Annotated in this window: 41 protein-coding genes and 1 pseudogene (2 of these 42 running past the window's edge); 15 read left to right on the top strand and 27 right to left on the bottom strand. The window is 70.4% G+C overall.

Annotation, left to right across the window (positions count from 1 at the left end):
- The 4 genes from treZ to KFLA_RS03665 form a co-directional block, all read right to left on the bottom strand.
- Positions 1-868, bottom strand: the 5' portion of a protein-coding gene (gene treZ, locus KFLA_RS03680) for a malto-oligosyltrehalose trehalohydrolase (protein ID WP_012918414.1). 860 nt of this gene lie to the left of the window's left edge; the window shows 868 of its 1,728 coding nt (coding positions 1-868); the start codon lies at positions 866-868; the stop codon falls past the left edge of the window.
- Between the two features lies 1 nt (position 869).
- Complete coding sequence (gene treY / locus KFLA_RS03675; RefSeq protein WP_012918413.1) at positions 870-3,287, bottom strand: malto-oligosyltrehalose synthase; 2,418 nt, start codon at positions 3,285-3,287, stop codon at positions 870-872.
- A gap of 40 nt (positions 3,288-3,327) precedes the next feature.
- On the bottom strand, positions 3,328-5,442 hold the full coding sequence (gene glgX, locus KFLA_RS03670; protein WP_012918412.1) for a glycogen debranching protein GlgX: 2,115 nt from the start codon (positions 5,440-5,442) through the stop codon (positions 3,328-3,330).
- Between the two features lie 120 nt (positions 5,443-5,562).
- Positions 5,563-16,143: a calcium-binding protein gene (locus KFLA_RS03665; RefSeq protein WP_237706717.1), complete on the bottom strand. Its 10,581-nt coding sequence runs from the start codon at positions 16,141-16,143 to the stop codon at positions 5,563-5,565.
- Between the two features lie 158 nt (positions 16,144-16,301).
- On the opposite strand from KFLA_RS03665, the gene KFLA_RS37020 reads away from it, so the two are divergent.
- On the top strand, positions 16,302-16,790 hold the full coding sequence (locus KFLA_RS37020) for a hypothetical protein (RefSeq protein WP_012918410.1): 489 nt from the start codon (positions 16,302-16,304) through the stop codon (positions 16,788-16,790).
- Between the two features lie 624 nt (positions 16,791-17,414).
- Here KFLA_RS37020 and KFLA_RS37215 read toward each other — a convergent pair.
- From KFLA_RS37215 to KFLA_RS03650, 3 genes are all read right to left on the bottom strand, one after another.
- Positions 17,415-17,780, bottom strand: a complete 366-nt coding sequence (locus KFLA_RS37215) for a DUF7674 family protein (RefSeq protein WP_148256535.1) — start codon at positions 17,778-17,780, stop codon at positions 17,415-17,417.
- Positions 17,781-17,792: 12 nt separating this feature from the next.
- The gene (locus KFLA_RS03655) at positions 17,793-26,363 is read right to left on the bottom strand and encodes a golvesin C-terminal-like domain-containing protein (protein WP_012918409.1); all 8,571 of its coding nucleotides are present in this window, start codon (positions 26,361-26,363) and stop codon (positions 17,793-17,795) included.
- A gap of 626 nt (positions 26,364-26,989) precedes the next feature.
- Positions 26,990-27,181, bottom strand: coding sequence for a hypothetical protein (locus KFLA_RS03650; RefSeq protein ID WP_012918408.1), 192 nt, complete (start codon positions 27,179-27,181; stop codon positions 26,990-26,992).
- A gap of 63 nt (positions 27,182-27,244) precedes the next feature.
- Here KFLA_RS03650 and KFLA_RS03645 point away from each other — a divergent pair, with 63 nt between their 5' ends.
- A complete protein-coding gene (locus KFLA_RS03645) occupies positions 27,245-29,401 on the top strand; it encodes a bifunctional polysaccharide deacetylase/glycosyltransferase family 2 protein (protein WP_272941286.1) in 2,157 nt (718 codons plus the stop codon).
- A gap of 19 nt (positions 29,402-29,420) precedes the next feature.
- Here the strand turns inward: KFLA_RS03645 and KFLA_RS03640 are convergent, their stop codons facing one another.
- Positions 29,421-31,373, bottom strand: a complete 1,953-nt coding sequence (locus tag KFLA_RS03640) for a DUF1906 domain-containing protein (RefSeq protein ID WP_237706716.1) — start codon at positions 31,371-31,373, stop codon at positions 29,421-29,423.
- A 288-nt stretch (positions 31,374-31,661) separates the two neighbouring features.
- Between KFLA_RS03640 and KFLA_RS03635 the strand changes: the two genes are divergently transcribed.
- The gene (locus KFLA_RS03635) at positions 31,662-32,600 is read left to right on the top strand and encodes a zinc metalloprotease (RefSeq protein WP_012918405.1); all 939 of its coding nucleotides are present in this window, start codon (positions 31,662-31,664) and stop codon (positions 32,598-32,600) included.
- A 93-nt stretch (positions 32,601-32,693) separates the two neighbouring features.
- Here KFLA_RS03635 and KFLA_RS03630 read toward each other — a convergent pair whose 3' ends face one another.
- The 4 genes from KFLA_RS03630 to KFLA_RS03615 form a co-directional block, all read right to left on the bottom strand.
- The gene (locus tag KFLA_RS03630) at positions 32,694-34,367 is read right to left on the bottom strand and encodes an alpha-amylase family protein (RefSeq protein WP_012918404.1); all 1,674 of its coding nucleotides are present in this window, start codon (positions 34,365-34,367) and stop codon (positions 32,694-32,696) included.
- Positions 34,364-35,332 (bottom strand): TIGR03885 family FMN-dependent LLM class oxidoreductase, encoded by a 969-nt coding sequence (locus KFLA_RS03625; RefSeq protein ID WP_012918403.1) that lies wholly within the window; start codon positions 35,330-35,332, stop codon positions 34,364-34,366. The genes KFLA_RS03630 and KFLA_RS03625 overlap by 4 nt, the downstream gene beginning before the upstream one ends.
- A gap of 93 nt (positions 35,333-35,425) precedes the next feature.
- Positions 35,426-36,184, bottom strand: coding sequence for a GAF and ANTAR domain-containing protein (locus KFLA_RS03620; protein WP_012918402.1), 759 nt, complete (start codon positions 36,182-36,184; stop codon positions 35,426-35,428).
- Positions 36,185-36,244: 60 nt separating this feature from the next.
- Complete coding sequence (locus KFLA_RS03615) at positions 36,245-36,451, bottom strand: CDGSH iron-sulfur domain-containing protein (RefSeq protein WP_012918401.1); 207 nt, start codon at positions 36,449-36,451, stop codon at positions 36,245-36,247.
- Between the two features lie 67 nt (positions 36,452-36,518).
- Here KFLA_RS03615 and KFLA_RS03610 point away from each other — a divergent pair, with 67 nt between their 5' ends.
- The gene (locus KFLA_RS03610) at positions 36,519-37,493 is read left to right on the top strand and encodes an iron-containing redox enzyme family protein (RefSeq protein WP_012918400.1); all 975 of its coding nucleotides are present in this window, start codon (positions 36,519-36,521) and stop codon (positions 37,491-37,493) included.
- A gap of 48 nt (positions 37,494-37,541) precedes the next feature.
- On the top strand, positions 37,542-38,354 hold the full coding sequence (locus tag KFLA_RS03605) for a S1 family peptidase (RefSeq protein WP_012918399.1): 813 nt from the start codon (positions 37,542-37,544) through the stop codon (positions 38,352-38,354).
- A 10-nt stretch (positions 38,355-38,364) separates the two neighbouring features.
- Here KFLA_RS03605 and aceB read toward each other — a convergent pair whose 3' ends face one another.
- From aceB to KFLA_RS03590, 3 genes are read right to left on the bottom strand one after another with little or no spacing between them, the layout of a single operon-like run.
- Entirely contained in the window at positions 38,365-39,936 is a 1,572-nt protein-coding gene (gene aceB, locus KFLA_RS03600; protein WP_012918398.1) for a malate synthase A, read from the bottom strand.
- A gap of 36 nt (positions 39,937-39,972) precedes the next feature.
- A complete protein-coding gene (locus KFLA_RS03595) occupies positions 39,973-40,836 on the bottom strand; it encodes an LLM class F420-dependent oxidoreductase (RefSeq protein WP_012918397.1) in 864 nt (287 codons plus the stop codon).
- A complete protein-coding gene (locus tag KFLA_RS03590) occupies positions 40,833-41,396 on the bottom strand; it encodes a TetR/AcrR family transcriptional regulator (protein WP_041289128.1) in 564 nt (187 codons plus the stop codon). Before KFLA_RS03590 ends, KFLA_RS03595 begins: the two co-directional genes overlap by 4 nt.
- 62 nt (positions 41,397-41,458) lie before the next feature.
- Here KFLA_RS03590 and KFLA_RS03585 point away from each other — a divergent pair, with 62 nt between their 5' ends.
- Positions 41,459-42,508: a glycosyltransferase family 2 protein gene (locus KFLA_RS03585; protein ID WP_012918395.1), complete on the top strand. Its 1,050-nt coding sequence runs from the start codon at positions 41,459-41,461 to the stop codon at positions 42,506-42,508.
- Positions 42,492-43,700 carry a hypothetical protein gene (locus KFLA_RS38650; RefSeq protein ID WP_012918394.1) on the top strand — a complete coding sequence of 403 codons (1,209 nt, stop codon included), beginning with the start codon at positions 42,492-42,494 and terminating at the stop codon, positions 43,698-43,700. The genes KFLA_RS03585 and KFLA_RS38650 overlap by 17 nt, the downstream gene beginning before the upstream one ends.
- Here KFLA_RS38650 and KFLA_RS03575 read toward each other — a convergent pair.
- Positions 43,669-44,250, bottom strand: a complete 582-nt coding sequence (locus KFLA_RS03575) for a TIGR03086 family metal-binding protein (RefSeq protein WP_012918393.1) — start codon at positions 44,248-44,250, stop codon at positions 43,669-43,671. The two genes, KFLA_RS38650 and KFLA_RS03575, sit on opposite strands and share 32 nt — an antisense overlap.
- Before the next feature lie 151 nt (positions 44,251-44,401).
- Between KFLA_RS03575 and KFLA_RS03570 the strand changes: the two genes are divergently transcribed.
- The 4 genes and pseudogenes from KFLA_RS03570 (at position 44,402) to KFLA_RS03560 (ending at position 46,248) form a co-directional block, all read left to right on the top strand.
- Complete coding sequence (locus KFLA_RS03570) at positions 44,402-44,854, top strand: SRPBCC family protein (RefSeq protein ID WP_012918392.1); 453 nt, start codon at positions 44,402-44,404, stop codon at positions 44,852-44,854.
- Between the two features lie 77 nt (positions 44,855-44,931).
- A pseudogene (locus KFLA_RS03565) lies at positions 44,932-45,486 on the top strand (aldo/keto reductase); the annotation flags it as partial.
- 11 nt (positions 45,487-45,497) lie between these two features.
- Entirely contained in the window at positions 45,498-45,896 is a 399-nt protein-coding gene (locus KFLA_RS39265; RefSeq protein ID WP_337466609.1) for an aldo/keto reductase, read from the top strand.
- A gap of 10 nt (positions 45,897-45,906) precedes the next feature.
- Complete coding sequence (locus KFLA_RS03560) at positions 45,907-46,248, top strand: YciI family protein (protein ID WP_012918391.1); 342 nt, start codon at positions 45,907-45,909, stop codon at positions 46,246-46,248.
- 27 nt (positions 46,249-46,275) lie between these two features.
- On the opposite strand, the gene KFLA_RS03555 is transcribed toward KFLA_RS03560, so the two are convergent.
- The 9 genes from KFLA_RS03555 to KFLA_RS03515 form a co-directional block, all read right to left on the bottom strand.
- Positions 46,276-46,728, bottom strand: coding sequence for a GNAT family N-acetyltransferase (locus tag KFLA_RS03555; protein WP_202797071.1), 453 nt, complete (start codon positions 46,726-46,728; stop codon positions 46,276-46,278).
- Positions 46,725-47,885, bottom strand: coding sequence for a vWA domain-containing protein (locus KFLA_RS03550; RefSeq protein WP_012918389.1), 1,161 nt, complete (start codon positions 47,883-47,885; stop codon positions 46,725-46,727). The genes KFLA_RS03555 and KFLA_RS03550 overlap by 4 nt, the downstream gene beginning before the upstream one ends.
- On the bottom strand, positions 47,885-50,053 hold the full coding sequence (locus KFLA_RS03545; protein ID WP_012918388.1) for a DUF5682 family protein: 2,169 nt from the start codon (positions 50,051-50,053) through the stop codon (positions 47,885-47,887). Before KFLA_RS03545 ends, KFLA_RS03550 begins: the two co-directional genes overlap by 1 nt.
- On the bottom strand, positions 50,053-51,135 hold the full coding sequence (locus KFLA_RS03540) for an ATP-binding protein (protein WP_012918387.1): 1,083 nt from the start codon (positions 51,133-51,135) through the stop codon (positions 50,053-50,055). Before KFLA_RS03540 ends, KFLA_RS03545 begins: the two co-directional genes overlap by 1 nt.
- Positions 51,132-52,523 (bottom strand): DUF5691 domain-containing protein, encoded by a 1,392-nt coding sequence (locus KFLA_RS03535; protein WP_012918386.1) that lies wholly within the window; start codon positions 52,521-52,523, stop codon positions 51,132-51,134. The genes KFLA_RS03540 and KFLA_RS03535 overlap by 4 nt, the downstream gene beginning before the upstream one ends.
- Positions 52,523-53,800 (bottom strand): SWIM zinc finger family protein, encoded by a 1,278-nt coding sequence (locus tag KFLA_RS03530; protein ID WP_049797252.1) that lies wholly within the window; start codon positions 53,798-53,800, stop codon positions 52,523-52,525. Before KFLA_RS03530 ends, KFLA_RS03535 begins: the two co-directional genes overlap by 1 nt.
- Positions 53,801-54,124: 324 nt before the next feature.
- Positions 54,125-54,331: a DUF3072 domain-containing protein gene (locus KFLA_RS03525; protein ID WP_012918384.1), complete on the bottom strand. Its 207-nt coding sequence runs from the start codon at positions 54,329-54,331 to the stop codon at positions 54,125-54,127.
- A gap of 68 nt (positions 54,332-54,399) precedes the next feature.
- Entirely contained in the window at positions 54,400-55,083 is a 684-nt protein-coding gene (locus tag KFLA_RS03520; RefSeq protein WP_012918383.1) for a GAF and ANTAR domain-containing protein, read from the bottom strand.
- Positions 55,084-55,102: 19 nt separating this feature from the next.
- Complete coding sequence (locus KFLA_RS03515) at positions 55,103-55,294, bottom strand: hypothetical protein (protein ID WP_237706715.1); 192 nt, start codon at positions 55,292-55,294, stop codon at positions 55,103-55,105.
- Between the two features lie 267 nt (positions 55,295-55,561).
- Between KFLA_RS03515 and KFLA_RS03510 the strand changes: the two genes are divergently transcribed.
- Positions 55,562-55,759 carry a hypothetical protein gene (locus KFLA_RS03510; protein WP_012918381.1) on the top strand — a complete coding sequence of 66 codons (198 nt, stop codon included), beginning with the start codon at positions 55,562-55,564 and terminating at the stop codon, positions 55,757-55,759.
- Positions 55,760-55,819: 60 nt separating this feature from the next.
- Here KFLA_RS03510 and KFLA_RS03505 read toward each other — a convergent pair whose 3' ends face one another.
- Positions 55,820-56,191 (bottom strand): glyoxalase superfamily protein, encoded by a 372-nt coding sequence (locus KFLA_RS03505; protein ID WP_012918380.1) that lies wholly within the window; start codon positions 56,189-56,191, stop codon positions 55,820-55,822.
- Between the two features lie 132 nt (positions 56,192-56,323).
- On the opposite strand from KFLA_RS03505, the gene KFLA_RS03500 reads away from it, so the two are divergent.
- The 3 genes from KFLA_RS03500 to KFLA_RS03490 are packed head-to-tail and all read left to right on the top strand — an operon-like array spanning position 56,324 to position 57,584.
- Complete coding sequence (locus tag KFLA_RS03500) at positions 56,324-56,767, top strand: phage holin family protein (RefSeq protein ID WP_012918379.1); 444 nt, start codon at positions 56,324-56,326, stop codon at positions 56,765-56,767.
- Positions 56,764-57,309, top strand: a complete 546-nt coding sequence (locus KFLA_RS03495; protein ID WP_012918378.1) for a DUF3618 domain-containing protein — start codon at positions 56,764-56,766, stop codon at positions 57,307-57,309. Before KFLA_RS03500 ends, KFLA_RS03495 begins: the two co-directional genes overlap by 4 nt.
- On the top strand, positions 57,306-57,584 hold the full coding sequence (locus KFLA_RS03490) for a DUF4235 domain-containing protein (protein ID WP_012918377.1): 279 nt from the start codon (positions 57,306-57,308) through the stop codon (positions 57,582-57,584). The genes KFLA_RS03495 and KFLA_RS03490 overlap by 4 nt, the downstream gene beginning before the upstream one ends.
- Before the next feature lie 59 nt (positions 57,585-57,643).
- Here the strand turns inward: KFLA_RS03490 and KFLA_RS03485 are convergent, their stop codons facing one another.
- A protein-coding gene (locus KFLA_RS03485; RefSeq protein WP_012918376.1) for a TIGR03557 family F420-dependent LLM class oxidoreductase crosses the window boundary here: on the bottom strand, positions 57,644-57,671 show its 3' end. It continues 929 nt past the right edge of the window; the window shows 28 of its 957 coding nt (coding positions 930-957); the start codon falls outside the window, past its right edge; the stop codon is at positions 57,644-57,646.

The following is a 57,671-nucleotide window of genomic DNA, read 5'->3' as shown; positions in this document are numbered from 1 at the left end:
TGCGCGGGTCGTTCAGGTCGGACTCGGCCACCAGACCCAGCGGCCGGCCCAGCTCCGCCGAGAGCTGGGCCGTCTCCACCGACAGCTGGGCGAGCACGTGCTGCGGGCTGTCGTCCTGCAGCGCGTGCACGGCGTCCAGCCGGAGCGCGTCGATGTGGAACTCGCGGAACCAGCGCAGCGCGTTGTCGCAGATCCAGCGACGTACCCCGTCCGAGCCCTTGTCGTCCAGGTTGACCGCCGGGCCCCAGGGTGTCGTGTGCTTCGAGGTGAAGTAGGGACCGAAGGAGTCCAGGTAGTTGCCGGACGGTCCGAGGTGGTTGTAGACGACGTCGAGGCAGACCGCCAGCCCTGCGGTGTGACAGCGGTCCACGAACCGCTGCAGCGCCTCCGGTCCGCCGTACGGCTCGTGCACGGCATACAGGTCGACGCCGTCGTAGCCCCAGCCGTGCCGGCCGGGGAACGCCGCGACCGGGAGCAGGGACACCACCTGGACGCCGAGCGCGACCAGGTGGTCCAGGCGCTCCGCGGCCGCGTCAAGCGTTCCCTCGGGCGTGAACGTGCCGAGGTGCAGCTCGTAGAACACCGCACCCCGTACGTCGCGCCCGGCCCACTCGGCGTCGTTCCAGCTGAAGCGGGACGCGTCGAACACCCGGCTCGAGCCGTGCACGCCATGAGGCTGCCAGGGGCTTCGCGGGTCCGGCATCGGGTCGCTGCCGTCGATGGAGAAGGCGTAGTCCGTGCCGTGCCCGGCGTCCGGTACCTCCAGCGTCCACCACCCGTCGTCGGCCCGGGTCATCTCCAGGGACTCGGTGGAAAGCACCAGAGAGACCGTGGCGGCGTCGGGCGCCCAGACGGTGAAGGTGTGCATGTCAGCTCCTCGCGAGCAGCGCCACCGGCAGCTCGGCCAGCAGCTCGTCGATCCGAGCCGCTCCACTACCCACCGAGCGGCCGGTCAACACGTCCTGCCAGTCACCGTCGGGCAGGACGACCCGGGAGTCGCCCCAGCCGCCCAGCCGGTGCAGTGCCACGGGCAACCGGGTCGCCAGCGTGATCACCGCGTCCGCGCGGGCGAACGCGACCGCGTGACCCGTGGAGGTCGGCAGCGGCGTGTAGCTGCCCGCGAAGGCGTCCGGGTGCTGCCGCCGGAGCCGCAGCGCCCGGGAGGTGACCAGCAACTTCTCGTCAGCCAGGTCCTTCGGCGGCGAGCCGCCGTCCAGCCGAGCCAGCCGCTCGATCCGCTCGCGGTAGTCGACCGGGCGCCGGTTGTCCGGGTCCACCAGCGACAGGTCCACCAGCTCCGAGCCCTGGTAGACGTCCGGCACGCCCGGCATCGTCAGCTGGATCAGCTTCTGCCCGAGCGTCGCCGCCCGGACGTACGGGGCCTGAGCGTCGGCGAACCGGCGGACGGACTCCAGCACAGCGGAGTCAGCCAGGACCGCCGTGGCGAACGCCGCCACCGCCTCCTCGTACTCCGCGTCCGGCGAGGTCCAACTGGTGTGGCGCTTGGCCTCGCGGATCGCCTTTTGCAGGTAGCCCTGCAGCCGGTCCTCGGCAAGCGGTCCGTCGTTCCAGGTGCCGAGCAGGGTCTGCCAGATCAGGTACTCCGTGCTCCCGTCGAGCAGCGGCCCCCGGCGGTCCTCGGTCATCGACCGCCACGACCGCACCGCCTCGACCCAGGCCGTCGGCTGCTCCGACAGCACGGTGAGCCGGGCCCGGACGTCCTCGGAGCGCTTGGTGTCGTGGGTGGACAGCGTCGTCATCGTGCGCGGCCAGTGGTCGTTGAGCCGGCCGGCGTAGGCGTGGAACTCCTCCGGCGAGACACCGAAGTGCTCCGGGTTGCCACCGACCTCGTTCAGCGAGCTGAGCCGGAACCAGCGGTAGAACGCGGTGTCCTCGACGCCCTTGGCCATCACCGGGCCGCAGGTCTGCTGGAACCGCACGATCAGCTCGTGCCGGGCCTGCTCGTCGATCCGGCTCGCTGTCCCGGCCTGCCGGCCGAGCAGCAGGTCGCGGACCAGGTCGAGGGTGTCCTGCTGCTCCTCGTCGAGGTTGCGCCGGGCCAGCTCGGCCACGTGCTCCAGCACCTCGACTGCCTCGGCCGGAGCCGGTTCACCCGGTACGACGTACGCGCGGTACCGGTCGAAGTTGACCAGCAGCTCGACGACGACCTCGTGAAAGGCCCGGCGGGTGTGGTCGCGCAGCCGGACGTCGTCCTGGCAGATCCGGGCCAGCAGCTCGACCAGCCGGTGCACCTCGGCGTACTGGCCGTGCTCGACGACCTCCCGCTTGGCCTGCTCGACCACCGGGCCGAAGTCGGCCGGCTCACCGGTCAGTTCCGAGTGGTACGCCGCGAGCGGTGCCGCGCCGGCCGGGTCCACGAAGAGCCCGCCGACCCGCAGCAGCGCGTCGTACCCGGTGGTGCCGGCGCAGGGCCAGTCGCGCGGCAGCTCCTCGTCGCCCTCCAGGATCTTCTCCACCACGACCCAGGCGCCGCCGGTGCGCTCGGCCAGCCGGCGCAGGTAGCCGCGCGGGTCGGCCAGCCCGTCCGGATGGTCGATCCGGAACCCGTGCAGCTTGCCCTCGTGCAGCAGCGCGAACAGCAGCTCGTGGGTGGCCTCGAACACCTCCTGGGTCTCCACCCGGACCGCGGCCAGGGTGTCGACGTCGAAGAAGCGCCGGTAGTTCAGCTCCTCGTCGGCGACCCGCCAGTGCGCCAGCCGGTACCACTGCTCGGTCACCAGTTCGGCCATCGGCAGGTCCTCGGTGCCGGGCCGCAGCGGGAACTCGTGCTCGTAGTACCGCAGCACCGGCTCGTCACCGCTCAGGTCCACCGAGAGCTCGTCGTCCGCGAGCACGTTGCCGATGCGCTGGCCGAGCACCGCCATCAGCAGCGGCTGGTTGCCGGCACCCCAGTCGACGTCGAACCAGTCCGCGTACGGCGAGCCCGGCCCGTCCCGCAGCACCGACCAGAGCGCCTTGTTGAGCCGCGCCGGCGTCGGCACCGCGACGTGGTTCGGTACGACGTCGGCGATCGCGCCCATCCGGTGGTCGGCCAGCTTCGCGGCCAGCCGGTCGAACGCCGCCCGCCCACCGGCCGGCTCAGACACCCTGCTGTGGTCGACCACGTCGTACCCGTGGGTGGATCCGGGCGCGGCCTGCAGGATCGGCGAGAGGTAGGCGTGCGAGACGCCCAGGTCGTGCAGGTACTCGACCACGTCGGCCGCCGCGTCGAAGCCGAACTCCGCGTGCACCTGCAACCGGTACGTCGAAATCGGAACCGCGGTCATGGGGCCTCCCGGCCTGGACTTGGGAGTGGAGAGGGTTGGGTCACTCGGAGTCCCGGGGGCGGGTCAGGACCAGGGTGCCGCGGGCCTCGATGGTGATCGTGCTGCCGGCGGCGTGCTGCTCGTCGTTGGCGGCGCCGGTCGGGTCGGCGGTGTCCACCACCACGGTCCAGGCCTCGCCGTACTTCTCCGACGGCAGCAGGAAGTCCAGCGGCTGGTGGTGGCTGTTCAGCAGGATCAGGAACGAGTCGTCCACCACCGGCTCACCGCGCGGGTCCGGCTCGGAGATGGCGTCGCCGTTGAGGAACACCGCCACCGCCCGGGCGTCGTCGCGGGTCCAGTCGGCGTCCTGCATCTCGGTGCCCTTCGGCGTGAACCAGACCAGGTCGCCCAGGCCGTCGACCCCGGTGTCGCCGTGGAAGAACCGGCGCCGCCGCAGCACCGGGTGCTCGTGGCGCAGCCGGACCAGCGTCCGGGTGAACTCCAGCAGGTCCTTCTGCTCGTCGGCGAGCTCCCAGTCCACCCAGGCGAGCTCGTTGTCCTGGCAGTAGACGTTGTTGTTGCCGCTCTGCGTCCGGCCCAGCTCGTCGCCGTGCGCGAGCATCGGGACGCCCTGGGAAATCAGCAGCGTGGTGAGGAAGTTGCGCTGCTGCCGGGCCCGCAGCGCGAGCACCGCCGCGTCGTCGGTCTCGCCCTCGACGCCGCAGTTCCAGGACCGGTTGTGGCTCTCGCCGTCGTTGCCGCCCTCGCCGTTGGCGTCGTTGTGCTTGTCGTTGTACGACACCAGGTCACGCAGCGTGAAGCCGTCGTGCGCGGTGACGAAGTTGATGCTGGCGATCGGCCGCCGGCTGTCGTCCTGGTAGAGGTCGGACGAGCCGGTGAGCCGGGAGGCGAACTCGGCCAGCGTGTACTTCTCACCCCGCCAGAAATCGCGCACGGTGTCGCGGTACTTGCCGTTCCACTCCGTCCACAGCGGCGGGAAGTTGCCGACCTGGTAGCCGCCGTCGCCGACGTCCCACGGCTCGGCGATCAGCTTGACCTGGCTGACCACCGGGTCCTGCTGGACCAGGTCGAAGAACGCCGACAGCCGGTCCACCTCGTGGAACTGCCGGGCCAGCGTGGCCGCCAGGTCGAACCGGAACCCGTCCACGTGCATCTCGGTGACCCAGTAGCGCAGCGAGTCCATGATCAGCTGCAGCACGTGCGGGTGCCGCATCAGCAGGCTGTTGCCGGTCCCGGTGGTGTCGTAGTAGTGCCGCTTGTCCTCGTCCACCAGCCGGTAGTACGCCGCGTTGTCGATGCCCTTGAACGACAGCGTCGGGCCCATCTCGTTGCCCTCGGCGGTGTGGTTGTAGACCACGTCGAGGATCACCTCGATGTTCGCCTCGTGCAGCGCCTGGACCATCGTCTTGAACTCGGTCACCTGCTGGCCGCGGGTGCCGATCGAGCTGTACGCGTTGTGCGGGGCGAAGAAGCCGATGGTGTTGTAGCCCCAGTAGTTCGACAGCCCACGGTCGGCCAGGTGCCCGTCCTGGGCGAACTGGTGCACCGGCATCAGCTCGATCGCGGTCACCCCGAGCTCCTTGAGGTGCTCGATGACCGCCGGGTGGGCGATGCCCGCGTAGGTGCCGCGGATCTCCTCCGGCAGCGCCGGGTGGGTCTTGGTCAGCCCCTTGACGTGGGCCTCGTAGATCACCGTCTGGTGGTACGGGTGACCCGGCGGCCGGTCGTTGCCCCAGTCGAAGTACGGGTTGGTGACCACCGAGAGCATGGTGTGCTCGCGGTTGTCCATCGTGTTCAGCTCGTCGGGCTTGGCGAACCGGTAGCTGAACAGCGACTCGTCACCGTCGACCTGGCCGTCGATGGCCCGCGCGTACGGGTCGAGCAGCAGCTTCGACGGGTTGCACCGGTGCCCGTTGACCGGGTCGTACGGACCGTGCACCCGGAACCCGTAGCGCTGGCCCGGCTGGACCGACGGCAGGTAGGCGTGCCACACGAACCCGTCCACCTCGGTCAGCTGGACCAGTTGCTCGGTCCCGTCGTCCGCGATCAGTGCCAGGTCAACTTGTTCGGCAACCTCCGAGAACAGCGCGAAGTTCGTACCGGAGCCGTCGTACGTGGCTCCGAGGGGATAGGGACGACCAGGCCATTTCTGCACCCGACGAAGGTACCCACCCGTATGCCCCGGCGCAGAACGGCGGTGTGTTTTGTGCCAAGTGTTCACCTGGCTCCGGACCACGGCGGGCGGTCCGGAGCCAAGTGGGTGGTGCGGGCCGGTTCAGTCCGCGCAGGCCACCGGGTCGTCGAAGTGCCCCGGCGTGCCCGGGTACGCCGGCCCGGTGCCGTGCCCGTGATCCTGCTGGTAGGTCAGCGCCAGCTCCCGGTACGCCGAGGTACCGGCCGTGGTCACGTCCGCGCCGGACCGTCCGGCGCCGGAGCCCCAGGCGAGCTGCTGGAGGAAGTTCAGCATCGCCGGCGAGTGCTGCCGGACGTCGTTGAACCCTCCGTACGCCGCGTTGCAGTGGCTGAACAGGTTGTACGCGCCGTTCCAGTCGATCAGCCGGTCGCCCGGGTTCGGCCCGTTCTCGGCCCGGTCGGCCTGCAGCACGTCCCGGTCCCAGCCGCCGTAGATCCAGTCGGTGCCGTGGTGGTGCTGGTTGTTCGCCAGGCTCGCCGGGTCCGCGGTGTCGTCCGCCTTCCCGGTCAGCTGGAACCACTCGCACGGGTCGACGGTGACCCCGTTCGTGGTGACCGGCCAGTCACCCGGTGCGCACGCGCCCGGGTAGCTGCCGCGCGGGTTGAAGTCGAGCAGGTCCGAGCCGAGCACGTCCTGCGCGGCCGGGTCCGACTCGCCCGCGCCACCGAAGACGTGGTCGACGAACCGGTCGTTCGTCCCCCGCGACTCGGCCTTGAACACCCCACCGGTCAGACAGTCCGGGGTCGCGGCGTCGAGCACCGGGTCACAGCCCCGGCCACCCCACAGCACGTCCTCGCCGTCGGCGCCGAACACCTGGTCGCCACCGCTGTCACCGTTGACCAGGTCGTCCCCGAAGCCGGCGTGCAGGTGGTCCGCCCCCGGTCCGCCGCGGAGCCGGTCCCGGCCGCCCTCGGCGATGCCGTCGTGCGGCATCTCCGCAGCCGTCGAGGCGCCGATCCACTGGTCGCCGTCCACGTCGTGCTCGAGGTCGACCCGGCGGTCGTAGCCGCCGCGCCGCAGACCGACGTAGGTCTCCTTCGGCGGCGGGTTGAGCGAGATGCTGAACTGCGCCGGGGCGTCGCCGGTGTCGAGGTACTGGTTCACCACGCCACCCCGGTCGCCGAGGATCGCGTCCTCGCCGGCCTCGCCGGAGACGGTGTCGTCACCGAGCTCGCCGTACAGGTCGTCGTCGTCCGCGCCGCCGAGAACGGTGTCGTTGCCGTCCTGTCCCCAGATCCCGTCGTCGCCGGCCTCGCCGTACAGGGTGTCGGTGCCGAACGCACCGGCCACCTCACAGGTCGCCTGGTTCTCGGTGCAGAACCGGGTGCTCGGCTCGCCGAGGTCCGGGTCGTGCGTGCGGGCCACCGTCGCGCCCGCCGGCGGAGTGCCGTTGGGATAGCGGTCGGCGTACACCCGCTCGGTCGCACCGGTGACGGTCCGGACCAGCGAGCCGTTGTCACCGAGCACCACGTCGTCGGCACCGTCGGCCTCGATCGTGTCACCGGTGTCGCGGAACCCCTGGGCCGAGCTGCCGCCGATCAGGTCGTCCTGACCGTCCGGACCGGCCGCACCCTCCAGCACGGCCGCAGCGCTCGGCGTACCGGGCCAGCCCGGGTCGGTCAGCGGCTGCACGGTGGTGAGTGGTGAGTCGCCGCCGAGCGACAGGTCGCCGCGGAGCACGTCCGCGCCGCCGTTGCCCTCGACGTAGTCGGCCCGGGCGCCGCCGGACAGGTAGTCGCCGCCGTCCTGGCCGTAGACCACGTCCACCCCGTCGCCGCCGGACACCCGGTCCGCGCCGTACCGGTCTGCCGGTGGCACCGCCAGCCGGTTGCTGCCGAGGTCGTACCGGTCGATGATCCGGCCCGCCATCGGCTGACCGGGCTCAGTGCCCAGCCGGACCGTGACCCGGGTCGGCGTCTGTCCGGCCGCGGGCCGCAGGACCCGTCCGTTGTCACCGGCCACCACGTCGTCACCCGGACCACCGAAGATCGCGTCCGCGGTGTCCGGCTGCCCGACGGTGTCCGCCCCGGTCCCGCTCAGCGAGGTCGAGCTGCCACCGACCAGGTCGTCGTCGGCCAGATCACCCTCGACCCAGTCGCTCGCCTGACCGCCCTCGACGTAGTCGTCGTCACCGTCGCCCTTGGCGCGGTCCTCGCCACCCTGGCCGTACAGCACGTCCTGCCCGTCGCCACCCGACATCTGGTCGTTGCCGGAGGTGTCCGCGGCCGGAGCCGCGCCCAGGTCGAGCAGCGTCACCGTGTGGCCGTGAGCGAACCCACGCTGCCGAGTGACCGGGGTCGTCGCCGCCGGGTCGCCGGTCAGGGCGAGTACTGCGTTGTCGCCGGCCAGCAGGTCAGGTCCGGCGTCGCCGAACAGCTGGTCCCCGGTGTCCGGCCGTCCGGTGCCGGCCGAGGCCTGCTCGAACGAGCCACCGGCGATCGCGTCCTCGCCGTCGTTGCCGTGCACGACGTCCGCCGCGTTGTTGCCCTCCAGGTGGTCGTCGCCGCCGTCGCCGTTGACCAGGTCGGCCCCGAGACCGCCGTACCCGGTGTCCTGGCCGTCGCCGCCGTTGATCCGGTCACCCGCGCCGGCGGCCGGCGCTGCCCCGTCGAGGTCGAGCGGTACGGCGGCCGGGTCGCCCGGGTTGGCCGGGTCGTCCACGGTGTCGTTGTCGCCGATCAGCCGGTCGTCGCCGAGGTCGCCGGACAAGTCGTCGTCGCCGTTGTCGGCGCGGTCCGGGGCGCGGGTGCCGCCGTAGATCAGGTCGTTGCCGACGCCACCGGTGATCCAGTCCTTGCCATTGTTGCCCTCGACCACGTCGGCCTCGGTACCGCCGTAGCCGACGTCGTCGCCGGTGTTGCCGAAGACCTGGTCCAGCCCCGCGTCGCCGTACAGCACGTCGCCGTCGGTGCCGCCGAACACCCGGTCCGCGTCGCCGCCACCGCGCAGGGTATCGACGCCCTCCTGGCCGCAGACGACGTCGTTGCCGCCGGCAAGTTCGGCCAGGTCGGCCGCGCCACCGGCCGAGACGGTGTCGACGCCGGCGCCGCCGAAGATCCGGTCGTTGCCGTCGCCGGTCGCCTGGCTGGTGCTCTCGGCGACCGGGTCCGAGGCCACCGGCGTACCGGTGGCGCACTTCTCCGCGTCGATCCGCCGGTCACCGAAGACGGTGGCCGGGCCGTCCCCGCCGACGACGTGGTCGTTGCCGAGGCCACCGACCAGCGTCTTGGCGTTCGACGCGACGCCGTCCGGCAGCGGCAGCTTGACCACGTCCCGCAGCGGTCCGTACGCCACCGCGCCGGGCTGGTCGACGCCCTTCACCGGGCCCACCTCGGCCGGCTCGGCGATGACGTAGTCGTCACCGGGACCGCCGTAGACCGCGTCGGTGCCGTAGCCACCGGTGAGGACGTCGTTGCTGCCGCCACCCCGAATCGTCGCGCCCTGGTCGCCCTGCGAGTGGCTGGTGATCGCCTCGACGGCGGCACTGCCCCAGACCTGGTCGCTGCCGGTGCCGGTGTCCACCACGTTGGTGGCGACGCCGTCGTCGGCGCTCGGGTCGCTGTCGGCGGGACCGGCCGCGTCCACGCCGAACTCGCCCTCGGCCGCGGTGAAGATCCGGTCGGCGTTCGTACCGCCGGTGATCCGGTCGCTGCCGAGGTCGCCGACCAAGGTGTTGACGCCGGCCTTCTTCGAGCCGTCCGGCACGTCCGCGGCGACCGCGAGCTTGTCGTTGCCGGCGTTGCCGCGGGCCGTGTTGGTGCCCAGCCCGAGGCTGATCGTGTCGTCGCCCGGCGTCGGGCCGTCGGCCAGCCCGGTCGGGTCCGGAATGGTCGTCCAGTCGAACACCCCGGCCAGGTCCGTGGTCTTGTCGCCGTCCTCGGAGTCCTGTGCGTTGTGGGTGACCTTCCGCGGGTCGCGGTCCGACCCGAGCGAAGCGTCACCGGCCACCCGGGCGTCGCCGTTGCCGACGGTGATGGTGTCCTTGCCCGGACCGCCGGCCACCGTCGCCTTGGACGCCGCGCCGCCGGTGTCCCCGGTGGCGATGATGTCGTCTCCGCCCCGGCCGTCGACGTACGACAGGCCGCGGCCGGTGGTGATCACGTCGTTGCCGTTGCCACCGATCACCACGGCGTCCTTGTCGAACGCGGCCGAGGTGCCGCCGGCGTCGTCGCCGGTGTCCTTCTTGCCGTCGCCGGTGAAGGTGATCGCCATCGGCTTGCTGTAGCCCTCGCCGTCGACGACGACCCGCTGCAGGCCGGGGTCGTGGTACTCGCGCCGCTCGCCGAGCATCTCCACCGCGAAACCGTCGAAGCCGGCGTCGTCACCTTCGGGGTCGGCCTTGGTCTGCGCGTAGTGCAGCGAGACGACCTTGACGGTGTCCTTCTCGACCGCCGCCTCGTCGTTGCTCCACGGCCCGCCCCGCTGGTCCTTCTTGCCGAACTTGCCGGCGAAGACCACCAGTGTGTCGTCCACCGTGCCACCGAGTTTCGGTGGCGGCGGTGAACAGTCCGGGGCCAGTGAGAAGTCCAGCAGCGTCACGTCGGCCAGCGTGAAGCTGAACGACACCGAGAAGATGCTGACGCCGAGGGTGATGTAGACCCGCAGGAACAGCGCCAGCCGGCCGCTGGTGGTGAACAGGCAGAGCGGGTTGTTCAGCGCCGCGTGCAGGAACTCGCTGACCCGGAACTTGCCGTCGTCGTTCGGGTCGTTCCAGCTGAAGTTGATCGTCAGCCGCAGGCCGCCCTCGATGCCGACGGTGATGATCACCGCGCTGACCGCGGCACCGGCCGCGATCTCACCGGTCAGCTGCACCACCGGCAGCGGCGCGCCGTTGCTGTCCACGGTCTTGAAGAACAGCCCGTCGAGCACGTCGATCGCCTTGACCGGGCCGCCGTTCTGCACCGCCTCGACCGCCTTGCGAATGCCGTAGGTGTCCAGGCCCGCGACCATCCGCAGGCTCACCGAGGCCGAGCCGGCCAGCGTGACGAACACCGGCGGCGGCGCGTACACCGGGCCGAAGGACTGCCGCCAGCTGAAGCCCAGCGTCAGCGGCCCGGAGTCGAACTCGACCAGCGTGACGTCGCCACCCATCAGCAGGTTGAACGCGGTGGCCGGGTTGTCCAGGATCGGGAAGCTGAACCCGGACTTCTCCGCGTCGCCCTTGGCCTCGGCCAGCCCGTTGCCGGTGCCGAAGACGTCCTTCGCCGCGTCGCCACCGGTCTCGTTCGCGTCGTTCAGCGCCGCCTTGACCGCGTCGCCGTCGGCCTCGGTCAGCGGCTGGCCGTCCTTGTTGAGGACCTTCGAGTACATCGAGTCCGCTGTGGTCGGGGAGTTGCTCGTCTCCAGCGCCTTCGCACCGGACAGCTCGAAGCTGCCGAGCGGTACGTAGCAGTCGTTCTCGGCGTCCGGGCTGCAGCTGGGCAGCCGGTTGATGAACTCGATGACCGCTTTGATCTTGTCGACGAATTCCAGCTTCGGTCCACCGGCCAGTGTGCTGAACGACTTGGCCAGCGTCATCAGCGTGACGTCGCCGCCGCCGGCCATCCGGCTCAGGTCCGACAGGACCGGGATCGGCGCGTACAGCGTGTCGACGACCGGCTGCAGCGGACCGGTGACCCGCTTGATCTCCTTGACCGCGTCACCGAGCAGGCCCTCGAAGAAGCTGCCGGCACTGATCCCGACGTCCTTGAAGGCGATGTACGGCGCACCCGCCGCGTCCGGCGCGTTGTTGTCGAAGTCCCACTTCAGCTGGAAGTTCGCCCGGACGCCCGGGAAGGCCGAGTCGACCTTGGCCTCCACGTTCCAGTCCAGGTGGAAGCCGCCGGCCAGCGAGACGCCGAACAGGTTGCCGGAGTGACCGAGCTCGGCAAACGTCACCTTGGCGTTCTCGTCCGCGGCGCAGACGTCCTCGGTGCCCTTGAAGCAGCTCTCCGTCTGGCCTGGTGCCTTCAGGTCGATCTGGAAGGCGCCGTGGAACAGTGGCACCTCGGGTGTGTGCCCGGTGCCGGTCGCCTTGGTGATGTCGACCTTGATGAAAGCCAGCTCGGCGAGCAGCTTGGTGTTCTCCTGCAGGTCGAACGCCAGGCCGACCTGCAGTTCCGGCAGGGCCTTGTTGTCCGCTCCCCAGCCGTCCCGCGTGTTGACGAAGAAGCCGTCCGCCTTGGTCAGGCCGAGCCGGAAGTGCAGCGCAAACCCGGCCGCGACCGACACCCCCTTGGCCTTGGACTGCCCCTCGTCCTTCTCCACACCGCGCAGCGCCAGGCCCGGGATGCCGATGTCGAGCGGGAGGTCCTTGGTGAAGCAGGCCTGCGGCGCACCGGCGCTCTCGCAGCCCTTGGCGACGCTGACCTTGCCGCGCTGCGCGGTGAAGTCGAGGAACGCGCCGTTGATCTGCTCCAGCGGGCACAGCGCCAGGTCCGGCTCCTGCTCCACCGCCGCGTACGCCGTACCGGTGTCGCCGTGGTCCTCGTGGCTCAGCGTGTTGCCCGGCAGTTTCTTGATCAGCTGGAACTCGGTCTCGCCGGGTCCCTTGCGCAGGATCTTGTACCCCGCCGCCTTGTCGACCGGGGTCCAGGTGACCTTGTTGAAGTTCTCGCCGCCGAGCGTGGCGGCGCCCTTCGTGGTCTGGCCGGGATCGCTGGGGATGGTGTCCCCGCTGGTCCCGTCACCGGACCCCTGGTACGCGACCACCTTGTACTCGTACGTCGCCGTCCCGGCGTCCGCCGGGTTGGCCGTCACCGTCGGGGCGGCAGCCTTGGCCAGCGTCGCGGTGCAGTCGAACTCGACCTTGACGTCGGTGGCCGCGATCTTCACCTTGGCCAGCTCGGTGGCGAGCTTGCCGTTGATGAAGGTCTCGAACTCCTGGGAGTTGGCCGGCCGGCCCGCGCCGGGCAGCTCGTTCCAGATGAAGTTCCGCAGCTGGGTGCGCAGGTCGCCGATGAAGTCCGCGCCCTGCTGCAGGTCCTCGCCGACCAAGGGCAGCTTGCCGCCCAGGCTGGCCGTACGGAACGCCTGCTCGATCTGGGCCAGGTAGCTCTCCAGTCCGTCGCCGAAGTTGCCGAAGTCGAGCAGCGCCTCGGACAGCTTGGTGCCCAGGTCCTCGGGCAGCTGCAGCTCCTTCTTCGCAGCGTCGGGAGCCGGCAGGTTGTCGTCGAGGTCCGCCAGATCGGCCGGGTTCGTGGAGTCGGGCACCCGCAGCGCGATCGTGCCGATCTGCGCCCAGCCCGCGTCCGTCCCGGTGTTGTTGAGGTAGATCGGCAGGTTGCCGCACACCATCAGCGGCGTCTCCAGCGTCTCCCCGCAGCTGACCGTGCCGTTGCTGGCGTTGAAGTTCACGCCGACCGCGCCGAGGAAGTCGCTGAACGACACCGGGGTGTCGGCCGCCGCGCCGGACTTGGCCAGCGCGATGCTCAGGTCCGCCCGCGCCTGGGCCTTCTCCGCCGCCGGAGCGTCCGCGGCCGGGTTGCCGAGCGACACCGACAAGGGCCCGACGACACCTTGGACGACGCCGTTCTCCAGCTTGGCCTTGGCGCCGACGCTGATCGAGGAGTCCTCGAGCACCTTCAGCGCTGCCCCGTCCGCCGGACCGTCGCCGGCTTCCAGCGGGACCACCAGGCCGACCTTCACCTGGCCGGTGACGTCCACCTGGGCCTGGCCGGCCGCCTGCGCGCCGGCGAAGCTCTGGTCGCCGCCGTTCAGGCTGCCCAGCGAAAGCTTGATCGGCGCGGCGGTGCGGTAGTCGCGCTTCCAGTCCACGGCCAGCACGAGGTTCGGCTTGCCGTCCTTCTCCAGGTAGCGGAACTTCACGCTGTCGGTGCCGAGCGCCTGGTTCAGCAGCTCGACCGCGTCCTGCAGGTTGTCCGGCGTGTTCGCCAGCAACCGGTCGGTGGCGTCGTCGAGCGCCGAGCGCATGCTGTACGCCGTACCGGGTGCGGGTGGTGAGGCCCACGGCTGGGTCAAGGTCAGCGTCTTGCCGTCGTCCGACGCGTCCTTGACCACCCCGACCTGGGTGCCGACGACAACGGTCCGGCCGATCAGCGCATCGGTGAACAGGTTGCCCTCGGCCCGGGTCCCGTCCACCACGGTGTTCGCGCCGTAGCTGACGTCCTTGCCGCTGTTGGACTCGTCGCTGATCAGCAGGTCACGCAGCGACTTGCCGAGACCGGGGACTTCTTTGTCGAAGACGCCGGAGCCGGCCGAGGTGTTCGCCTCGGCGAGCTGCTTCGACAGCGTCTGCAGGGTCTTGATCAGCGCGGTGAACAGCGCCTTGGGGTCGTCGGCGTCGAAGTCCAGCTTGAAGACCTCGGTCAGGTCGCCGGTGTCCAACGACAGCGTGTCCGGGTCGGTCAGGTCGGTCCACTGCGCGGTGAACTTCGTCGTCGCGCCGGCCGGCAGGAACTGCTCGGCGTCCGGGACGCTGACCGTGGCGTCGGCGTACGCCCGGACGTTCACGTCGACGTCGAGCAACTGGGCCGGTGCGTCCACCAACTGCTTGAACAGCTGGGACAGCCGCAGATCGTGCTGGGCGTCTCCCTGCTGCTTCAGGCCGACGCTCAGCATGTGGCCGGACGGCGTACCGGCGGAGCACGTGGCACCGAGGCTGGAGTTGCAGACCTTCAGCTGACCGGCCAGCTTCACCTTGAAGAAGCCGGCGTTCGCGGTCAGGTCGATGCCGGACTCGATCGGGAAGTCGGCCGAGAACAGGGTGCCGCCGGTCCGGATCAGGACCCGGTCGGTGTTCAGCGGCAGCGACGGGACAACGGTGTCGAGCGGGCCGTTCTCCTGGGTGAACGGGCACGCCTTGGTGTTGCCGAGAAAGCCGATGCAGGCGTTGCCGGTCTTCGGGTCCTGCAGGTCGAGCACCAGGGTGAGCGCGGCCGAGAACGACGGCTTCACCGTGGCGAAGGTCTGGTCGGCGTTCGCGTTGACGATGCCGTGGCCGCCGGAGTCGATCGTGTTGGCGAAGGTCACCGCGCCGACGTGCGGCTCCGGCCCGGCGATCACGTACGCCGTGTGCTTCGCCGGGACGCCGCCGATCCAGTCCTGCTTCAGCGTGATCGTGGCGGCGTCGTTGCCGACCACCTCGCCGGCCGACGTACCGGCCACCACCCGGCGACCGAGCCACTGGTTCGGCTGCCAGCCGGCGCCGGCCACCGTCAGCGTCTTCGCGCCGTACTCGGCGACCTTGCCGGACGCCTCGATGCTGACCGGGTCGAGCTCGACCGGATCGGCCGGAGCGGTCTTCGTCATGCTGAGCGGGACGACGAGCTTGCTGTTGGTGGCGTCCCAGACGAGGCCGCCGAGATCCATGTCCGAGGCCTGCTCGAGCAGGCCGATCAGCTCCTGCAGCGACGCGAACTTCGGCTTCCCGTACTGCGCGGGGTCCGTGCCCGGCACGTGGCCCGGCTGTCCAGGCGCCGCGACGGTGTGGTCGGCGAGGAACTTCTTCAGCACCTCGTTGACCTGGATCGCGTCGGCCAGGCTGCCCTTCATGAACGGCAGGTCGAGGTCGCCGACCGGCTGCAGCGGCCCGTCGCCGTCGGGGTCGAACTTCGCCTTCTGCACCGCGGTGAGCGTCGCGATCACCTGCGCCAGTCCCTCGGCGAGGTCCTGCAGGCTCATGTTCTGGAACTTGCCGACGGTGGCGGCCAGGTCCGGCGCGGTGACGGTCGGCGTACCGGTTCCGATGTCGTTCCAGTCGACCTTGACGGTCGCGGCGATGCCGTCCGGCAGCACGACTCCCGGGACACCGGACGCGGCAGCGCCGAGCTGGAACGTGCCGTGCACCGACCCTCTGGTGTTCGGGTCGGTGTTGTCGGTGGGCAGCGAGCCCTCGGCGTCCAGACCGACGCTCAGCAGGCCATCGAGGGAGCCGGGCTGACCGAGCTCACCGGTGGCGCCGAAGAAGAGCTTGCCGTCGTTGTTCGGGTCGTTGAGCTTGCCTACGAAGTGCGCGTCCACGTCCAGCGAGGACCCGGTCAGCGAGACGCCGAGAATGCCGATGGCCGCCTTCGCGGCCGCGTTGTCGATGCTCGCGTGCGCGTCGACGTCGAGCCGCGGCGTGGCGGCGTCGTGCACGAGGTACACCTTGTTGTCACCGGCACCGGTCCACACCGCACTCAGTCCGATGCGGGCCTTCAGCGCGACCGTGGCACCGTCGGCGACCGACAGCTCCACCTTCGGATCCGCGTTGCTGACCTTCAGGTCCTGCCCGGTCACGGTCTTGCCGACCGTCAGCACGATGTCGAGCTTCTTGCCGTCGCCGAGGTCGCTGACGGAGGTCTTCAGCTGCCCCGCCCGTCCACCGGCCACCGTGATGTCCTTGTCGACCTCCAGATCCCCGAAGTCCGTGGCCGACTGCAACTGCTTGGCGGCCGCCTCCAGGAACAGGTCGTCGAGCCCGAGCAGGCCACCCGGACTCGCCCCGACGAGCGGCAACGGTTCCTTGAGCTTGTCGACCGAGGCGAGCCCGGTCGTCCAGGCCGCAAGACTGTCCGGCTGACCACCGGCGCCGAGGAACCCGAGCAACTGGTTCACGCCGTTGTCGGCGGCACGCGCCGGCAGCGGCGCGTAGACGAGCAGCCCGAAGAGCAGCGAGAAGGCAGTGAAGACCGCCGTCATCCGAGCTCGGACCAGTACCTGGGCAGGACGCAGCAGACCCATCACTTCACCCCCGCGGCCCCGGGCCCGCGCTCCCCCCTAGGACGCGCAGTGGGCGACCCCCCAGCCGCAGGAGAACCGTAGATGCCACCTAGTCACCGTGGCAATACCTCGAGTGCTCTTCCGTGCTGAGCAGTTCGGAGGCGGTGTAGGTTCGCCCGATGGGTTACTGGGGCTACCTCGTCGCGGCCAAGAGCGACCAACCACTGCATGAACTCCCCGAACTGTCCGCCTTCGGCGACGAGTACGTCGAGGTCAAACCCCTCAGCAACGGCTGGCAACAAGTCTGGGTCGCCGGCGCCAACGACAACCCGCTGACCGGCGCCCAGTCCCTGGCCACCGTCACCGGCCACCCCGTCCTCGCCGCCCTCATCCTCGACAGCGACTGCGGCCCCGTCTCCGCCGCCACTCCCCCAGGCGCAACGTGGTCCGGCACCCTCGCCAAGTCCATCGCCGTCGACTCCTACGCCATGCCCGACGACAACATCCCCGCCTCAGCCGCCGCGTCGACCTTCACCGAGTGGGCCACCTCAGCCGCGCTCCTCGCCGACCAGACCCTGATCACCCGGGCCCTCGCCCCGACCGCAACCGACCCCGAACACCTCTTCACCTTGTTGCTACAGGCAACAGGCATCGCGGCCGTGAACTGACCACAGCGCCACCTCCGGAGCCGCCAGCACCGGCTGACCGCCGGGCTGAACCGACGAGACAACGAACTCGCCCTTCTGCACCTCGGCCACGACGAAGCTCAACAGGTCAGGCAGCGACCGTGCGATGACGACCTTCCGAACCTCGTCACGTCCGAAGTTGCCTCCCCCAGGGCAGTACGAATTCCCGCGTCGTCTGCCTCATCCGTCAGATAGCGAAGGCAGCGTCGGCGTTCTCGGCGTAGTCCCGCAGGAAGTCCGCCCACAGTCGACGTTGGATTCGTGCTTCCGCCGCTTTGGCATCACGGCTTATGGCGCCATCACAACTGAGCACCATCCACTCGCCCTGCTCGCCATGGCGGACCACGCTCCTGCCCCGAGTGGCCCCTCCTCCCCAGATCACGGCGGGACCCCAGTTCACTTCAGGCCGTCTAGGTGGCTCGAAGTCGCCAACCAGTGCCACAGGTCAGCGTTCGATGATCCGCACTCATCTCTCGAGCCGCCAACGTGGCCGGGTCCGCGACAAACCACGCATGCGTACGCCGCAACCTCGATGACATCACCTTTGAAGAACCTGACCGCTCCATCAGGAACCGAATCTCACCGGTCATGACGCTCCCGAGTAGCTCACGAAGGGTTTGAGTCAAAGAGGAGTCTTCGCAGTTTGGGGCCCGAATATTGCCGGACCACTTCTTGCCAGGACGGATCGATCAGGTAATCCAGAACCCGTGCCGACAGTGCATCCTGGATTACCTGGTCACCTTCGTCGAGGAGGCGTTCGGTGACCTGCAGGCATCGCTCTATCGCGACTACGTCATCCGCGCGAAGAGCTGGCTCGAAGATACCCCACCAAAAGCATTCCGAGACAATTCCGAAGGTCAACACGGCACCTTCGCCCGGTCGCTCTTCAATCAGTGTGCGAACCGTCTCCGCTGCGGACGGGAACCACTCGACCAGAAGCGACGGCAGTTGACCGAACGTGATCACAACCACACCACCACCTGACTACGAGACCGGCGCACTGCAGCCAAAATGACAGAACTCTTGCCAACTGTCACCGTAAACCGCCTTGGCCAACTCGTCCATATTGCCCGTTTTGAACGATTTGTAGGCGGCAATTCCGAGAGGAATGTCGAGTGCGAAGCCGGCAACGCCGAGCGCCCTGCCAAATATCCTGCCACTAGGTGCACGAGCGATCCGCGGCTGCTTGTAGGGAACGTGGTCGAACGGCTCGCCAGTGAGATCAGCGACCGCAGCGGTCGACCGGATATTCTTCATCGTATTCGCTGTGGAGTCCGCGAGCCCACGCGAGCGGAGATTCTGGGACACCTTGTTGGTCACGTCATCCTCCTGGAGGCTTCCCCACACCTCAGCGAAGTGCTCTCGAGCGACCTGGACCTCCTCCGCGCTCAAGAGAGCGTTCCCCTTTGCGCCCGCCTTGCGATCAGCCTCAAGGATCAGAGAGTACCTCCTCGCCAGATCCGCGACATCGGTGTGGTGATACCCCCGCCCATTGCGCCCCTCCGTCATGATCCCGGTTCGCAACTCGTAGCTCAGAGCGGTCCCGGCTTTTCCATCGCCGATCACGTTTCGCGCTCCAGGCTTGGCGTAGGTGTCGTTCAAAACCTTCTGCAGCGCCTGGTTCTGGACTGTCGGTGGCCGGGCCGGTGCTGGCTCCTGCGCAGGCACCCGGTTGCCTTCGTCGTCGATGGCGTAGTGCCCGTCGACCTCGACGCGGCTGATCGGGTTGCCGCCGGCGAAGGCGTAGCGGTTGCCGTTCCAGGGGTCGGTGGACAGGCTCAGGTCGGCGAGGGCGCCGGAGTAGTTGTCTCGGGTGAGGAAGCGGTTCAGGCCCGGCGAGTAGTCGCGGAAGCCCATGTCGTAGGACTGCGACGACTGGTCCCAGCGCTTGGCGTTGAAGCGGTAGACGTTGTACGGCTCCTTGCCGGGGTTCTGCGCCTCGGGCTTGTCCACGCCGGTGAAGCGGTCCTCGTCGTTCTTGCCGTACGCCGTGTAGCCGTACGTCGAACGCGTGTCGCCTTCCTCCGAGGTCAACGTCTCCACATCCGAGTGCGGGTTGTAGCCGTAGTAGGAGTCCTCCGCGGTGCCGTCGGCCTTGAACTTCACCTGGGACAGGCGCGAGCCCCACGGCGAGTACTGGTACGACGAGGTGACCTTGCCCGCGACCTCCTCCGACAGCACCTCGCCCGACAGGCCGAGGTAGGAGTAGTTGGTGGTCTTCGTGCCTTCCACCTTCGAGCTGGTGCGGTCGAGGGCGTCGAAGGTGGTCGCGGTGGTCTTGGTGGTGCCGTCGGCCTGCAGTTTGCGGTGCTTCACGATGCGGTCGTAGCCGTCGTAGGTGTTGCGCTCGATCACCGTGTCGGCCGCCGAGACCTGCGACAGGCGGCCGAACGGGTCGTAGGTGTACGACGCGGTCGCGCCGTTCGTGGTCGCCGTCAGCAGCCGGTTCCGGTCGTAGGAGTACGTCGTCGGGACGTCCTTCACGACCTGGGAGATGACGTTGCCGGCCGCGTCGTGGGTGTAGGTCTCGGACGACACCAGCGCCGTACCGGCCGCGTCCTTCTTCTCCACCTTCTTGACCCGGTCCAGAGGATCGAACTCGTAGGTGTAGACGTTCTCCAGGTACGCCGCGTGGTTGTCGGCGTTCTGGACCTTCGCGGTGTCCTTGGTCCGGTGCCCGTTGGCCGAGTACTGCATCGCGTGCTGGGAGACCAGCGTGCCGTTGGACTTCTTCTCGATCTGGGAAGCGACCAGGCCGTCGAGGTAGTAGTCGAAGTCGACGGTGTTGCCGTTGGCCTTCGTCTCCACGTCGGTCTCGCCGCGGGCGGTGTAGGTGTAGCCGGCGGTCTTCGGCGCGGTGTCCGTGGCCGACTTGCCGTTCTTCACCTGCTCGACCAGGTCCCGCACGTCGTAGGTGTACGACGAGAACTGGTCGTCCTTGTCGGCCGCGTCGTCGAAGGTCCGCGTGACCGGCGCGCCGTTCTCGTTGTAGGTGTACGTGGTGGTCTTGAGAAGGGCGGTGCCCTTCTTCTCCTCGACCTTCGCCACCTGGTTCAGGGCGTTGTAGCCGACGACGTAGTCGCTGACCTTGGCACCCGGCTGGGTGTCCGTGATCTGCAGCAGGTTGCCGTTGGTGTCGTACCGGTAGGTGAAGTCCTTCTTCTCCGTGTCCGCCTCACCGGTGTTGTCGCGCACGACCTTCACGGCGTCGGCGGCAACGGTGCCGGTGGCCGCTGGGCCCAGCGTCACCGAGCCGGTCGTCGCCTCGGCGAACGTGAACTCCCCGAGGCTGACCCAGGTTCCGCCGCCGGTCGTCTGGTTGACCGGCTTCGCAACCGGCGCCGACCCCGCCGCGCCGGTGCTCACCGCGTACGGCGCCGCGGTCGACGCGCCGGCCACCGACGGATAGCGAACGTAGACCGTGTACTTCCCGTCGGCCGGTACGTTCAGCTTCCAGGTGTGCTTGTCCGTGCTTCCGGCAGCCGCCGCATGCGTGCGGTAGTTGGTGCCCTGGAACCCGGTACCGGTCGCCGCAACCGGCCACGTTCCGGCAGCCTCGACATCTCCCGTGTCGGAGTTGTCCACCAAGGAGACGTGCAGGCCGACCGGCACCCCGTCGTCACTGCGGGACTTCAGCTTGCCGTCCGGGAAGAAGTCCCACGTCATCGTCCGCGACGACGAGCCGCCCGCGCTGGTCAGCGTCCGCGCGGTCTGCTGGCCGAGCTCGTTGTAGCCGTAGGTCGCCGCGATCTCCCACGGGTCGGTGCTCGACTTGACCCAGCCGTTGTCGAAGTACGCGTACGACGTGTCGTTGCGAACGGTCTGCCCCTCCGAGGCCGGCGCGCTGACCTTGGTCACGTTGCCGATCTCGTCGTAGGTCATCACCGTCTTGTCCGGCGTGTTGTACCGCGCGTCGTCCTTGTCGTACGGCGCGACCTTCTCCTTCGGCCGGTTCAGCGCGTCGTACACGGTGACCTGGGCGAAGTCGTCGGGGTCGTCGGTGGTCTCGACCCCGCGCGGGCTGATCACCTTCGTCTGGTTGCCGACCTGGTCGTACTCCACCTGCGTGGTCCGGTGGACCGGGTTGCCGGCGCCGTCCTTGGTGTGCGGAGTCTTGACCTGCACGGTCTTGCCCCGCTCGTCGAGCGTCATCAGCGTCTTGTTGCCGTCGGCATCCGTCGTGCCGATCACGTTGCCGTCGCGGTCGTACTCCTGCGAGGTGGTCTTGCCGGCCGCATCGGTCGCCGTCTTCGGCCGGTGCGCCTTGTCGTACGTCGTCTTCGACGTGTAGTCCGCCGGATCCGCCGACTTGGACTTGCGCGGGTCCACCACGGTCACGACGTTGCCGACGTTGTCGTACTCGTAGCTGATCTTGTCGTTCTGCGCGTTCGTGACCGAGAGCAGCTGGTACACCTGGTCGTACTGGTACGACGTGACGAAGTCCGCGGGGTCGGGGGTCAGCACGCCCTTGGGCTCGGTCTGCTTCAGCAGGTTGCCGACCACGTCGTACTCGTACTTCGTCTCCCGGTCGGGGTCCGTCGCACTGTCCTTCGGCGCCTTCGACGAGACCAGTTGGTCGGCGTCGTCGTAGGTGCTGGTGCTGACCGCGCCGTTCGGGGCGGTGGCCTGGGTGACGTTGTCGTTGGCGTCGTACACCGGGGCCGGCGTGGTGACGAAGAGGTTCGCGTTCTGGTCCTTCGGCACCTTGCTGGTCAGCGGACGGCCGAACACGTCGTACGTGTAGGTGCTGGTCTTCTGCTTGGCGTCGGTGACCGTCAGCACGTTGCCGCGCACGTCGTAGCCGAAGTCGGTGGACCTGGTGAGTGCGTCGGTGATCCTGGTCGGGTAGCCGGTGTCGTGGTACGCCGGGTACGTCGTGGTGTTGTTGTTGGCGTCCGTGGAGGTCTTGAGCTGCCCCAGGCCGTCGTAGGTGTACTTCGTCGTGTAGTCGCCGGCCGTGGCCGTGGCGTTGCCCTTCGGGTCGGTGACGGAGGTCAGGTTGCCGAGGGTGTCGTAGCCGAACGTCCAGGTCCGTCCTTCCGGACTCACCTTGCGCGCGAGCTCGCCGTAGAAGCCGTGCGCGGCGACGTTGTAGCTCAGCACCGTGGCCGGGGTGCCGTTGGCGTTCGCCTCGGCGTCCTTGATGGTCAGCGGGAAGCCCGTCTTCGGGTCGTAGGTCCAGCTGCTCCTGGCTCCGTTGGGTTCCTCCAGGTCGGTGACGTTGTGGTCACTGTCCCAGGTGAGCTTGGTGACCTCGTTCTTGGCGTTGGTGGTCTGGACCGGCCGGCCGAAGCTGTCCGTCACGTACTTCGTGGTGCGTGGCGTCGCGTCGGTGACCGTCGTCTGCACCGATCCCGTGCCGGGCAGGTAGCCGAACGTCGTGATCTTGCCCAGCCGGTCGGTGAGCTTCTCCAGCTTCCACTTGTCCTTCGGGTCGGTGGTTGCCGCGAAGTACGACAGGTCGGTGGACTTGCCGCGCGGATCGGTGATCCGGACCAGCTTGGTGTTCTTGTTCGTGTTGGTGGCGTCGTAGACGAACTTGAAGGTCTTCGCGCCGGTCGCGCCCGCGCCGTCCACCAGTTCGGCCATCAGGCCCTTGTCGGAGTAGGTGAAGGTGACCTTGCGCCCGGAGATGTCGGTCACCGACTCGACCTGGTCGATGATCTTCGGGTTCGTCAGGTTCGTCGCGGCGGTCTTCACGCCGGCGTCGTTGACGTAGCTGTACGCCTGCCCCTTCTCGAAGTAGTCCAGGGTGAGCGTCCGGCGGCCGGCGTCGTCGGTGATGTAGTCCAGGAACTTGACCGGCTTGTTCGCACTCTTGCGCTCCGAGTAGGTGAACAGCATCTCGTTGCCGTTCTTGTCCCGGATCGCCGACTGGAAGCCCTGGTCGTCGAAGAAGAACTGCGTCCGGTCCGGCCGGGTCAGCGCCCAGGCGCGGTTGATCGAGGTCTTGTTGTCCGGCGGGTCGGCGATCTTCTGCAGGTACAGGTGGACGCCCTTGGGATGGTCGTAGTCCCACTTCGTCTCGTCCGTCGTACCGTGCTTGTTCAGCGCGAACGTGTGACTCGTACCGTCCCCGTCGGTGAGGGTGATCTCGGTCGGCCAGCGCTGGCCGCGCGGATGGAAGTCCAGCGCCGAGCCGAGGCGGTTCAGCGTCGAGGTGGACAGGGACCAGCCGTAGCCCATCGACGAGGCGGAGGTGTCCAGGCTGTTGTAGGTCATCCGCACGAACGTCGACGCACCCCGGCTCGGGTTGGTCAACGCGTTGTAGCCGAAGGCCACGTTGCCGGTGGCCAGGTTCACCATCGCGGACGATCCGGAGCCGGTGTTCTTGCCGGCGTACTGGTAGAACTTCTCCAGGCCCAGCTGGTCCGACGTCGGATCCTCCACGGCGGCGTTCTGGGCGAGTGCCCCGACACCACCGGACGTCTTGGACAGCCACGCACCGGTCACCTTGTTGCGCAGGTCCCACTGGAGAACGAAGTCCTCCCGCTTGTTGCTCGGGTCGGCTGCGACCGGACTCTTCACCTGGGCACTCACCTTGACCGCCGCTCCAGGAGCGAGATCGGCCGGCAGCGCGGTGTCGAGCCGGTTGGTCGCCGAGGTCACCTCGGTACCGTCGGGCAGCGCCCAATGGTAGGACAGCGCGTAGTCCGACGCCTTCAGCGCGAAGGCCTGCGTGTTGGTGACGGTCACGTCCACCGGGTACTGCGCTGCCGGCTCCTGCCGCTGCGGGGTCTTCGGCGCGTGGTAGGCCGATTCGGGGGTCTTCGCGAGGTAGGTCACCTTGAGCACCGGACGCAGCTCCGGCTCGGAGGCCTCGGCGCTGAGGAACAACCCGTGCCCGGTGGTGGTCTCGGTCGCCTGCTTCACCAGGAAGCCGTGCTCGGTGCCGGGCGAGTTGACCCAGCTCTGCACAGCGGTCTTCGCCTGCCACCAGTGCCAGGTCGGGTCCGGTCCCATGTTGGCGGCCGGCACGTAGTCCAGGGATGCGCCGAAGTCGCCGCCCGGCGCCGTCCACGCCGTGGCCGTGCTCGCCCGCTGCCAGGTGGTGGTGGACTCGACGATGGTTTTGCTCAGGGCATGCGCGTTGAGCTGCGCGGCGCCGCCTTCGTAGTGCGCCTTCCAGAGCCCCAGCTTGGCGTCGAGGATCGTGGAGCCGGCCGGAACCGCGCTGGTCACCGTGCCGAAGTTCACCACGGCCCGGGTGGTGCCGTAGGTACCGTTGGTGCCCACCTCGAGCCAGGCCTTGCCTTCGAGCTTGTCGAGGTTGGTCGCGTACTGGGTGCTCGACAGGGTCGAGTCGGCGGCGTTCTGGAAGTACTTGACCACCTGCCCGGCCTTCGGCAGCCGCGCCATCCGGGTGGCCGATGCCGTGAGGCGGCCGTCCTTCGTCCTCACCGCGATCATGTAGTAGTAGCCGTCACCCTCGTCGGACGTGTCGCTGGCAGGCGTCGGCTCGGCACTGGTGTCGGCGTACGTCGTCGTTCCCGGCGCGACCGGGGCGACCAGCGTGTCGGCGGTCGGAACGAAGTTCTGCCGGACGCTGCGGTGGACCTGGTACTCCACCAGGTCGTCCGCGGTGCTGCTGCTCGGATCGGCGTACGTGCTCCAGCTCAGGGTCGCCCCGGTCGCCGCGATCGTCGTCGGCATCGCCAGCGTGACGCCCGGTCGGCCGTAGGTCAGCAGGAGCTTGGGCCGGTTCGCGTGCCGGTGCAGATCGGAACCGTTGTAGGCGTACTCGCTCGCCTGGTAGACCGGTCCACCACGGTTCAGGGTCTCGTCGGTCGCCTTGACCACCATGCCGTGGTTCGCGGTCCCGTTCAGCCACGACTGCACCATCGACCGCACGCTGAAGGTGTGCCAGGTGCTGCTCTCGCCGGCCTCCTTCGTGTCGTAGGCCCGCTTGATGAACCGCATCGTGTCCGCGGTCGTCACCTTGCTCGCCACGTCGCCCATGGAGGCGCGGTAGGCGCCCCCGGCCGTGAACGGCAGCGTGGCCAGCGGCTTCACCACGTTCCCGGTCCCCAGCGTCTGGTTGACCAGGTACGCGGTGGTGCCGCTGCCGTGCACGACCGAGTACGGCGTGTTGGTGGCGCGGTCGGCGCCCTGGAGGTACCCGGCCGAGACCTCGTAGTTCCCGGTCTCGGTGATGTCGGGGTACCAGCTGAACGACGAACCGGTGGCGGCGTCGTTCTGGTACTTGTACCCGCCGCCGTCAGCGAGCGCCGATGTGCCCGCCAGCCAAGGGCCGACCATCGAGGTGCTGCCGGTGTGGCTGTCGTCGACGTACGACATGTTGTAGCCGACGCTGCCGAGCGTGGTGTTGGCCGGCGAGTTCCAGTTGACCGTCGACTCCGACCACGCGGACGTCGCCTGGCGGGCCTCGAGCTGCACGGCGTTCTCGTTGGTCTGGAACGTTTGGTCGAAGTACAGCTTGAGCTGCGCCGCGTCGATCTGGGTCCCGGCCGGGACGCTGGACAGGTCGAACTTGAGCAGGCTCCGGCGCTTCGCCGCGGCCGTCGTACCGGCGTACAGGCCGGTGATGCCGCCGTAGTTGGTGGTTGCCGCGCCGGAGTCGACCATGGCGTCCTGGGCCTGGTCGGGAGCCGGCTCGAGCGCGATGGTCGGGTCGATCACCACCGGGTACTGCCGATCGGGACTGTTCAGCCAGTCCGCGTCCGCCCGCACGGTGATGTCGATGTTCGCGCCTCGCTGGCTGACGGTCTGCGTCACCTCGTCGCTGAACGCCTTGCCGTACGGCGAGGCCGCGTCGTCGCGGGCATCGGTCATGTACGGCCGCGGCATCGTGAACAGCGGTCCACCGAGGCCGCTGCTGCGGTGGAACGCGATCGACCCGTCGCCCTGCGGCCGAGCCTGCACGCCGGCCAGCTTCAGGCTGAAGGTGTACGTCGGGTCGGCAGGTGCCGACGCCAGCACGATGCTCTCCTTCAGCTGGTCAGGCCCCACCTGGTAGACCAGATCGGCGTCACCGAAGTAGTCGGCGTAGGTGACGGTGTCACCGGCGGCCGACGGAACCGGTGTCCTGGTGCCGGTCGCGCCGAGGGTCAGGCCGCGCCCGTCCACGTCGAAGCGCACCAACTGGTCGGCCTGCTTGCCGAAGTAGCTGCGAAAGCTGTTGGTCTCGTTCGCGTAGGCGAAGCCTGCGGCGCGACTGGCCTTCACCGTGGTGTCGATCTCCTGCAGGCTGCCGTCCGCCGCCCGGAAGTGCACCGGCTCGCTGGACAGCTCGGCCTGCGTCCTGCCGTCGGCCAGCTGAAAGAGCTTGCCGTTCGCGGTTCGCTGGGTCACGAGCTCCTTCACCCGGCGCCCGTCACGCTTCACGGTGGGCGGCGGCTGCTCGTTCCGCGGGACCCCGGCCGGCAGGACCGGCTTCAGCTCGGGCTCGGGCTGGCCGGACTGACTGCGCCAGCCCTGGATCTCGGCCGGCACCGCGGCCGCTGCGGGCTCGGCGAACGCCTGCACCTGAAGGGTCGACGCCAGCACGGCGACGGAGACCGCAACAGGCAGGAAAAGACGACGGATACGCGACATGACGGGGCGGTCTCCTTCGAGCTTCCCGAGGCGCCTCACGGTGAGTCACCGAGCGTCGGGCAGAGAGGGGCTGCTCGACCGTCGGCCGAGTGCGAGGATGATGGCAGCCGCACCAAGCGGTTCACCATCGTTACCGGGCAGTCATGTCACTACCTGCAGCTCTGTAACGTCCGGGCCGTCATTTCCGATCGCGCGCGCCGTCAGGTTCCATCGATGCGGCGCTGCGTGCGAGCAGCTCGTCGGTGCGTGCGGTCGAGCACAGGATTTCCCTTGTGTGGTGTCTTGTTCACACCGAGTGACCCCTGTCGGGGCGGCGAAAATCAGGGGTAGTATCCCGCGCTTGTGAAGTCGTCTTCTGTGGGTGGGCCGGTGTTCGTGGATGCTTCCGGGCGTCGGCATCGCAGGATTCGGATCGCGGGGGCGAGTCTGGCGGTGCCGGCGGTGGTGTATCTGGCGTTGCTGGGCAGCAGTCTGGTCGGCGGGCCTCGGCCCGATCTGCAGTTCGTGCCGTTGCCGGGGGATGCCGAGCCGCGGTCGGACCATCGGCCGCGGGTGAAGCCGACGCCGAGTCCCGGTCAGCGGGAGACGCCGGACGACGAGGACCGGCCGACGACGGAGGCCTCCGATCAGGTTTCGCCGACCGCGGAACCGCGAGAGCCGACCTCGACACCGACGAAGGTTCCGACACCGGCCTCGGTGCCGACCTCGACCTCGACGTCGGCGCCTGCGCCGACTCCGACACCCACGATCGCGCCTACGCCGCCGCGCCCCACGCCCAGCAGCACGCCGACGCCGGCAGATCCGACGGTGACCGCCACGAACACCCCTGGGCGCGGTAAACCGACCGCGCCGCCTGGGCGGACGAAGTCGCCGTCCAAGCCGTGAGCCGTCGACCGGCCCCGCGGCGGGCACGGCAACTGCCGTTGCGCACGCACTGGATCGTGCTCACCCTGCTCCTGATCTGCTTGACCGGAGCACTGGCCCTGCACGGCTACACCAATCACCTTTTCGGCCACGCCCCGGACGGCGAGCGGCAGGCCGGCGGAAGTCGTTCGACCGTGCCCGCAGCCATCGCCGCCGGCGGTCCGGTGATCGACGCCGCGCCCGGCGGCGATCGGTCGATGCGCCCGAAGGCGAGCACGATCGCGCTCACCTTCGACGACGGGCCCGATCCGGAGTGGACGCCGAAGGTGCTCGACCTGCTGCAGCGCCGCAACGTCAAGGCGACGTTCTTCGTGGTCGGCACCCAGGTCGCCGAGCACCCGGACCTGACCCGTCGCATAGTTGCCGAAGGCCACCAAATCGGCGTGCACACGCTCACCCACGCCGATCTCGGCGCGGCACCCGGCTGGCGGCGGTCCCTGGAGCTGCGGCAGACCGAGCTGATCCTGGCCGGCGCCACCGGATTCCGTACGCCGCTGCTCCGGCCGCCGTACTCGTCGGAGGCCTCGGCGCTCACCGACACCGAGTGGGCCGCGATCCGCGCCGCCCGTCGAGCCGGGTACCTGACGATCCTGACGACTCTGGACAGCAAGGACTGGCGGCGGCCCGGCGTCGACGCGATCGTCGCCAACTCGACCCCGAAGGGCACCGCCGGGCAGGTGCTGCTGATGCACGACTCGGGCGGCGATCGTAGCCAGACCCTGGCCGCGCTCGACAAGCTCATCCCGGCCGTCCAGGCGCGCGGTTTCCGGTTCACGACCGTGAGCGATTCGGTCGCACTGCCCGCGCCTGTGCTGCGGGCCGGAACCGCCGAGCGGATCCAAGGCCTCGCGGTGATCGGCGCGATCCGGCTCAGCGAGGGCGTGCTGGCCGTCATCACCTGGCTGCTGTACGCCGCTGGCGCGCTGAGCGTACTCCGGGCGCTGACCACCGTGGTCGCGGCCAGGCGGCACGCCCGGGAGCGGTACTGGATCTGGGGCGACGGTCCGCCGGTGACCGATCCGGTGACGGTGATCGTCCCGGCGTACAACGAGGCGGCCGGGATCGAAGCGGCGGTCCGCTCGCTGATCGCCTCGGACCACCCGATCGAGGTGATCGTGGTCGACGACGGGTCGACCGACGGCACGGCCGACCTGGTCGAGGCGCTGCGACTCCCCGGCGTCCGGGTGATCCGGCAGCCGAACGCGGGCAAGCCGGCCGCCCTCAACACCGGTCTGCTGGCGGCGTCGCACGAGCTGGTCGTGATGGTCGACGGCGACACCGTGTTCGAGCCGGACGCCGTCCGCTGGCTGGTCCAGCCGTTCGCCGACGCGGCGGTCGGCGCGGTGTCGGGCAACGCCAAGGTGGGCAACCGCCGGGGACTGCTCGGCCGCTGGCAGCACATCGAGTACGTCGTCGGCTTCAACCTGGACCGGCGCTTGTTCGACCTGGCCGAGTGCATGCCGACCGTACCGGGCGCGGTCGGCGGGTTCCGGCGCAGCGCACTGCAGCGGATCGGCGGGCTCAGCGACGTCACGCTGGCCGAGGACACCGACCTGACGATGGCGTTGTGCCGCGACGGCTGGCGCGTGGTGTACGAGGAGCGGGCGGTCGCCTGGACCGAGGCTCCGGCGTCGCTCGGCGCGCTCTGGCGGCAGCGTTACCGGTGGTGCTACGGCACGCTGCAAGCGATGTGGAAGCACCGCGGCGCGTGGCTGCAGGGTGGCCAGTCCGGCAAGCTGGGCCGGCGCGGGCTCACGTACCTGATGCTCTTCCAGGTGCTGCTGCCGCTGCTGGCGCCCGTCGTGGACGTCTTCGCCCTCTACGGCCTGGTGTTCCTGAACCCTTGGCGCGTCCTGGGCGTGTGGGCCGGCTTCCTGGCTCTCCAGGTGGCGATGGGCCTGTACGCGTTCCGGCTCGACGGCGAGCGGCCCGGGCCCCTGTGGAGCCTGCCCCTGCAGCAGTTCGTGTACCGCCAACTGATGTACCTGGTGGTCATCCAGTCGGTGTTCACCGCGCTGGCCGGGAATCGGCTGGGCTGGCAGCGGATGGAGCGCTACGGAAGCCTCACCACACCACCCGGAGCAGCGGACGACCTGGTCGGCGCACAGCGCTGACCAGGTCGCCCAAGGAACATCAGCTGACCGCGACGCCCTTGACGGCGCTCACGGTGGTGGCGTGGTCGGCGTCGGCGAGCCAGACGACTCGGTAGTACGACGTGCCGCGCAGGGTGGGTTTGATGGTGAAGGCGTAGTTGCCGGTGGTGTTGAGCTTGGTGGTGGCGACGGTCGGCCAGTTCGGGCCGGTGAGGCGCTGCAGGTAGACCGTGGTGTCGGGGTGCTGCGGGCGGAGGTAGCCGTAGACCGGGGTGGTGGTTCCCAGCTTCACCGCGGTGGCCAGGTTGATGGCGATCGTGGGCTTGACCTCGATGGTGGCGTTGCCGCTGCGGGAGCCGAGCAGGTCGGGCGAGCCGTTGTAGCCCCACGCGTAGACCGTCGACACGGTCGGCTTCTGCACCGACTTGGCCTGGCCGGAGGTGTCCGAGGTGACCCGGGCGACCTCACGCCAGGAGGAGCTGTTCTTCGCCCGGGCGTAGAGCGACAGCGGCACGCCGGCGAGCGAGGCGCCGGAGTCCTTGCGGGTGGCGCGGGTGGAGAGAGTGACCGAACCGCCGTAGCTGATCGCCGAAGCACTGGCCGAGATGGTCGAACCGGTGCCGATCAGAACGGTGTCGACGCCAGGCCCGATCTTGCCGGTGCTGTCCTTCACCCAGGCGCGGAACGCGTAGCTGGTGGCGTTGGCCAGGCCGGTCGCCGTGATGGAGGTCGCGGTGCCGGCGTAGACCGCCGTACCGACGTTCGGCAGTGGCGGCGGGGTGGTGCCGGTGTTGCGGCGGACGATGACCTGGCCGAGCGTGGTGCCGGCCGGGACCGTCCACTGCAGGCTCGCCGTCGTGTGGCCGCCGGTCGCGTCGAAGCCGGTCACCGGTGCGGGCGGCGCGGTCAGGTTCACCGCGTTGCTGTCGATGCTGATCTTCACGCCGCCGTGCGTCTCGTCGTGCGGGCCCGAGTACTGGTGCACCCGCTGCCGGTTGGTCCAGTACGACGCCGGGATGTACTTGTCGTCGGTGGTGTTGGTGACGTTGTTCCAGCGGGCGAACCAGAGGTTGTCCGGTCGCGTGTACGCCGGGTTGTTGTACTCCGCGGACAGGTCGACACCGCCCGAGGCCGCTCCGACGTAGGTGCCGCCGACGTAGCCGCGGGTGTTCAGCTCGAGCGTCCAGCCGCTGAGGTAGGACAGCACCGCGGCCTTGCAGGCGGCCGTCGACGGGTAGTTCTCGATGTCGCTGTAGATCGCGCTGCGCTGGGCGAAGCCGAGCGCCTGGGCGGCGACGACGGCGTTGGCCGCGGCGGTCCGGCCCTGCGCCCGCGCGGTCGCCGGGTCGGCCGACATCTTGCTGGAGAAGGTGGTGCACGGCGCCTGCATGCCGACGTCGATCAGCAGGAACTGCCAGCCGTTGGCGGCGTTGGCGGCCACCCACTCCGGGGTCAGGTTCGGCTGGTCGCAGGCACGCAGCCCGCCGCTGATGTAGATGCCCACGGCCTTGTAGCCCGAGTTCGGGTACCGCCAGGCGTTCATCGCGGTCTGGCTCGGCGCCGTGCAGGTGTCGAACGCGAAACCGCCCTGGAGGTTGCCAGTAGCAACAACAGACGGGGTGGCGGCGGCAGCGCGGGGCTGCGCGATCCGGCTGGCCTTGGCCGTCACCCGGCCGGTGCCGAGCACCTCACGGGCGGCGTCGGCTCCGCCGGGCGCGTAGTACGCCGTGGCGAGTACGCCGGCGTCCTGCACGGCCTGCTGCAGCTCGCCGTCGGTGGAACGGGCCGCCTTGGTCAGCGGCTCCAGGATCAGGCCCTGAGCACGTCCGGTCAGGTGAGCAGGGCAGTCGCTCTGCGCGGTGCTGCGGCCGAGGTACACGGCCGGGCGGTCGAGCCGCACGCAGGCGGTCGGGTCGGCCGCCAGGTCGACCACCGGCCAGTCGGCCGGCACGGTCACCTCGTAGCCACGGTACGAGACCGTCCGGTCACTCACGGCGTACGCCGGGCTGATGCCCGACGCAAGTACCGCTACGGGGACAGCAAGTTTCCACAACCTCACGAGTAAATCTCCTCACAGTGCCGAAGCGGCCGAGCGTGAGTCTCCCAGCTCCACAGGGCCAGCGCCTGAGTATTTCCCCTTGTTGCAACGATCGGCCGTGGTCCGAAGGTTTTCCCTCGACCGCGCACGGTCCGCATCCGATCACTTCCGAATCGGCGCGGGAGCGCGCAATATTCCGGCACCCGGCCGCCCGCCTGTGGCCCGATCCCGAGGAGCGCAGCGATGCGAATCCACCTCACTCGACCTCGCGTGCTGGCCGTGCTGCTGGCCGGCACCGCTCTCACGTTCAGTCCGCTCGGCGGGCAGGCGACCGCGCACCTGCCGGCCGAAGGCTTGTCCAACCCGTGCTTCACGCCGGCCGATGCCGCCGCGAAGGGCGGCCACGGTCCCGATACCCGGGAGATCAGCGCCACCGAGCAGCGGCAGATCGAGGCCCGCACGGCCCAGCTGCTCAAGGCGAAGGCCGCCCGCGGCGTCGGCGTACCGAAGGGCGCGCTCGCGGCCGCGAACGTCCCGGTCTACGTCCACGTGATGCGGGACGCGGCCGGCAACGGCGACGTCACCGACAGCCAGATCTCCCAGCAGATCGCCGTGCTGAACAACACCTTCGCCGGCGGGGAGTCGACAGCCGCGGCCAACACCGGCTTCAGCTTCAGCCTGGCCGGCACGTACCGCTACAACAACACCCAGTGGCACCAGGACAAGCAGAGCAGCACCTACCGCAAGCAGACCCGCAAGGGCGGCGCGAACGCGCTGAACATCTGGCTGGTCGACTTCGGCTACCTGGGCATCGCGACCTTCCCCTGGGACTACCAGAGGCAGCCGGGCATCGACGGCATCCGGGTGCAGTACACCTCGCTGCCGGGCGGTTCGGAGCCGAACTACAACCTCGGTGAGACCGCGACCCACGAGGCCGGTCACTGGTTCGGGCTGTACCACACCTTCCAGGGCGGCTGCACGACCACGAACGACGAGGTGGCCGACACCCCGGCCCAGGGCAGCCCCACCAACGGCTGCCCGACCGGCCGGGACTCCTGCTCGCTGCCCGGCCTGGACCCGATCCACAACTACATGGACTACTCCTACGACTCCTGCTACAACCAGTTCACCCCGGACCAGAGCACCCGGATCAGCACCATGTGGACGGCGTACCGCGCCTGACCCGGCCTCGGCCGTTTGAGGGGTCACCCCTCGAACGCAGGGTTGGCCCACCGGAATTCGGTGGGCCAACCCTGCACATCGGGGGTTAACCCCTCAGAGGATGTAGCGGTCGCCGGGGCGCACGATGCGGAACCAGCGGCAGCCGTACGGCTCCAGCTCCAGCTGGACCGTGCCGTCCTCGGCGATCTCGGCCGCGTTCGACTGCAGCAGGTCCACCGCCCGGACGCCGACGCCGCTGCCGGCCACCGCGAGCGTGACGGTTGCCGGCTCGTCGGCGAAGTTGTGCACGGTGACGACGGTCCCGCCCTCGCAGTCCGTGCGGTGCGCGAACACCGACGGCGACTCGTGCTCCAGGATCGTGCTGTCGCCCCAGGACAGCTCCGGCGTCTCCCGGTAGCGCTGGATCAGCAACTTGATCCAGTTCAGCAGGGAGTCCGGGTCACGCCGCTGCGCCGCGACGTTGACGTGCTCCGGGGACAGCTCGCCCTCGACCACCGGCCCGGCCAGGTCGGCCGGGTCCGCGGTCGAGAAGCCACCGGTCGGCCCGTCGGTCCACTGCATCGGCGTCCGTACGGCGTTGCGTCCCTCCGCCGCCAGGTTCTCGCCCATGCCGATCTCCTCGCCGTAGAACAGCACCGGCGTGCCCGGCAATGAGAAGAGCAGGCTGTACACCATCTTCAGCCGGCGCAGGTCGTTGCCGAGCATCGGCGGCAGCCGCCGGCGCAGGCCACGCCCGTAGAGCTGCATGTTCTCGTCCGGGCCGAAGGCGGCGAACACCTCGTTGCGCTCCGCGTCGCTGAGCTTGTCCAGCGTCAGCTCGTCGTGGTTGCGCACGAACGTGCCCCACTGCCCTTCCTCCGGCGGCGCCGGCCGCTCCCGCAGCGCCGCGACCAGTTCGGCCGGGTCCTGCCGGGCCAGCGCGAGGTACATCTTCTGCATGCCGATGAAGTCGAAGCACATCGTCAGCTCGTCGCCGTCCTCGTCACCGAAGAACTGACGGGTCTCCTTGTACGGCAGGTTGACCTCGCCGAGCAGCACCGCCTCACCGCTGCGCCGGCTGAGGAACGCGCGCAGGTCCCGCAGGTAGTCGTGCGGGTCCGGCAGGTTGGCGGCGTCCGTCGCGCCCCCGGTGTCCAGCAGGAACGGCACCGCGTCCACCCGGAACCCGGAGATGCCCAGCTGCAGCCAGAAGCCGATCACCCGGATGATCTCGTCGCGGACCTCCGGGTTCGCGATGTCCAGGTCCGGCTGGTGCTTGTAGAACTGGTGCAGGTAGTACTGCCCGGCCTGCTCGTCGTACTGCCACAGGCTGTCCTCCTGGTCGGGGAAGACGACGCCCTCCTTCGCGTTCTCCGGCGGCTCGTCCCGCCAGACGTACCAGTCGCGGTACGGCGACTCGCGGGACGCCCGGGCACTCTGGAACCACGGGTGCTGGTCGGACGTGTGGTTGACGACCAGGTCGGCGATGACCCGCATCCCGCGGTCCTTGGCCAGCGTGATCAGCTCGACCAGGTCGCCGTGCGTGCCGAGGCGGGAGTCCACGCCGTAGAAGTCGGTGATGTCGTAGCCGTCGTCGCGGTCCGGCGTCGGGTAGAACGGCATCAGCCACAGGCAGGTGACGCCGAGGTCGGCCAGGTGGTCGATGCGCTGGGACAGCCCACGGATGTCCCCGCGGCCGTCCCCGTCGGTGTCGAAGAAGGTCTCGATGTCCAGGCAGTAGACGACGGCGTTCTTCCACCAGACGTCAGCGGTTCGAGTCAGTCTCACGGGCGGGTCACCTCCAGCTGGGGCAGGACCTTCGTGCCGAACACGTCGATCCACTCGGTCTGCTCCTGGCCGACGTGGTGCAGGTAGATCGCGTCGAAGCCGAGAGCGGCGTACTCGTTCAGCCACTCCGCGTGCCGGCCCGGGTCGGAGGAGATCCGGACGGTCTTGTGCATCGCCTCGGCGGGGACCTGCTCGGCGGCCAGGTCGAAGGACTCGGCGGTGTCGACGTCCCAGCACAACGGCGGCGGGAAAACGTTCGAGCGCCACTGGTCGTGTGCCAGCGCCAGCGCCTTGTCCTCGTCGGCGGCGTAGCTCAGGTGCACCTGCAGGCAGACCTTGCCGCGGCCACCCGCCTCCTTGTACACCGCGATCAGTCGGCGCAGGGTGTCGGCGTCGGCGTTGACCGTGATCAGCCCGTCGGCCCAGCCGGCGCACCACTTCGCCGTCTGCTCCGACACCGCGGCGCCGAGCAGCGCGGGTGGTTCGTCGGGCCGGGTCCAGACCTTGGCCCGGTCCACCGTGACCAGTCCGTCGTGGCTGACCTCTTCGCCCTGCAGCAGGCGGCGGATCACGTCGACCGACTGGGCGAGCCGTTCGGTGCGCAGCTCCTTGCGTGGCCACGCGGCACCGGTGATGTGCTCGTTGCTGGCCTCCCCGGTCCCGAGCGCGGCCCAGAACCGGCCGGGGTACATCGATCCGAGCGTGCCGATGGCCTGCGCGATGATCGCCGGGTGGTAGCGCTGGCCGGGGGCGTTGACCACCCCGAAGCTGAGATCGGTGGCCTGCAGTGCGGCGCCGAGCCAGGACCAGGCGAAGCCGGACTGACCTTGCCGTGCGCTCCACGGGCTGAAGTGGTCCGAGCACATCGCCGCGGTGAAGCCGGCCTGTTCGGCCCGCACCACCGCTTGCAGCAGGTCGGCGGGCGGGACCTGTTCGTGCGAGGCATGGAAACCATAGACAGTCATGCACGTTCCCGTTCCCGCCTGGGCGCGCCTCCACACCCCCGGCACGCCGGAGCGCGCTTTCCCGGCGTCCCGGCCGCCGGACAGATCCTGCGGTCAGCCCTTGCTAAGACTGCCGTTCCGGCCGGCCTGCGACCTCTCGTTGGCCGCCTCGACCAGGGACGCCGCGACCTCGCGGAGCTTGGTGTTGCTGGTCTGGGACAGACGGACCAGGTACCCGAAGGCGCGATCGGCGTCCACCGTGTAGCGCTCCATCACGATGCCGACCGCCTGGCCGATCACGTTCCGGGTGGCCAGTGCCTCGCTCATCGTGTCGCCCTCCTTGGCCCAGCCCATCGCGACGGCCACCTGCCCGGCGAACAGGCTGGCCAGGTGCACCGAGTCGTCGTCGAGGCTGTACGGCTCACCGCAGTACAGGTTGAGCGCGCCGCGGGCGTGCGGCTCGGCCTTGAACTGGAACGCCAGGTGGGCGCCCAGGCCGAGAGTGGCGGCCGCCTTCGGGCCGAACACCGGCCAGCGGGCGTCCGTCGCCAGGTCCCCGACCAGGACCATCGGCTCGCCCAGCGCCGCGTCCAGGCACGGCCCCTCGTGCAGCTCGTACTGCAGCTCGTCGGCGTGGACGGCGAGCTGGCCGGTCGGCGCGAGCGTCTCGATCCGGCCGTCCTTGTGGGTCAGCGAGATGCTGGCCTCCAGCACGCCGGGCACGGTCTCGGCGGCGCTGCGGGTGATCACGGCCAGTGTCTCGTCGAGATCGCTGGGCGACTGCAGCGCGGCCGTCACCTCGGCCATCGCGTCCGCGACCTGCTGCAGCTTCGGAGGCTCGGGGCGCTCCGTGTCCAGCGAAACAGATTCCATTCGGTCACTCCCTGAGAAAGCGCCGAGCCCCCCACTGGCCGGCTAGAGCTCCATTGTGCCTCAGCGGCCTGGACGCGGTCCGCGTCTGGCCAGTGCATGGCTCCCGTCGCAGAGCGGCTTGAGAGCCGACCGGCCGCACCGACACAGCGCGATCGTGCCGCGCTCCGGGGTGATGGTACGGCCGTCCTCGTCCTGCAGCTCGACGTCGCCGCGAACCAGCAGCGGGCCGTCGGGGTAGGCCCGGATCACCGTCTCGGATTCACTCATGACCGACCGGTACCCGCCCGCATGAGTCCGGGTACCGGTGCGGCCGAAGGCCGAAAAGGAGCATCAGATGCAGCTGCCACCTCCACGGGGACCGTTGAGCGGTTGGGTGATCGACCACCTGCGCGGCCGGAGCGGTCCGGCTCCGCAGGTGCCGGCCCAGACTCACGGGCTGGGCTCGGACGACGACTTCCAGCTCGCGCTGTGGTGTTGCTACGAGTTGTACTACCGGGGCTTCGACGAGGCCGCGCCGGACGCCGAGTGGGACCCGGAGCTGCTGGCCTTCCGGGCCGCCTTGGAACAGCCGTTCACCGAGTGGCTGCGGACCCTTCATCGCCCGGAGCCGACGACCGACCCTGTCGCGGTCCAGCTGCGCCGGCTGGTCGACGCGGACGACGGGCCCCAGCTGGCGGCGTACCTGCACCGGCACGCCGATCTCGATCAGTTCCGCGAGTTCGTACTGAACCGGTCGGTCTACCAGCTGAAGGAGGCCGATCCGCACAGCTACGGCATCCCCCGGCTGGACGGAGCCACCAAGGCCGCGCTGGTGGAGGTCCAGGCCGACGAGTACGGCGGAGGCCGGCCCGAGCGCATGCACGCCGAGCTCTTCCGGACGACGATGCGCTGGCTCGGGTTGGACGACACGTACGGCCACTACGTCCCGGTGGTGCCCGCAGTGACGCTGGCGCTGTCCAACGCGATGTCGCTGTTCGCCCTGCACAGCCGCTGGACGGGTGCGCTGCTCGGTCACCTGGCAGCGCTGGAGATGACGTCCACCCTGCCCAACCGCCGGTACGCCACGGGCGCGGTGCGGCTCGGTGCTTCCGAGGAGCAGGCCCGCTACTTCACCGAACACGTCGAGGCCGACGCCGTGCACGAGCAGATCGCGGCCCACGACCTGTGCGGAAGCTACGCGCAGGAGCGCCCGGACGCGGTGGCCGACATCCTGTTCGGCGCCGGCTGCTGCCTCGCGCTCGACAACCTCTTCGCCGGGCATCTGCTGACCACCTGGGGCGCGGAGCAAGGGCGACAGGTCGCAAGCTGAATCGGTCGCCTAAAGCAATCATCCGGGCACACAGAGTATCTTCCTCCCATGATGAAGCGAGCCGCGGCGATCGCCGCCGTCCTGGTCCTCGGTGTCTCGGGCGCGGCGACAGCCGCCACCCAGCGTCCCGCCGACGACCACCAGTCCGGTCGGCAGACCGCCGACCGCAGCCTGATCGTGGGCGGCACCCTGGCCGCGACCTCGGAGGCGCCGTGGGCGGTCGCGCTCATCACGTCCTTCCAGCCGAGCACGCAGGTGTGCGGCGGCGCCCTCGTCCGGCCGAACAAGGTGATCACCGCCGCGCACTGCATGACCGAGCCGCCCTCGTCGTTCGCCGTCGTGCAGGGCCGGTCCGACCTCGCGATGGACGGAGGCCGCGTGGCGGCGGTGAGCAGGGTCTGGATCCACCCCGGGTACAACACCCAGCACCGGCGCAACGACTTCGCCGTGCTCACCCTGGCCCGGCCGATCACCGGCGTACCGCTGATCCGGCTCGAGACCAACCCGAAGGCCGACCGCCGCGGCGTCGTACCGACCGTCTACGGCTGGGGCGAGACCCAGGACACCGGTCCCTCCGACACCTTCCACAAGTTGCGCGTGCCCGTGCTCGGCGACGCCGCCTGCCTGGCCAACAAGGGGTACGCCACCGGCGGCTACGCGGCGAGCACCAACATCTGCGCCGGCTACCTCGACGGCGGCCGGGACGCCTGTCAGGGCGACTCCGGAGGCCCCTTGGTGCTCAACGGCCGCCTGCTCGGCACGGTCTCCTGGGGCAGGGGCTGCGCCGAACCCGGCTACCCCGGCGTCTACGCCGAGATCGCCTCCGCCGCCAGGACGCTCCAGGCCGAGATCAAGCGCTGAGCCGCCCCGGCTACGGCATCCGTTCGTAGGCGGGCAGGGTGAGGAAGTCGACGTAGTCGTCGGCGGTGGCGACGGCGAGGAAGGTCTGGCGGGCGTCGGCGTACGCCGTGGGGTCGTCGGTGAGCTCGGCGATCTCCTCGTCGGCGATGGTGGTGACCAGCTCAGTGGTCACCACCGCGCCGGTGTCCAGCACGACGCCGTTGCGGCGCCACTGCCAGATCTGGGAGCGCGAGATCTCGGCGGTGGCGGCGTCCTCCATCAGGTTGAAGATGCCGACCGCGCCGGTACCGCGCAGCCAGGCGGCGAGGTACTGGATCGCCACGCTGACGTTGTTGCGCAGCCCGGCCTCGGTCACCTCGCCGGGGGTCGCGGCGACGTCGAGCAACTGGTCGGCGGTGACGCTGACGTCCTCGCGCAGGCGGTCGAGCTGGTTCGGCCGGTCGCCGAGCACCTCGTCGAAGACCGCGCGACAGGTCTCGACCATGCCGGGGTGCGCCACCCAGGAGCCGTCGAACCCGTCGCCGGCCTCGCGCCGCTTGTCCGCCTCGACCTTGGCGAACGCCTGCTCGTTGACCACCGGGTCCTTGCTCGGGATGAACGCCGCCATCCCGCCGATCGCGTGCGCGCCGCGCCGGTGGCAGGTCCGGACCAGCAGCTCGGTGTAGGCCCGCATGAACGGCACGGTCATCGTCACCGAGTTCCGGTCCGGCAGCTGGAAGTCGCGGCCGCGGGTCCGGTAGGTCTTGATCACGCTGAACATGAAGTCCCAGCGGCCCGCGTTCAGGCCGGCGGAGTGCTCGCGCAGCTCGTAGAGGATCTCCTCCATCTCGAACGCCGCCGGGAACGTCTCGATCAGCACCGTCGCCCGGATCGTGCCGCGCGGGATGCCGAGCCGGTCCTGCGCGAGCAGGAACGCGTCGTTCCAGAGCCGGGCCTCCAGGTGCGACTCCAGCTTCGGCAGGTAGAAGTACGGGCCCTGGCCGCGGTCGAGCTGCAGCTGCCCGCACGCGCTCAGGTAGAGCGCGAAGTCGACCAGCGCACCGGACGTCCGCTCGCCGTCGACCAGCAGGTGCTTCTCCGGCAGGTGCAGGCCGCGCGGGCGAACCACGATGGTGGCCAGCTCCTCGTCCGGCCGTAGCGCGTACGACTTGCCCGCCTCGCTGGTGAAGTCGATCTTGCGGGTGACCGCGTCGAGCAGGTTGAGCTGGCCGCCGATCACGTTCTCCCACCGCGGGGTGTTCGCGTCCTCCTGGTCGGCGAGCCACACCTTGGCACCGGAGTTCAGCGCGTTCACGGTCATCTTGCGGTCGGTCGGGCCGGTGATCTCGACCCGGCGGTCGACCAGCCCCGGCGCGGGCGGCGCGACCCGCCAGTCGGGGTCCTCGCGAACCGCGGCCGTCTCGGGCAGGAAGCCGAGCGTGCCACCGGCGGCGATCTGCTCGACGCGGGCCCGGCGGCGGTCGAGCAGCTCCCGCCGGCGCGGGTTCAGCTCGCGGTGCAGCAGGCCGATCAGGTCGAGCGCCTGAGCGCTGAGGATCTCGTCGTACCGCTCGTGCATCGGTCCGGTGACCTCGACTGCCACTGCTGCTCCTCCTGGTCGGGCGGACGTATCGGTGGGTCAGCGGTCCTGCAGCGCGGGCAGGACGTCGCGCAGTACGGCGGCGTGGTCGGCCGGGGACTTCAGACCCAGGCCCATCGTATTGACGCACAGGTGGGTCGCGCCGAGCTCGCGCCAGCTCCCGGCGAAGCCGGCCCACTCCCGCTCCGGGACCTGGCCGAGGCTGAGCCGCGCCTCGAAGCCGATCTCCGACGGGTCACGGCCGGCCTCGGCGGCGTACTGGCGGACCCGCTCGACCTGCGCACGGGCTTCGTCATCGGGCCGGCTCTGCGGCATCCAGCCGTCGCCGATCTGCCCGGTACGCCGCAGTACCGCCTCTGCCGTGCCGCCGAACCAGATCGGAATCCGCCGGCCGGGCAACGGGTTGAGCCCGGCCTGCTCGACCTGGTGGAACGTGCCGTCGTAGGAGATCACCGGGTCGGCCCAGAGCTTGCGGAGCAGGTCGACCTGCTCCTCCAGACGGGCGCCGCGCTGCTTGAAGGGGACGCCGAGGGCGTCGTACTCGACGGGGTTCCAGCCGATGCCGACGCCGAGCCGGAGCCGGCCACCGCTGAGTACGTCGATCTCGGCGGCCTGCTTGGCGACCAGCGCGGTCTGCCGCTGCGGCAGGATCACCACGCCGGTGACCAGTTCGAGCTCGGTGGTGATCGCGGCCAGGTAGCCGAAGAGCACAAAAACCTCGTGGAACAAGGACTTGTCCGTGTAGCCGGTCCAGCCGGGCCGGTGCTCGGGACTCGCGCCGAGCACGTGGTCGTAGGCGAGCACGTGCCGGTAGCCGGCCTGCTCGACCGTCTCGGCCCAGGCCCGGATCACGGCCGGGTCGCTGCCGATCTCGAGCTGGGGGAAGACGGCGCCGATCCTCATGCGGAAACTCCCTCGAGCAGGTGGACGAGTCCTTGCACGGCCAGCTCGAACGGGTCGTCCTCGCCGGCTGCCCGCGCCAGCACGTACCCGCCCTGCAGCACGGCCGCGACGGCGGCCGCCGTGGCCACCGGGTCGAGCCCGGCCGGGAACTCGCCGTCTCGCTTGCCCTCGGCAATGATATCGGCGAGCCGGGCGCGGATCCGGCCGAACGCCTCGGCCACCGGCGCGCGCAGGGCGGGATCGGCCATCACGTCGGGATCGGCGGTGAGCCGGCCCATCCGGCAGCCCCTGAGCACCTCGCGGTCCCTTCGCAGGTACCGCACGATCCGCTCGGTCGCGGTGCCCGGCCCGGCCAGCTCCTGCTCGGCCGCCTCGGTCAGCTCCGCGCCGGACCGCTCGATGGCGGCCCGGGCGAGTTCGGCCTTGCCGGCGAAGTGGTGGTACATGCTGCCCTGGCCGGCCTCGGCCGCGGCCTGGATCGCCTTCGGGCTGGTGCCGACGTATCCCCGTTCCCAGAGCAGTTCCTGCGTACTCCGGATCAACCGTTCCACTGTCTCCACCCACTCCACTGTACCCACGGGTACAGCACTCCGGCGGCGGACATGCCCTAGTCTCGGTCGCCATGAGTACCACCGTCGCCATCGCCGTGATCACCTTCCGGCGGCCGGAGCTGCTGAGGGTCCTGCTGCGCAGCCTGCAGGCCCAGGAGCTGCCCGCGGACAGCGACTACGCCGTCCGGATCGTGGTCGTGGACAACGACGCGGCCGGGTCGGCGACCGAGGTGATCGCCGAGGCGGCCGAGGCCGGCCCGTACCCGGTGGACTCCGCGATCGAGCCCGAGCCGGGCATCCCGTTCGCCCGGGAGAAGTCGGTCCAGCTGGCCTGGGACGACGACGCGCTGATCTTCGTGGACGACGACGAGGTCGCGCCGCCCGGCTGGCTGGCGACCCTGCTCGGTGCGTGGCAGACCACCGGCGCGGACGTGGTGACCGGCCCGGTGCAGGGCATCCTGCCGCCCGGCGCCCCGGCCTGGAACCGGTACAGCGACGTGCACGACTCGACCGGCAAGCACGGCACCGGCGACGTGCTGAACAAGGCGTACACGAACAACACGCTGGTCGCCCAGAAGGTCTACCACCAGGTCACGCCGGCCTTCCACCCGGCGTTCCGGTTCACCGGGTCGAGCGACCTGCACTTCTTCCTGCGCGTGCACCAAGCCGGGTTCCGGATCGTGTGGTGCGAGGAAGCCCGGATCACCGAGGACGTGCCGGCCTCCCGGACCACCCTGCGCTGGCTGGTCCGGCGGGCGTTCCGGTCCGGCAGCGGCGACAGCATCTCCCGGGTGCTGATCCGGCCGGGCGCGGTCAGCGTCGCGACCGCCCTGGCCTATGCTCTGGCCCGGATCGGCTCGGCCTTCGCGTTCGGCCTGGCCGGTCTGGTACTGGTACGCAAGACCTATCTGCTGAAGGCCGTTCGCCGGTTCTTCTCGGGCATCGGCAGCCTCGCGGGCATAGTTGGGATCAACCATGACGAGTACCGGGAACGGCACCACACCGACGGTGGCGACGCTGTGCGCCGCGATCTGGCAGCTGGAGAAGGAGCTGGACCTGCTCAGCTGGCGGATCCAGGCGACCCACCCGTGGCCGATCATCCGGATGCGCGTCTTCCATGAGCTGACCCGGCGCAGCGGCATCCACGGCGAGCCGCACCCGGTCCGCCGAACCCGCTCCGACAAGGCCCGGCTGGTCGGCAAGCACGTGGCCGGCGTGGTCGGCAAGAACCCGTTCCTCGCCGCCGGCGGGTACGACGCCCTGGTGGTGCCGCACCCGCGCAAGCCGGGCGGCATCGAGATCTACACCGACCGGCTGCGTGCCGAGCTCGGCCCTTCCGCGCTGGTGCTGGACTCCGGCATCAACGGCACCCCGCTCGCGGGCAGCCGCAACCTCGACTTCTTCACCTCGGCGGCCGGCGCCGTGCGCAGCCGCTCGGTCGACACCCGGACCACCACCATCGCCAACGCGCTGGAGGCACTGACCGGCGTCAAGGTCCCGATCGGCGCACTGGTCGCCCGCGAGGTGCCCAAGCACCTGCGGCTGCGCACGATCTACCGCGCCCTGCTGCGCCGGCACCGGATCAGGACCGTGTACTCCGTGGTCTCGTACTTCCACCAGCACATCACCGGCGCAGCCCGGGACCTCGGCATCCCGGTGATCGAGTTGCAGCACGGTGCGATCAGCCCGTACCACCTCGGCTACAGCTATCCCGGCCGCCCGGCCGTACCGGACCAGCCGGACGCGCTGTGGTGCTTCGGGTCGTACTGGACGATGGTCGCCGAGCTGCCCGCGGGCATGACGACGGCCGTGATCGGGGCGCCGTTCCTGCCGGCGGCCGAGCCTGCGACCAAGGACCCGGGCCAGGTGCTGTTCCTGTCGCAGGGCACGGTCGGGCGGCCGTTGCTCGACTTCGCGGTTACGTTCGCGGCGTCCCGGCCGGAGCTGGACGTGGTGTTCCGGCTGCACCCGAGCGAGCACCTGACCGACTACCAACTCCCGCCGGACAGCCGGGTCAGGGTGTCGGCGGGCCCGTCCGAGTCGACGATCGCGTTGCAGCGCGCCGCGGCGTACCAGGTCGGGGTGTCGACGACGGCGCTGTTCGAGGGGATGGCGCTGGGGTGCAAGACCGCCGTGGCGAAGCTGCCCGGGCACGAGTACCTGCAACCGGTGGTGGATCGCGGCGACGCGTTCCTGGCCGCCGACGCGGGGACGTTGGCGGCCCGGCTGGACGAGGCGCCGCTGTGCGCCGACGGCTCGGTGTACTACGCGCCGGACCAGCTCAGCGCCGTACTGAAGGATCCCTCCCGATAAGTCCGAGCAGGCGGTCCTGGAGCGGGGCGTCCGCGGGCACGGCGACCTCCGGCCCGAACACCTCGATCCCCGGCCCGAAGGCACCCGGGGTGTGGTACTTCGCCATCACGTCCGCCGGGACGGACGTCGTACTGCGCCACAACCGCTGCACGTCGTCCGGATCCATCGTCTCGTCCTGACCAGTCGCCCGGGCCAGGTCCCAGCCGTGCAGGACCAGGTCGTCGCTGACCACCTGGTCGACGTGCTCGGCCACGGTCAGGCTGCCCGCGGGCGTCTCGACCTGCTGCGCCGCCACCTCGGGGTCGTCCAGCACGGCCTCGACCGCCGACCGCGCGGCGCGGAAGGTCGCCAGCAGGTCGGCCCCGCGCTCGAAGTCCCGGTTCACCGGCCCGAGCATCACCCGGTGCATGTCGACGACGTGCGCGACCACGTCGCGCGCCGTCCACCGCTCGCACGGCGACGGCCGCGCCCAGTCCCCGACCGCCACCGCCGCGACCCGCCGCTCGAACTCGCCGGCCCGCCGCCGGTACCGCTCCGCGATCTGCTCCATCGCGCCACCCCTCTCGCCGATCGTCCCTTCCTACCGGATGCGACCAGACCCTGTCGCGCCCGCGGGAGAGCGCTTGCACAAGTTCTGCACAGTCTGAGCCGCGTCGTTCGGGGTACCGGGGCATCGTCTAGATCCCCAAGGAGGACATTCGATGAGCAACGTCACGCAGTACGTCGACGTCGACGTCGACGTCACGACCGCGTACAACCAGTGGACCCAGTTCGAGTCGTTCCCGCAGTTCATGGAGGGCGTCGAGGAGGTCCGCCAGCTCGATGACACCCACACGCACTGGGTGACGAAGGTGGGCGGCAAGACCCGGGAGTTCGACGCGACCATCACCGAGCAGCACCCGGACGAGCGGGTCGCCTGGAAGTCGGACTCCGGTCCGCAGCACGCCGGCGTGGTCACCTTCCACCAGCTCGAGCCCACCAAGAGCCGGGTGACCTTGCAGATGGACCTCGACCCCGAGGGCTTCCTGGAGAAGGTCGGCGACAAGCTCGGCATCGTCGAGGGCCGGGTGAAGGGCGACCTGGAGCGCTTCAAGGCCTTCATCGAGTCCCGCGGCTCCGAGACCGGCGCCTGGCGCGGGGACGTTCCGCGCTGACCTCGCGCTGCTGACCCCGCACCGCTGAGCAGAGGAGCCCCACCGAATTGTCGGTGGGGCTCCTTAGGCTCGCGGCCATGCGGATGGTGGAGCTCGGGCGTAGGGGTCTGCAGGTCAGCCGGCTGGGGCTGGGGCTGGCCTCGCTGGGAGGCATGTTCGCGGCCGTGCCCGAGGATCGGGCGGTCGCCACCGTGGACCGGGCGTGGGAGCTCGGGATCCGGCTCTTCGACACCGCGCCGGTCTACGGCTACGGGCTGTCGGAGCAGCGGGCCGGGCTCGCGCTGCGCGGCCGTCCCCGCGACGAGTTCGTGCTGTGCACCAAGGTCGGCCGCCTGCTCGAACCGGACGGCCAGGACCTGCAGCCGATCTGGGTCGACCCACCCCCGGGCATCGGGCCCCGGCTCGACTACTCGTACGCCGCGGTGATGCGCTCGTTCGAGCAGAGCCTGGAGCGGCTGGGGATCGACCGGATCGACGTGCTGCACATCCACGACCCGGACCTGGACTTCGCCGCCGCCTCGACGTCGGCGCTGCAGGCGCTGGTGGAGCTGCGCGACCGCGGCACGATCCGCGCGCTGTCCCTGGGCATCAACCACGCCGATGTCGCGGCCCGGTTCCTCCGCGAGGCGGCGACCACGCCGGACTGCATCCTGCTCTCCGGCCGGTACACCTGCTCGACCAGTCCGCTGCCGACGAGCTGCTGCCGCTCTGCCTGCAGCTGGGCGTCTCCATCCTCGGCGCGGGCGTCTTCCACGGCGGGCCGCTCGCCGCGACCAAGCCCTCCGTCAACTATCCGCCGCTCGCCCCGGAGCTCGCCGGCCGGCTGGACCGCCTGCGCGCCCTGAGCCGCCAGTACGCCGTACCGTTGCCGGCCGCCGCGCTGCAGTTCCCGCTCAGCCACCCCGTCGTACCGGCGGTTGTCGTCGGGGCGCGGAGTCCCGCCGAGATCACCGAGGTGGCCGGCTACCTCGACCACGAGATCCCACCGGCGTTCTGGCGCGCCCTGGAAGCGGACGGGCTGATCCGGCTAGCCTCGTCCTGAGGAGGCGGTCATGCGGTACGCGCTGCTGCACAAGACGAACGACCGGTTGGAGGCAGGGCAAGCACCCGACCCGGACGTGCTCGCCCGCGCCGACGCGGTGCTGGAGGAGATGCGCCAGGCCGGCGTCCTGCTCACCGCCGAAGGCCTGATGCCGAGCGCCCGCGGCGCCCGCGTCACCTTCCCCGACGGCAGCCCGCGCGTCGTCGACGGCCCGTTCACCGAGACCAAGGAACTCGTCGCCGGGCTGTCGATCATTCGCGTCGAGTCCCGCGACGAAGCCGTCGGCTGGGCGCTGCGCTTCGCCGAGGCCGACCCCGGCACCGAGATCGACATCCTCGAGCTCGCCGACTGAGGCCGGGCTGCCGGGGGCGGCGACCGGCTACTGCGCGGCGATCCGCAGGTGGAGCAGCGGGTACGGCTTGCCGGTGCCGTCCACGGCTGAGCGGCCGACCACCTGGAAACCGTGGTGCAGGTAGAAGCCGACGGCCTGGTGGTTCTGCTCGTTGACGTCGACGGCGGTCACGCCGAAGGCGCCGCGGGCGTGCTCGAGCAGGAGAGTGCCACCGCCTCGCCCGCGGGACGCCGGGGCGAGGAACAGCATCTCCAGCTTGCCGTCGGCCGCGCCGGCGAAGCCGAGCAGCCGGCCGGCGCCGTCCCGCAGGCCCGCGAGGTGCTCGATCTGCCCGAACGCCGCGCGGACGAGCGGCCGGAAGACGTCCAGGTCGGCCTCGGTGACGAAGTCGTGGGTGGCCCGGACCGAGGCCTCCCAGATCCGCGCGGCCTCGGCGTACTCGTCCGGGCGAAGGTCGGTGATCTCCATCGGGTTGTTCACTCCGAGAGGTTCGTGGCGGCCCACTGGGTGAGGTCGTCGCGGCGGATGGCGGCGGCCATCAGGTCGGGGAACAGGTCCGGCGTGCAGGCGAACGCGGGAATGCCGAGGTCGGCGAGCGCGGCGGCGTTGTCGGCGTCGTACGACGGGGCGCCGGAGTCGGACAGCGCCAGCAGGGCGACGACCTGGACGCCGGACTCGGTCAGGGATCGCGCCCGGCGCAGCATCTCCTCGCGCACGCCGCCCTCGTACAGGTCGCTGATCAGCACCAGCACGGTCTCCGTCGGGCGCGCGACCAGCGACTCGCAGTACGCGAGCGCGCGGTTGATGTCGGTCCCGCCGCCGAGTTGCGTGCCGAACAGGACGTCGACCGGGTCGTCCAGCTGGTCGGTCAGGTCGACGACCGCGGTGTCGAACACGACCAGGCTGGTCCGCAAGGCGCGCAGCGAGCCGAGCACGGCGCCGAACAGGCTCGCGTAGACCACCGACTCGGCCATCGAGCCCGACTGGTCGATCGCGAGCACGACGTCCCGCTGCACGCTGTGGTTGCGCCGGGCGTAGCCGACCAGCCGGTCCGGCACGATCGTGCCGAGCGCCGGCGAGAAGTGCTTGAGGTTGATCCGGATCGTCCGGTCCCAGGCGATGTCGGAGTGCCGCGGCCGGGCGGTCCGGCCGGCTCGGTCGAGCGCGCCGGTGACCGCCGCCCGGGTCCGCTCGGCGAGGCGCTTCTCCAGGTCGGCCACCACCCGGGCGACCACGTCCCGCGCGGTCTGCTTGGTCTCCTCGGGCATCACCTCGTTCAGCGCGAGCAGGGTGCTGACCAGGTGCACGTCGGGCTCGACCGCGGTGAGCAGCTCGGGCTCCATCAGCAGCCGGGTGATGCCGAGCCGCTCGACCGCGTCCCGCTGCATCACCTGGACGACCGAGCTCGGGAAGTAGCCGCGGATGTCGCCCAGCCAGCGCGCGACCCGCGGCGCCGACGAGCCGAGGCCCGCGGAGCGCTTCGTGCCCGGCTCGCCGCGTTCGGCGTCGTACAGGGCGGCCAGGGCGGCGTCGACCGAGCGATCGGCCTTGGACAGCGTCGATCCCGTCTCCGGGTCCGCCTCGCTGCCGAGCACCATCCGCCACCGCCGCAGGCGCTCCTCGTCCGGTTCGGTCATCACACCCCCAGCAGCCTGGCCACGGCCGGCAGCACCGAGGCGGCCAGCTCGGCGTCCAGGTCGTCGTCCTCGGCAACCACCCGGACCGGTCCGCCCAGCGACCGGGCGCGGTCGCCGATCGAGCGCCGCTCCGGCGCGGCGAAGGTGCCGAACGTGCGCCGGAGCAGCGGAAGCACCTCCAGGAACGCCTCGGCCGGGATCGCGCCCAGCCAGGCGTCCACCAGCGCGAGCAGCCGTTCGTCGTGCACCAGCAGCAGACCACCACCGGCCAGGAACCCCTCGACGTAGCCGGCCGCCTCGGCGGTCGGCGTACCGGGCGACAACGCCCGGCCCAGTCGCAGTGCCACCTCGCCGGACTCGACCCGCGAGGTGTCGAGCATCAGCCGCGTCAACCGCCCCGCGATCAACGGCGGCACCGAGGACCGGTCGCTCAGCCCTGCCAGCGTGCGCAGCCAGATCTCCCGCGACTGCTCCGACAGCAGCGCGGTCGCATCCTGTACGCCGTCGATCAGCTCCAGCACGGCCGCGGCCGCATCGGCGTCCAGCCCATGCACCGTCCGTCCCAGACCGGCGCAGACCCGAGCCATCATCCGCTCGGCCACCGCCGTCAGCCCGGCCGTGTCACTGCCCCGTACGTCGCCGTAGCGGGCGGACCGGGCCAACGCCGGCAAGGCCGCCATCAGGTGCCCGACGTCCGCGTCCTTGGCGGCCCGGGTGTCCACCCCGGCGAGCAGTGCCGGCAGCGCCTCGGCCAGATCCGCCAGCAAGGACCGCTCCAGCGCGGACGTCACCTCGGCCAGCGTCGACGACTCCGCCGCGGCCGCGAGCATCTTGGTCGTCGCCGCACCGAGCACCGTCGTACCGTGCGCCCCCGCCGCGACCAGGTCGACCTCCAGACCCGGGTCCCACGCCAGTTTCCACAGCTCCCGGAACGTGCCCTGGCTGCGCCGGTCGTCCGAGGTCGGCATCCCCCAGTCGATGCCGAGAATCCTCAACCTGTGCAGCAGGTGCGACTTCTCCCGGTCGTTGTGCTTGCGCAGGTCGAGGTCGATCACCCGCTCGACGGCGTCGCGTTTCAGCCGCAGCCGCCGGGCCTGCGCGGCGAGGTCGGCCGCCACCGGGGCCTGCGGGGTGTCGCCCGGCACGGTGCCGAGCAGTTCACCGACGACCGCCTCGCGCGTCACCAGGTCGAGCAGGACGTCGTTGCCGCCGCACAGCACGGCCCGTGTCGCCTCGGTCATCTCGCTCAAGCCCGCGAGCGGTCGCTCCCGCAGCGCGGCGAGCGTCTCGGCCAGCCGGACCGCCTCGATCACGTGAGCGCTGGACACCGGAAGGTCCTCGGCGCGCAGGACCTGGGCGACCTTGGTCAGCCAGCGCACGGTGATCTGGTCGGGCGCCGAGAAGAGGTGGTGGTACCAGCCCGGTGAGGTGACGCCGGCGCCGTACCCGCTCGCGTTGGCCAGCCGGCTGTGCGTCCACGGCACCCACGTGCAGGCGACCTTGCGCTTGGCCAGGCCCTTCAGAATCCGCTGGTCGTGAGTTGCCGGGGGCAACGGTGCGGTCAGGGCCGGGACGTGCCAGGCGCCGCAGACCACCGCGATCCGCTCGAACCCCTCCTTGACCGCCTTGCGCAACGTCTGCCGCATGTACGCCTCGCGCTGTGCCTCCCGCCCGGTGGCCTGCTCGCCGCGCCGCAGCTCACCCATCGCCTCCGCGATCACCGTGAACGGCTCGGCGCCGTCCCGCCGGTGCTCGATCACGTCGTCCCACCAGCGCTCCGGGTCGTCGTAGCCACCGGCGGCCGCCAGCGTCGCGAGCGGGTCGATCGACGACCCCCGCCCGCCGCCGGAGGACGCGAACTGCAGCGCCGCCGGCAGGTCGTTGAACCGCACCGGTACGCCGGCCGCCAGCGCGAAGCGGATCGCCTGCCACTCGGGACTGAACACGGCGAACGGCCAGAACGCCGCCCGCGTCGAGTCCTCCACCGCGTACGCCAGCAGCGCGACCGGCGGCACCATCTCCGGATCGGCGGCCAGCCCGACCACCTTGTCGGCCTCCGGCGGCCCCTCGATCAGCACGATGTCGGGCTGCAGGTCCGCCAGCGCAGCCACCAGCGCCCGGGCCGACCCCGGCCCGTGGTGCCTGATGCCGAACAGGTGGACCGTCATCAGCTGATGTCCCGGCACGCCCGGTAGAAGTCCGACCAGCCGTCGCGCTCCCGGACCACGGTCTCCAGGTACTCCGACCAGACCACCCGATCCGCCGACGGGTCCTTCACCACCGCGCCGAGGATGCCGCCGGCCACGTCGTACGAGCGCAGCACGCCGTCGCCGAAGTGGGCGGCCAGCGCCAGTCCGCCGGTCACCACGCTGATCGCCTCGGCGGTGGACAGCGTGCCGGACGGCGACTTGACCGCGGTCCGGCCGTCCTCGGTCCGGCCCGAGCGCAGCTCGCGGAACACCGTGACCACCCGGCGGATCTCGTCCAGCGCGCTGTCCTGCGGCGGCAGCTCCAGCGACGCGCCGAGCTGGGCGACCCGGCGGGAGACGATCTCCACCTCGTCGTCGGCGGAGTCCGGCAGCGGCAGCACGACGGTGTTGAACCGGCGCCGCAACGCGCTGGACAGCTCGTTGACGCCCTTGTCCCGGTCGTTCGCGGTAGCGATCACGTTGAACCCCTTGCGGGCCTGCACCTCACTGGCCAGCTCGGGAATCGGCAGCGCCTTCTCCGACAGCACGGTGATCAGCGCGTCCTGCACGTCGGACGGCATCCGGGTCAGCTCCTCGATGCGCGCGATCTTGGCCTCGGCCATCGCCCGCTGGACCGGACTGGGGACGAGAGCTGCCTCGCTCGGGCCCTGGGCGATCAGCTGGGCGTAGTTCCAGCCGTAGCGGATCGCCTCCTCCGCCGTCCCGGCCGTGCCCTGGACCAGCAGCGTCGAGTCCCCGGAGATCGCCGCCGCGAGGTGCTCACTGACCCACGTCTTCGCCGTTCCCGGTACGCCGAGCAGCAGCAGCGCGCGATCGGTGGCCAGCGTGGCGACCGCGACCTCGACCAGCCGTCGCGGGCCGACGTACTTCGGCGTGATCTCCACGTCACCGGCCCGGCCGCCGAGCAGGTAGGTCACCACAGCCGCGGGCGACAACCGCCAGGCCGGCGGACGCACCCGCTCGTCGGTCGCAGCGAGCGCCGCCAGCTCCTCGGCGTACTCGTCCTCGGCGTGCGGACGCATGACGGCAGTGCTGCTCATGAAAGCTCCTCGTACATCTCACGACGGAAGACCAGGGTCTCGACAAGGCGCGATCGCCAGGTGTCTTCCTCACCGGTCGGCTCGCGGGTGATCGGATGGTTCAAGGCCTCGGGCGGCACCGCGCGTGCGGCGATGCCGGCCAGTCTGGCCCAGTTCCGGGCGGTGCCGACCTTGACGAGCTGGTCCAGCACCAGCTCGGCCACCGACGCCGACCACGGCACCGGCAGGCCGCCGACCAGATCGGACAGGTCGATCCTGGCCCGCAGATGCTCGATGGCGGCGGGCAGCTCGTCAGGCGGCAGCACCCGAAGCAGCTCGCTGGTGCGGTTGTCGGTGGCGGCGTTGTGGCGCAGCAGAGCGCGGGCCCACTCGACGTTCTGCTCACGGACGGCCGCCTCCGCCCACGCTGCCTGCAGCACTTCCGCGGCGATGCCTTCGACCGGCAGCTGGAGGATGCCCGGCGCGGGTAGCGGCGCGGCGGCGACGATCTGGCGCAGCCACCAAGCCCGGCGGCCCAGTCCTGGGTGCGCTTGCGCGTCGATGCCGTCGCGCTCCATCGCCTTGCTGACCCGCTCGGGCAGCGTCACCGCGAGCACGCCCTGGCTCTGGACCAGGTACGTCGAGACCCGCTCGGCCATGCGTACGCCGTACCGGGAGCCGTCGATCCGGGCCAGCAGGCCGGCCGCGACGCGGCGGACGTCCTTGGCCTTGTCGTCGAGGGCCTGCTCGAGCAAGTCCTCGTCGGCGCCGCTCAGGTTGGTCTTCAGGACACCGAGGAACTCCGCGCGGGCCGAGGCGGGCTCCGTCGGCCAGACCTCGCCCAGGGCGTCGAGCGCCGCGCCGGGGTCGCGCTGCCGAAGCGCCCGGAACCAGGCGCGGCGCTGGATCGAGTTGCCGTGGGTCCACAACTCGGGGTCTTCGCCGACGGCTTCGTGCAGGAAGCGCCACTCCGGGTTGAGGCCGGCCAGCCATGCGGCCCGGCGACCGGCCGCGGCGACGACCAGCGGCCGGTACTCCGCTCGGCCGCGGGCGTAGTCGGCCAGGGCAGGGAGATGCTCAGGCGGGATGCCCCAGCCCTTCGCCTCGGCGATCCGCAGCCACTCACCGAGCGCGGCCGACTGAAACCCGGTCAACATCGCGGTCAGCCGGCGGATCGCGTTCGGCCGGGGCAGCGGCCGATCCTCCCCTTCGGCGACGGGAAGGGGCTCGACTCCCCGCAGCGGAAGGCGTCCCGCCCGCTTGTACAGCGTCGCCAGCGCCGCCGCGTCCAGCAGGCCCGGCTCGCCGGACAGCTGCTGCTGGATCGGCGGCGGCAGCTCCTCGAAGTTCGGTGGCCGTCGCTCGGTCCCGAGCAACGCGGAACTGACCAGCCCGTCCCAGCCCCTCATCACACGATCACCGCGCGGTCGGTGTGCCAGGCGGTCATCGGGCGAAAGCCGGCGCGGTTCCACTCGCCGGTGACGGTGACGGGGTCCCCTGCGGAGACGGCCAGCAGCTTCCACGGGTCGACGGTCGGCAGCAGCTCCAGCGCGTCCCCGGCCGGGTCGACGAGGGCCCAGTTCTCGCCGTTGCGGGCCGGGCGGACGTCCTGCAGGACCAACGGCCAGCGCTCGTTCCAGGGGTCGGCCGTCAGTGACTCGACGTACGACGCGAGCGCCTGCCGCGCGGACATGCCGGCGGGCTTCGCAGCGGGCAGCCGCGGCGCCGTCTGGTCCAGCAACGCCCGCAGCGGCAACGCACCGGGGTAGAACGACAGCACCGCCGGCACGAGCTCCCCGGGCCGCGCGGGCAACGGATCGAGCCGCCGTCCGGCCGGCGCGAACGCCAGGATCAGCGCCAGTCGCCCGCTCGTTGCTCCACGCAACCACAGTCGGCGGACCGTCAGCCGGTCGTCGGGCTCGACCACCCGGCCGAGCACGAGCCAGTCGTCCTCGACCTTCTCCCCCTCGGCCTGGACCCGCGCGGTCTCGACGGTCCACCCGATCCGGGTCTGCACGGTGTCCGCCGTCGCCGGCGGCAGATCCGCCAGCCGGCTGTGCGCCGACACGGTCAGGTGGATCAGCGCCAGCTCCTCCAGCAGCTCCCCCGGCCATCCGTGCCCGCGCCCGACCACCCCGGCCGCCCGGCGTACGGCGCCTGCCACGCCCGGCGCCTGCGCGTCGACCATGCGCGCGGCGAGACGGCTGAGCTCGTCGTACCCGCGCTGCTCGAAACCGCTGAGCCCTCTGCGAACCTGGTCGTCCAGCCAGCTCCGCAGCTCGGCCATGCCCGCTGAGACCCGGTCAGCGCGACGGGAAGCGCGTTGCTGCGCCGCCAACGGGTCGGCGACCTCACCTGGCTTCTTTTCGGCTCGCTCGGCGGCTCGCTCCGCCCGGCTGTTGCGCTCGGTGAGCCAGCTCTCCACCCAGTCGGGCTCGTCGGCCGCCGCCAGCTCACCGGTCGACCAGAGCACCATCAGGCCCACGGCGTGCTTGCAGGGGAACTTCCGACTGGGGCAGGAACACCGGAAAGCCGGACCGCTGAGGTCGACCATCGTCTGGTAGGGCTGCTTGCCGCTGCCCTGGCAGTAGCCCCACAGCGCGCCCTCCGAGCTGCCGGACCGCGACCACTTGGCCGGCCGCGCCTGGGCCTGCCCTGCTTTGGCGGACGCAGGATCAGGCGCCATTGCGAGCACCTGCTCCGTATCCCAAGGCCCCACGACGCTCCTTGCGCTCTCACCTGCCTGTCAGCCGAGAGCATGCCACCTGGTGCCGACAGCTCAGCCGAAGGCCTCCCGCTCGGACTCGTACGTGCTCGGGTAACCATTGCCGTTGCGGTGGGCATTGACCGCCGCGGCCGACGCGGAGCAGCCGGTCGGGCTCCTCCGCCGGCCGCTGCCGAGGCTCGGCGTAACGCCCAGGTCCGATTGAGCGATCAACAGCACGAAGCCCCGGCGGAGCTGTCAGGGCCCGCCGGGGCCTTCATCTGCGCGGCACACCAACCGAGAACCTCAGCTGTCCGTGCCGCGCCCGGTCCGCGCCTGCAGCTCGTCGATCAGCCGGGACGCGTCGGCCTTGCTCAGTCCCTCCGGCACCTGTTCCCCCGCCTCCTGGGCGAGCGTGTTCAGGTAGGACTCCTGCGGCCCGGTCATCGGCTCGTCACCCGTCGTCCAGTCCTCCGGGTCCTTGTCCGGCACCGGATGCACGTCCTGAGTCATCGCTCCTCCTTCGAACACCAGCTCGATTACCGGCCCGGTACCCCGCGTCCGGCGTCCCATGCGCGATGTCAGTCCGGCAGGCGGCGGGTCTGGATCAGCTGCTCGGCGACGTCGCGCAGCTTGGTGTTGCTGTTCTGCGAGTAGCGGCGCAGTACGGCGAACGCCTGGTCGGCGTCGACGCCGAAACGCTCCATCAGGATGCCCTGCGCCTGCCCGATCAGCTTGCGGGCGTCAACCGCCTGCCGCAGCGACTCCTCCTGCCGCGCGGTGGCCAGTGCGACGGAGGCGTGCCGGGCCAGGATGTGCGCCACGGCGTCGTCGTCCGGCTCGAAGCCGTCCGGCTCGGCGTTGATCAGCTGCAGTACGCCGTGCGTGACACCACCTGCCCACAGCCGTACGCAGAGCAGGCTGCGCAGGCCCAGCGCAGCTGCCTGCGGCGCCCAGTCGGGCCAGCGGTCGTCCTTGAGGGTGTCGGGCACCAGCACGGTCTCGCACCCGCGCAGCAGTTCCAGAGCCGGTCCCTGGCCGGTGTCCAGCTGCAGCTTGTCGCACTGCTCGACCACCGGATCCGTGACCGCGAGCGTCGTCAGCCGGCCGTGGTGGCGCGACAACAGGCCGGCGTACGTGCAGGTCACCGCCTGAAGGGCGAACTGCAGCACCGCCTCGACCGTTTCCTCGACGCCGGGTTCCTCGTGCAACTCCACCGCGAGCCGAGCGAAGACATCCGCGACGTCCGCGCCGTCGTCGTTCACCCTTCGATGGTACGACGCCCTACGGCTGACGGACCTCGGTCTCGTCGACCCAGACGAGGTGGCCGTGGTGGCTGATCAGGACTTCGCCGGCGCCGGTCTGCGCGGTCCGGCGGGACAGGGCCTGACCGGCGATCCAGCGGCCGCCGATCCGGACGTGCACGGACGCGGTCTCGGTCGTGGTGGTGGTGGGTACCGCGGTGGCAACAGGCATGGCACCTGACTTCGGAACTGGGGCGGCGACGGACTGGTGACGTCTGGTCGTTCGGGGGTGGTGCTGCAGGTCGGGCATGTTCGTCCTCGGGAGGGACCGCAGTCGTCGACGCTTCGAACGCTGGCTGGCTGCTCAACCAAGGGCCACCCTACAACCGCCGGGTGAAGCAGCCCTAGCGGTATCCCGAATTCGGCCTTAAGACAAAGACCTGAATGAATTGGGTGGCGCCCGATGGGCACCAGGAAGGGCAACCAAGGAGGTCACCTCATGACGACCAACCCGATTCCCGCCGTTCCGCCGGTCGGGCCCGGCAGCGACCCGCAGAACCCCGACCTGGTCGACCCCGGCTTGGACCAGCCGGACGTGGGCACCCGGCCGGGCGACGACAGCCCGTTGTCACAGCCGGTTTCGACGCCGGAGTCCGACCCCGACGAGAACCCGGACGACCAGCTCCCGCGGAGCTGAGCCCCGGCCCGCAGCGGTCGGCACCCGGTCATCGGTCGCCGACCGCTGCGGCGGGAACATCTATTTCCAGGCCGGCAGCTGCTGCAGCGCCCAGGTGTTTCCGTCCGGGTCGGCGAAGAACACGAAGCTGCCCCACGGGAATTCCTGAACTTCGCTCACCTCGACGCCCCGGCCGGCGAGTTCCGCCCGCGCCGCGGCCACGTCGGCGACGACGATCTGCAGGCCGCGCACCGATCCCGGTTCCGCCTGGTCCATGCCGGTGCCGATGGCGATCGAGCAGGCCGATCCGGGCGGTGTCAGCTGGACGAACCGCAGTTCGTCGCTGACCCGGTGGTCATGGTCGGCCACGAAGCCCAGCTGCTCGGTGTAGAACGCCTTCGCCCGGTCGACGTCCGCCACCGGCACCGACACCAGTTCGAGCTTCCAGTCCATCGTTCCCAGCCTTTCCTCGCAGCGGTCCCGGCTCCGGCAACCTACCGCCCGGCGGTGGCACAAATTGTGCGTGCGCTTGGTGCCTGCGGCGGTGGGTACCAGATCGTTCAGCCGATGACACGGAGGCAACCGATGACGACGCATCCACCGGCCGTCCACCAGGACGGTCAGAGGACCGGACAGGACGAGCCCGTGGGCGCCCTGGTCTCTCAGCTCACCGCGGACGTGAGCCGCTTGGTACGCGCCGAGCTCCAGCTCGCCAAGGCGGAGCTGAAGGACAAGGGCAAGGAGGCCGGACTGGGCGTAGGCCTGTTCGGCGGCGCCGGCGCCTTCGCCTTCTACGGGCTCGGCGCGCTGGTGACCACCGCGATCCTCGGCCTTGCGTACGTCGTACCGGCGTGGCTGGCGGCTTTGATCGTGGCGGTGCTGCTGTTCGCCGTCGCCGGCGTCGCGGCGCTGCTCGGCAAGAAGCACGTCGCTCACGCGACGCCGCCGGTGCCGCAGGCGGCGGTCGACGGCGTGCACCAGGACATCGAGGCCCTCAAGGGCCACCACCCGGGAGGAAAGCGCGGATGACCACCACGCGGCAGACCGCGAGTCACGCGGCCACTGAGGCCCCGACCGAGACCGAAGCGCTGCGGGCGGACCTGGAGATGACCAGGCAGCACCTGGCCGACACGGTCCAGCAGCTGACCCGTCAGCTCAACGTGCCGCGCCGGATGAAGGAATCCGCGAGCAGCGCCGGTCACCGCGCGGTCCAGACGGCGAAGCACGCCGTCGGCGAGATGGGCGGCAAGGCCAAGCAGACCGCCGGAGAGGTGAGCGTCAAGGCCAAGCAGACGGCTGGAGACGTGAGCGTCAAGGCCAAGCAGACCGTCGGAGACATGAGCGTCAAGGCAAAGCACACCGTGGGCGGGCTGAGCAGCAGCGGCAAGCACACGTCCGGCGGTCCGGCACAGCGGAGCTGGCACTTGCCGGAGCAGGCGAAGAACCTGCCGGCCAAGGTGAGGCAGGTGCCGGAACTGAGTCGGCGGCACCCGCGGGCGACCGCCGCCGTCGGTGGCGCGGTGGCGCTCGGCGTCGGCGCCGCGGCCTGGATCGCGGGGAGGAACCGGTGAGCAGCAGCAAGACCGTCAAGCTGGCGTACCGCCCGTTCGGCCTGATCTCCGGTATGGCCGGCGGTCTGGTGGCGGGTGCCATCTTCAAGCAGGTGTGGCGCCGGGTCAGCGACAAGGACGACGCACCGGACGCCCTGCAGTCCGAGTACCCGTGGCGCGAGCTCCTGCTGGCCGCCGCCCTCCAGGGCGCCGTGTACGCCGTGGTGAAGGCCGCCGTCGACCGAGGCGGCGCCATCGCCTTCGAGCGCTGGACCGGCGAATGGCCCGGCGACTGACCGGCACCACAATCAGCACACAAGGGAGCACCCGGCAGACCGGGTGCTCCCTTTCGCTGTCACAGCTCGCGCAGCGCCGGCCCGAGC

It is taken from the genome of Kribbella flavida DSM 17836 (genome assembly GCF_000024345.1).
GTDB classification, from domain to species: domain Bacteria; phylum Actinomycetota; class Actinomycetes; order Propionibacteriales; family Kribbellaceae; genus Kribbella; species Kribbella flavida.
The sequence above is the reverse complement of the archived record's forward strand: the minus strand, read 5'-3'. Positions and strand labels throughout refer to the sequence as shown.

Bases quoted from the DNA above. Each gene is read 5' to 3' on its own strand.
- treY (WP_012918413.1), bottom strand. From the start codon at position 3,287: ATGACCGCGGTTCCGATTTCGACGTACCGGTTGCAGGTGCACGCGGAG.
- KFLA_RS03665 (WP_237706717.1), bottom strand. From the start codon at position 16,143: ATGGGTCTGCTGCGTCCTGCCCAGGTACTGGTCCGAGCTCGGATGACG.
- KFLA_RS37020 (WP_012918410.1), top strand. From the start codon at position 16,302: ATGGGTTACTGGGGCTACCTCGTCGCGGCCAAGAGCGACCAACCACTG.
- KFLA_RS03655 (WP_012918409.1), bottom strand. From the start codon at position 26,363: ATGTCGCGTATCCGTCGTCTTTTCCTGCCTGTTGCGGTCTCCGTCGCC.
- KFLA_RS03635 (WP_012918405.1), top strand. From the start codon at position 31,662: ATGCGAATCCACCTCACTCGACCTCGCGTGCTGGCCGTGCTGCTGGCC.
- KFLA_RS03625 (WP_012918403.1), bottom strand. From the start codon at position 35,332: ATGACTGTCTATGGTTTCCATGCCTCGCACGAACAGGTCCCGCCCGCC.
- KFLA_RS03620 (WP_012918402.1), bottom strand. From the start codon at position 36,184: ATGGAATCTGTTTCGCTGGACACGGAGCGCCCCGAGCCTCCGAAGCTG.
- KFLA_RS03615 (WP_012918401.1), bottom strand. From the start codon at position 36,451: ATGAGTGAATCCGAGACGGTGATCCGGGCCTACCCCGACGGCCCGCTG.
- KFLA_RS03610 (WP_012918400.1), top strand. From the start codon at position 36,519: ATGCAGCTGCCACCTCCACGGGGACCGTTGAGCGGTTGGGTGATCGAC.
- KFLA_RS03605 (WP_012918399.1), top strand. From the start codon at position 37,542: ATGATGAAGCGAGCCGCGGCGATCGCCGCCGTCCTGGTCCTCGGTGTC.
- KFLA_RS03595 (WP_012918397.1), bottom strand. From the start codon at position 40,836: ATGAGGATCGGCGCCGTCTTCCCCCAGCTCGAGATCGGCAGCGACCCG.
- KFLA_RS03585 (WP_012918395.1), top strand. From the start codon at position 41,459: ATGAGTACCACCGTCGCCATCGCCGTGATCACCTTCCGGCGGCCGGAG.
- KFLA_RS38650 (WP_012918394.1), top strand. From the start codon at position 42,492: ATGCGCGTCTTCCATGAGCTGACCCGGCGCAGCGGCATCCACGGCGAG.
- KFLA_RS03575 (WP_012918393.1), bottom strand. From the start codon at position 44,250: ATGGAGCAGATCGCGGAGCGGTACCGGCGGCGGGCCGGCGAGTTCGAG.
- KFLA_RS03570 (WP_012918392.1), top strand. From the start codon at position 44,402: ATGAGCAACGTCACGCAGTACGTCGACGTCGACGTCGACGTCACGACC.
- KFLA_RS03560 (WP_012918391.1), top strand. From the start codon at position 45,907: ATGCGGTACGCGCTGCTGCACAAGACGAACGACCGGTTGGAGGCAGGG.
- KFLA_RS03550 (WP_012918389.1), bottom strand. From the start codon at position 47,885: ATGACCGAACCGGACGAGGAGCGCCTGCGGCGGTGGCGGATGGTGCTC.
- KFLA_RS03545 (WP_012918388.1), bottom strand. From the start codon at position 50,053: ATGACGGTCCACCTGTTCGGCATCAGGCACCACGGGCCGGGGTCGGCC.
- KFLA_RS03540 (WP_012918387.1), bottom strand. From the start codon at position 51,135: ATGAGCAGCACTGCCGTCATGCGTCCGCACGCCGAGGACGAGTACGCC.
- KFLA_RS03535 (WP_012918386.1), bottom strand. From the start codon at position 52,523: ATGAGGGGCTGGGACGGGCTGGTCAGTTCCGCGTTGCTCGGGACCGAG.
- KFLA_RS03530 (WP_049797252.1), bottom strand. From the start codon at position 53,800: ATGGCGCCTGATCCTGCGTCCGCCAAAGCAGGGCAGGCCCAGGCGCGG.
- KFLA_RS03525 (WP_012918384.1), bottom strand. From the start codon at position 54,331: ATGACTCAGGACGTGCATCCGGTGCCGGACAAGGACCCGGAGGACTGG.
- KFLA_RS03515 (WP_237706715.1), bottom strand. From the start codon at position 55,294: ATGCCTGTTGCCACCGCGGTACCCACCACCACCACGACCGAGACCGCG.
- KFLA_RS03510 (WP_012918381.1), top strand. From the start codon at position 55,562: ATGACGACCAACCCGATTCCCGCCGTTCCGCCGGTCGGGCCCGGCAGC.
- KFLA_RS03505 (WP_012918380.1), bottom strand. From the start codon at position 56,191: ATGGACTGGAAGCTCGAACTGGTGTCGGTGCCGGTGGCGGACGTCGAC.
- KFLA_RS03500 (WP_012918379.1), top strand. From the start codon at position 56,324: ATGACGACGCATCCACCGGCCGTCCACCAGGACGGTCAGAGGACCGGA.
- KFLA_RS03495 (WP_012918378.1), top strand. From the start codon at position 56,764: ATGACCACCACGCGGCAGACCGCGAGTCACGCGGCCACTGAGGCCCCG.